The organism is Aminobacterium sp. UBA4834 (genome assembly GCF_002400205.1).
In the GTDB taxonomy this organism is placed as follows: Bacteria; Synergistota; Synergistia; order Synergistales; family Aminobacteriaceae; genus Aminobacterium; species Aminobacterium mobile.
Genome location: NZ_DHFC01000001.1, coordinates 1 through 57,146, shown reverse-complemented (window position 1 = coordinate 57,146; position 57,146 = coordinate 1). Strand labels below are relative to the sequence as shown.

Sequence of the window (57,146 nt, the reverse complement as noted above, 5' to 3'; positions counted from 1 at the left end):
ACCATATGACCGGCATTCCTGCAACCTTTTTTTGGGCCTGTTTTTTAAAGAAATAAGGTGTAGGCCGTCGCTGTAGAATTCTCTAGACCCCATCTTATGTTGAGATGTTAGGCGAATCTACAACTGACATGAATAATAATGATTGAGGTAGAATTAAGATAATACGTTGCAGTTACAAGGCCGTCTAAATTCCCGCTCTAAACTCCTGCGATGAGAGAAAGTATTTTAGCCACAAAAAGACCTCCCCACGTGCCCACAACATATCCCATAAGAGCCATAAGGACTCCTATGGGAACTAAAGTTTCCTTGTATGCCGCTGCAATAATGGGAGCTGCTGCAACTGCTCCAATATTGGCTAAACTTGCTACAGCACACGTAAAAAGATCAAGCTTGATAATTTTAGCTATGATAGCCATAAGCAATGCATGGATTCCTAGAATAACAAAACCGGCTGCTAAGTAGTAAGGGGCATCAGTGAGTTCTTTAAAAGAGGCTCGGGAAGCGATAAGGCAAATAATAATGTAGAGCATGGTTAGAGATACAGGAGATGAACCAGGGATGCTGTTCATGGGTGTCATGGCACATAAGATGCCGAGGAAAGTTGCTACGATGATAGTAACCGTACTTACCGACAGGAAATCGCTCTTCCCAAAAATGTTAATAAGCATAGGCGATATAACTGAAGCAACATGACTTGATATGGCAGAAACAAAAAGGCCGGAACCTACTAATAGGGCTAAGTCTGCTGTTTCCATTTTCGTGCGAGTATTTTCTTTGATTTCAGAAAGCATTGTGCCTACAGAATCAATGAGGGAAGTATCAGTTTTCGTCCATTTGTTGAAGATTTTTGCATAGGGAACAGTAGCAAGGAGAAGAATAACCCAGATAGAATAGTTTACATTATCTACGAGAAGTGTATATCCCATAGCAGAGTCGCTGATGCCCAGGGCCCCCTGAATGGCCACCATATTGGCTGTCCCTCCTATCCAACTTCCAGCCAAAGCTCCCCATGTTTTCCACGATTCTGGAGGGAATCCATTTTTCATAAGGAGAAACATCACCACGAACCCGACCATAATGGTGATAGTTGCAGAGAAAAAACCGATGAGCATCCGAGGGCCTAGTTTGAGGATCTTTCTTATATCACATCGCAGCAACATAACGAAAATCATCGCAGGGATAAGATTGCCCCTTACTACTCGATAAGTAGCCTTAATGCTGTCATTATTTTCCCATAGCCCGACTGTAGCAAAAATCATACATGAAAGGTAAAGAATAACAGGAGGTGGCACATACTTGAAAAACGTGGAGTCCTTAAATTTCATTTCTAAAGCTGAGACAATTCCAGCAAAACAAACCAAGAACGCAAAATATGTGAAACCATTGGTGATCACTATAAACCCCTCCTTATAACGAAATATTGAGACTGCTTTTGGAGTTGAAACTTCAACAAAAAAATCCAACAGTTGCCGGCACTTACACGCCAGTAACCGCTGGATTTTATCCCCTGATATCCGTGAGCCAAACTCAAACGAACGTTAAGGACAAAGCAGCTCTATCTTTATTATGTTTTTCGTGGAGCAGTGACCTCTTTATACTTCTTTATTGCGTCTCGGTATGCTACAATAATGGCTTTTTGAGAAGATCCAAAATATCGTGCCTGCACATCAGAAACAATAATCTCTTCATCTTGAACCAAACGACGTCCTAAAAAAATACCCTGGACAAAACTTTCCGTCACTTTAAGGGTCATAGAAACACCACAATCAAGAATCTCTTCTGTATCCTTCAACAAGATGAAAGAGATAAAAACGCACCAAATTGTTGATTAATCGGATTTAAACTAGTCGTTTGGGAGTTCCCTACTATGAGAATAGAGTTCTCCGGATATTTTGTATTATTCGACATAATGAAATTTTACCATGCCCTTATCGTTTCTGTCTACCTTGCTAAACTTCTAAAGACGGATCTCGAATCATTATGTTATAAATTCAACTGTCAATTGAACAAAATGCAACTCCCCCCTATTTGAGGTAAAATAAATAAAAAGTTTTTTGATTTTTTAAGCGAAGGGGGAATATTTATGGTAGTGTTGCTTGTAATTCTTGCCTTTATAGTCCTCATAGTTCTTGGGGCCATTTCTATTTATAATAGACTTGTTCGTCTGGACAATCTGAAAAATGAAGCTTGGAGCGGTATTGATGTGCAGCTTAAACGACGCTTTGATCTTATTCCCAATCTTGTGGAAACGGTAAAAGGATACGCTACTCATGAACAAGAAGTTTTTGAGCGGGTCACAGAAGCACGAGCGTCTATAACTAGAGCCTATACAGTTAGGGAACGAGCGGAATCAGAAAATATGCTTTCTGGAGCGCTCAAATCTCTTTTTGCGGTGGCAGAAAATTATCCCACCTTGAAAGCAAATACAAATTTCCTTCAACTACAAGAACAACTTTCTTCTCTGGAGAATGATATCCAAATGTCTCGTAGATACTATAATGGTGCAGCTCGAGACTACAATATTGCTATCTCTACATTTCCTGCAGTGCTCATAGCACGAAACTTTGGCTACGGGAAAGCTGATTACTTTGAAGCAGCAGAAGAGACACGAACAACACCCCAAGTATCATTTTGATATTCTCAGTATGAAGAGAGGGCTTTTTGTAAAAGGGCTTTATAAAGCTGTCCTTTCTTTCTTTTTGTTTGTCTTTCTGGCATTTCCAGTGAGAGCAGAAGAAAAGATTCTTTTGTTTTCTTCTGCTGCCGCAGTAAAATCTGATTCCTCTCTTGAAGTGAGAGAAAATATTACAGTAGCTGTGGAAGGCAAAAGTATTCGGCGGGGGATATTTCGCGATTTTCCTACTATCTATAAGGGAGCGTCAGGGCGAACTGTGCGCGTAGATTTTTGGGTGAAAGAGGCGCTACTTAATGGTAACGAGGTTCCTTATAGAACTGAACCTCGTTCCAATGGAGTTCGCATCTATTTGGGTGATCCTGATAAGCTTGCACCTTTAGGGACGCAAACCTATTCTCTTTCTTATGTAACAACAGGTCAAATTGGTTTTTGGGGAGAGTACGATGAACTTTACTGGAATGTTACGGGCAACGATTGGGCATTTCCCATAGAAAAGGTAATTTTTTCTGTTACCCTTCCCGAAAAGGTCTCTTTTCTATCGGTAGATATTTATACTGGCTTCCAAGGCGAGAGAGGAAAAGATGCTAGGCTTCTTCCTGACGGATCAGTAGAAACAACAAGGCGTCTTTTGCCAAATGAAGGTCTCACGGTGGCTTACTCATGGGCTAAAGGCGTAGTATTCCCTCCAAAGCAGCCCCTTCGATATACTTTCTTCGATAAATTCGGCATCTGGTTTTTTTTAGTCACACCTCTTCTCCTCTTAACTTATTATGTGATAGTGTGGCGACGATGGGGAAAAGACCCCCTTCGGAAACCGGTAATCCCCCTCTTCTATCCTCCCGAGGAGTTAGGCCCAGGATTTTTAAGATATGTAAAGCAAATGGGAATGGATAATGTTTGTTTCACAGCCGAAATTCTTAATCTTGCTGTAAAAGGCTTTATTGTCATAGAGGAATTAACTTTAGAGGAAGCAATGGAACGTTTGAGACAAGTAGGAGAGAACGGTGTTCTCAAGGGAATCGTAGCTCTTTCTTCTAAATTGGCTGGAAGACGATATTCATTAAGACTTGTAAAGGAACGAGCTCTTTTTGAAAATTTTTCCTCAGAAGAAAAAATTCTTCTCTCTAGCCTCTTTGGTAACGGGAGGGAGGAATTATTGCTTCGGCAAAGTAATTATAAAATTTTAGAAGAAGCTCGCGAGAGGTTGGAGCAATATTACAGACAGTCTGCAAAGCCGCTTTTCTCAAAGAATACTCTCCTGTGGGCCGGAGGTTTTTTTATTCCCCTCTCTTTCTTTCTACTTCTCAGATGGGGTGGACAAATTCAACTTGCAGCTTTCTTAATGGGAGGGACAGGAGCACTTATGGTCATTGGTTCTGTTATTTTATCTGCTTGGAGAGGATTTCATAGAAAAAGGCGATTTATACCCCAAATTATTACTATTATCATGCTTTCATTATTTTTTTCTAGCCTTGCGGGGAGTTTCTTGTTTACACTGAGTAGTGCGAAAAAATCTATGCTTTTACTTCCTCTAGCCATTGCGGCTATAGCTCTTGTTTTTCGAAAGTTAATAACAGTTCGGACAGAGAGAGGCAATGATATCCTTGGTGTAGCTGAGGGACTTGCCATGTACATAAATACAGCAGAGCGGCACCGACTAGAAATGTTCAATCCTCCGGAGGAAACACCGGAAGTTTTTGAGCGCCTGCTTCCCTACGCTTTTGCCCTCGATGGAGCAGAAACATGGGCAAATCGATTTAATGAGTTACTTCGGAAAAAAGAATATCATTCCACATGGTATGTGGGGAAAGACGCTTCTATTTTTTATACCGGAGAAGGAATATCTGATATCACATCATCTGTGGCTAATTCCATCGCCTCGTCTTCTGTAGTGCCGGGCTCTTCTAGCGGAAGGGGTGGCGGCGGTTTCGCCGGTGGCGGTGGCGGCGGTGGTGGTGGTGGTGGCTGGTAGGTCCCTCCCTTTTTTTTGGCAATAGCAGTTAAAGGGGCTCTAAAAAGTACAAACAATTGAATTGACAATACCTCTGAAGAAAGATATATTCCTCATTAAATACAGGAGGAAGTAAAACAATTGGGATTTATTGTTACTTTCTTCAAATCTAAAAGGGAGGGTCTTAATTGAAAAAGTTCATCGTTTTCTGCCTTGCCTTATTCTGTATGCTTACGGCTTCAATGGCTGCTGCTGATTCTCCGTCTCAGCTTCGTTTTATGGCGGGACCTCCGGGAGGCAACTGGTTTGCTCTAGGTGGTGCCCTAGCTGATCTCTGGTCCCATGACACAATCCCTACGACGAGTATCACAGGTGGTGCTGTTGCCAATATTATCAATGCTGATAAGGGCAAAGGCGATCTGGGTTTCTCTAATACGTCCATGGTTGCCGTAGCCCAGAAAGGCGCTGGTGCTCCTTTCGAAACTCCCGTTGACAATGCGACGATCTTAGCAAACCTATACACTCAATATACCTATTTCATTGCTCGCAAAGATTTTGTAGAAAAACATAACATAAAATCCTTGGATGATCTGGTAGCTCGGAAAATCCCAACTCGTTTTGCTACGTTGAAGACTGGTACAGGATCTGAGTTCATCGTCAATGGCATTTTTAAGTCTGGCTTTGGGCTTGACTACCGCGAAGCTCTTAAAGAATGGGGTGGCTCTGTAGAGTATGCTTCTTACTCTGGTGGAGCAGATCTCATTGCCGATAATCATCTAGATGTATTTGCCTTCTCAGTGGGCAAAATTGCTTCTATTGTTATGCAAATTGAGAGCCAGACCGATATCGTTATATTGGGAATGGAACAAGAAACTCTCGATAAGGTGGGATCAGTCTACGGTACTGTAACATTTACGGTAGATCCTGGTATCTATAAGTCAGTTACCGATACGCCTATTAAGGTGGTAGGAGACTACACCTGTATCGTGGTACGTAACGACTTGGATGAAAAAATTGTTTATGATCTCTGCAAAACGATGTATGAAAACCAAGAAACTCTATCTAAGGCTGTTGTAGATATGAAGGAGTTAAATCCTGCGACAGCAATTCCTGCAGCTCCTATTAAAAGTCATTCCGGAGCTACGAAATATTGGGCAGAGGTCGCTGCGAAATAAAATTAGGGGATGTTGCACATTCTTGACAACTAAAGGCGGGCTTCAAGCCCGCCTTTATCGTTCATGTTTTGTTGGAGAGGAGGTTGTTTTTTAATGAGAAAACTTGATGGCATTGTGGCAAAGGTTCTATATGTCTACATTCTAGCTATGGGATTTTTTCATCTCTACACAGCTGTTTTTGGATCTTTTGAGGCCTACCTCCAACGGGCAATTCACCTCACTTGGGTGTTGCCTATGGCTTTCGTGATCTATCCCTTCAAATCTTTAAAAAAAGGCCAGCTTCCTGAAACAAAAGTCCCTTGGTACGATTGGATATTAGCTGTAGCATCAGCTATTCCGGGTTTGTATATTGTAATGAACTATGAACAAATCATGATGCGCATGCAGGGTGTTGACGATCTCACTGCTGTCCAATTAGTTCTTGGTACGTTACTGATCATATTGTTATTGGAAGCAACGCGCCGTATTGTAGGGCTGCCTCTTGTGATTGTAGCAGTGATTTTTACAGTCTATACCTACGTATGTGACGCTAGTTTTCTCCCTACAGCACTTCGTGGTGTCCCTACAGAATTTGATAGGATCATAGAAGGGATGTTTCTCACAGATGAGGGAATTTTCTCGTCATCTTTGGGAGTATCAGCAACTTTCGTTATGATCTTTCTCATTTTTGGTGGGTTCCTTGAAAAGAGTGGTGTCGGCGAATATTTTATGGAGTTTGCACAAGCCTTTACGGGAACAGCAGCTGGAGGTCCCGCGAAAATAGCTGTGGTTAGCTCTGCTCTCTTTGGATCCATTTCTGGCTCTGCTGTGGCTAATGTCTATGCTACAGGTTCTTTTACAATTCCTTTGATGAAACGTATTGGCTATAAACCCCATTTTGCGGCTGCTGTGGAAGCTGTTGCCAGCTCTGGAGGACAGCTTATGCCCCCAATTATGGGTGCAGGGGCATTTGTTATGGCTGCCCTTTTAGGTGTCCCGTTCAACAAAATCATGGTTGCTGCTATCCTCCCCTCTTTATTCTATTATGGAGCAGTACTCTTAATGGTTCACCTCGCTGCCGTGAGAGATGGGCTTAAGGGACTTCCTGCAAAAGATCTTCCCTCTAAAAAAGCTGTACTCAAAAAACTCTACATGATGTCACCAATTGTTCTCTTAGTTTATATGCTTCTAGCGGGATATACCCCAATGTATGGGGCTATTTCGGGTATTGTTTTGGCATGGGGTATGTCTCTTCTCGACCCCGCCAAACGCATGGGGCCTAAACAAGTTATAGAGGCTATTCACGATGGAGCCAAAAATATCCCTATTATTTGTACAGCATGTGCCTCTGCAGGGTTAGTAGTTGGTTCCGTGGCTTTATCGGGCATTGGGTTTAAGTTTGTCGGTGCTGTTATTGGAATTGCTCGTGGAAATTCTTTCCTAGCATTGATCCTTATCGCCTTGGTTTCTCTAATTCTTGGCATGGGGTTGCCTACTACTAGCGCATATATTCTTGGAGCAGCGTTAGGTGTACCGGCCCTTGTGAAAATGGGCTTTCTGCCCTTAGCAGCACATCTATTCGTATTCTACTACGCTATTGTATCCAACATAACTCCACCAGTGGCTCTTGCTGCTTATGCTGCTGCATCCATCGCAGATTCGTCACCTAATAAGACAGGTTTTACAGCCTGTAGATTAGGTATCCTGGCTTTTATTGTACCTTTTGCCTTTTGTTACGATTCAGGCCTTATCCTTCAGGGTTCTTTGATGGAGAACCTTATGTCTGTACTTAGTGGCGTAGGGGCACTTACTGGAATAGGATTTGCTTTGACAGGTTATGCTCGTGGACCTCTACCTTTATGGCATAGAGCCGCTTTTGTTGTTTCTGCTCTCGCAGCCCTTTATCGACAACCTTTAGTCTCTATAGTTAGTGTGATACTCACATTAGTTTTATTTTTGTTTTCTAGGCCTAAACCTATTGAAGTTTCCAATTAATACGTCCTGTAAGTAAACATAAATGCAGGAGGATGGCATAAAAGAGCCACTTCCTGTATTTATGTTTTGTGTTAATAGTTTCTTATACTGGCAAAGTCATGACATCCAGAGGATTTATACGAAGCCCGACACTGTCTCCTTCAGAGAATATGGGGATGTCTCTGGAATAAGGTTCAAAAGCATGAATGAGGTTGCCTGGTTCTATTTCTATAGCATATTCCATTTTATCTCCAACAAAGACCCTGCTCAGCACTCGTCCTTTTAATATAGAACCCTCAGGAGGGCCTAAACGAACAGACTCGGGCCGAACTACAAGAGCCACTTCTTCCCCTTCTTTAAAGCGTTTTTTTTCATTGTTACGAATAGCCATTACATGCCCGTAAATAAAAATATCCATTTCTTTATCTCGAAAAGCCTTGACCTGCCCCTTAAATATGTTGGCCTGTCCGATAAAGTCAGCAACAAAAAGAGTTGCAGGGTTTGCATAGAGTTCAAAAGGAGTGGCAACTTGTTCCACTTTCCCCTTATTGAGGACTACAATTCTATCAGCTATAGAGAGGGCTTCCTTTTGATCGTGAGTAACGTAGATACACGTGATACCCAGTTTCTTTTGCAACTGACGAATTTCAGCGCGCATATATATTCGTAGTTTCGCATCGAGGTTGGATAGGGGTTCATCCATTAACAAAACGTTAGGATTAGTAACAAAAACTCGAGCCAAGGCTACGCGTTGCTGTTCTCCACCTGAAAGTTGGTTAGGGAAACGATTTTCAACTTCTTCAAGTCCTACCATATGAAGGACTTGAGCTACAAGCTTTTTCCTCTCTTCTTGAGAAACACCCCGAATTTTCAATCCATAAGCCACATTATCGAAAATATTCATATGGGGGAAAAGAGCGTAATTTTGGAAAACGAACCCAATCTTTCGTTTGTTCACTGCCATTTCGGTGATATCTTCCCCATCGATCAAAACGCGCCCTTCAGTAGGTCTCTCAAAACCAGCTATCATTCGCAAGATCGTTGTTTTTCCACAACCAGAGGGGCCTAATAACGTAACAAGTTCTCCAGATTTGACATGAAGATTAACGTTATCTACTGCTTTAAAAGCTTCTTTTCCTCTGTGAAAAATTTTTGATAAATTGTGGAGAGAAATGGAGAGAGACATTTCTTACGGCCTCCTCAACTGACGGTAATAATTTGGGTAGATGATATGAAACAAAACTGCTATAGCCCCTATAGCGATAAAAACAATAAGTACTAGAACTACTGAAAAGGCTGCTGCCTGAGCGAAGAGAAGTTCAGTAATACACTCAAGAATACGGATGGTCAGCAAGCTCCAACGCACCGATACTAAAAATATTGTGGCACTGACAGCTGTCATGGAAACCACAAAAAGGTAGCGCATACCTGTGATAACTGCGGGCATAATCAATGGCAGTGTTACCCTGAAAAAAGTTGTAAATCGAGAAGCTCCAAGGCTTAAAGAAGCCTCCTCTATAGAAGGATCTATTTGCTGCAACGATGCTATTGTAGCTCTTATTCCCGTAGCATCATAACGAGAAACACAAAGAGCAACAATAATAGACATGGTACCGGTGAGCACTATGGGGCCCGAGTTAAAGGCTACGGCATAAGCAATACCTATAACTGTTCCGGGCAAGACGTAGTTTAGGAGGGACGTAAACTCTAATGTTTTTCTCCAAGGAAGATCTTTACGATTTATCAAGTAGCCGGTAGTTACTCCTATGGCACTACCTATAAAGGTCGATATAACAGCTATAAGAACTGTATCTTTTACAGCTTTCCACCCTACCGTGAAAACATAGACATAGTTTTCTAGGGTAAAGCTATTATCTACCCCCCACACTTTCATTAAAGATCCTAAAAAGATAATGGAATAGAGGAATATTATAAATAACGTTATAGCTGAAATAATTATCAACATAAGTGTCTCTGCAAAAAATCCTCCTCCCTTGACAACAGAAGGGGCTCCAGCTTTACCTGTAATTGTTATATAACTACGTTGCTCCACCCAGTAGTGTTGCAGCAAATATACTAGAAGAGCGGGGACCAACAGTATAAAAGAAATGGTGGCTCCACCCTGGATATCGTACATGCCCGTAATCTGCAAGTAGGCTTGAGTAGTTAGTACTGGAAAGGTATGATCTGCCATTACTAGCGGTGTGGCAAAATCTGCCAGAGAGCTTCCAAATAAGAGCAGGAAAGCATTAGCAAGCCCTGGTATGCTCAGTGGTAATGTTACAGTTCGGAAAGTCCCCCATGGAGTATTGCCCATGCTCATGGCAGCATCTTCTAAGTTAGGGTCAATGGCTTTGAGCACTGCGGTAAGAGTCAAAAATGCTACGGGGAAATATGTGAGAGTTTCAGCTATCCACGTTCCCCAAAAGCCGTATATATTAAAATCTGGTGCGTGAAGTAATTTCAATAACAAACCGTTAGGCCCTAACACCATAGTAAGAGCAATGCTGCTCGTAAAAGGTGGTGAAACAAAAGGAAGCACAACAACAGCTCCCAAAAACCACTTGACAGGTCGGGGCAAGGGTATCCTCGTTACTGCGAAAGCAAAGAGAAATCCTATAAAGGTTCCTGTAGTGGCCACAGCCGCAGCTAGTGCGAGGCTATTAAAAAAGGCTTTACGATTGTACCAGCTCGTAAGTACCTTTATCAGGTTTATTAAGCTTGCTCCGCCATCAGTGGTAAAGACTATATAGATCAACCGCACTAATGGGTAGAGTACGAAGAGCCCTAAAAACCCCCATAGCCCTACCCAAAGTGGTACGAGTGCGGGATCAAGTCTTGTAGATTTATCGAAGGACCTCATTTATCCAGCGCTCAACGAGGCGATCGCGGTTATCTCCAGCCCACTTAATATCTAGGGGGAGCACGTTAACCTTCGACATATCCAGCCCTGGATTAGAAATTTTCACATCGGGATTGCTGGGAATCAGATTGATTTGGCTTCCCTCATAAATTCTCTGCATCCGTTCTGTGGAGGCCCAATCCAGAAATTTTTTTGCAAGGTCTGGACTTTTAGCTCCCTTTACAAGAGCCATAGCCTCTATCCCAGCTACAACACCTTCCTTGGGATAGCTAATAGTCACATCGTAGCCTTTCTGTTGCATTTCAAGGGCATCTACAAGGAAGAAGATGCCACCTGCAGCCTGTCCTCTTGCTATAGGCAATGCACCACCGGCACCGCTTTTAGTATAGATTTGAACGTTGTCGTTGAGTTTCTTCTGGTATATATAAGCTTCATCTTCGCCCATAGCTTCGATAATACTAAGAATACGATACATAGCAGTTCCAGATGTTCTGGCATCAGCCATCTGAAGCTGGCTCTTGTATTCTGGGCGGAGTAGATCTTGCCAAGATGTGGGGGCTTCCACATTGTGATCTTTTAAAAATTTGGTATTGAACATAAAGCAGATAGGATCTATTGCAACACCAGTCCAATATCCATCAGTATCTTTAAATGTGTCTGGAATACGTTCGGCCCCTTGTGGCTTATAAGGCTCAAATAGCCCCTTAGGAATGCCATTGACGAAAGCTTCAGCCATATTCCCAAAAACAACATCGACCTGAGGATTTTTCTGCTCTGCTTCCAGCCTGGCTTGCACTTCTCCAGAAGAAAATCTCATCCAATTCACTTTAATGCCTGTATCTTTTGTAAAAGCACTGAATATTGCTTGAGCATATCGCTCAGACCATATGGTATACGCATTGAGTTCTGGTTGCGCTGCTGTAGCAATGCCCGATAAGAGAATAGTTCCTAAAATAGCGAGGGTAACTACTTTACCCATAACACCGTTCTTTTCCATGTTGCACACTCTCCTCTTTGTCTATTGTTTCTATAAATTTAATATAGCGGTTAACCCTCTTACTCTCTATATCCAGATATGGGCTAAAAAACAAGGAATGTGGCTCTATCAAGGCATGCTATCAAAAAAGTTTTTTAAAAAGTTTGTCTCTCTTCTTCTGAAAGGTAATCAACTCCTGCTAGGGATTCTATATGATGACGAAGTTCATGAATAATAGTATCCTCTATTTCCTTTCCCCATTCTTCTAAAGAAGCGCCCTCTAATATGTCGACAAAAGATCCGTAATAAAGAAGGATGGTCTTCCCCATAAAGGGATCCTCCACATATTCCCCCATTATCAGACTTTCAGCCTCTTCTTTTTTCTCGTCAAGAACAATAATTCCTCCGTTAAGCTGCTTAAAAAGCTCTCTTGGCAATTCTTCCACGATCTCATTTGTCGTTTTACGAAACTTATTAATATTCATGTCTGAATGCCTCCAGAAGGATTTTTTAAAATTATATCCTATCTCCTCGTTAATCTTGACAATGCCACTTTAAGAAGATAATGTTGCCAATAATATTCTACAAATTAAACATCGCATGAAGGGCGGATATTACTTCTTCAGGGAAGGGGCCTCTGTCCTGAAGAAGCTAACCAAAAGGGGGGATGTAACCGTATGTTTAAAGAAATGAGACGTAAAGACCGGGAACTTTCTAATAAAGAGGCTCTGGCACTGCTTGAATTGGGAAACTATATGGTGTTTTCTACCCTTTCGCAGGACGGATATAGTTATGGGGTTCCTCTCCATTATGTTTTCATAAACAACACCATATATTTTCACTGCGCTATGGAAGGGCACAAACTTGAAAATGTCGCCCACAACGACAAAGTGTCAATTTGTGTGATTGGTAAAGTTGAAGTAGTGCCGGAAAAGTTCGCTACGAACTACGAGAGTGTCATAGCTTTCGGAAGGGCTAAAGAAATACTCGGCGAAGAAAAAGAATGGGCATTGAACGCCCTCATCGCGAAATATTCACCGGAGCATATCTCTGAAGGGAGAGAATATATAAAACGAGCTTCCGACAAAACAAAAGTTATAGGCATTACTCTTGAAAGGATTACCGGAAAGGCTAGAAGGGGCTAAAAGTTAATATCTTTAAAGGGCTTTAGTTTTTTAGTCGGATGTTGTAGGTTACGGGGGCTATCCCTTTTTGTGAAAGGTGTTTCAGCAGGCAATCACGACAAGCGTCGCTCGGCGCTCTGGGGTATCTTTTGAAAAAAGCCTAACATTTTCGACGTATCCCTTAATTGTATAAGGGGCGGCTTGTTCAGCCCTTCGTAAGGCTATGAAACGCCGTAGGGTAAATCTCCAAGTTTGAGGCGCAACCGACTTAATGTTAACCACTGTGGCATGGTGGCAGATTCCATGCTATTATTCCCCTCTTCAATGCAAGGTTTTGACATGGAAAATCCGCTTGTTTTTGACCCCCTGCCAGGGGTTTTCCCGAGTCTTTTTGGGGAAAGTCAGGAAAAGGTTAAAAGACATGAAAAATGGGTACTGTCTATATTCAGTACCCATTATCTATTCTTGGTCGGGGCGAAAGGATTCGAACCTTCGACCCCCTGCTCCCAAAGCAGGTGCGCTAACCAGACTGCGCTACGCCCCGACATCCTATACCTATTATATGGTGGAGCTGGGGGGATTTGAACCCCCGGCCTCTTCCGTGCGAAGGAAGCGCGCTCCCCCTGCGCTACAGCCCCATATGGCCAACGGCGATTATTGTAATGATGGGGAGAGATATTGTCAAGGTGCTCTCTACCAAAAGAAGCCCCCTCTTGCTCATTATACCCTTATTCCTTAAAATGAACCTTCTAGAACGTAGAAAAGAAGGGGAAATTATGACGTACGGTCCAGAATTAGTATATGCGTGGTGTAGAGAACTTCTTAAAAAAACAATCAATCAACGAATTACCAAGGCAGAAGGGGCTGAAAATTGGGTTACATTGCGTTTCTCACAGCTTCCTACTCCTTTTTTTGTAACGTGGGACCCTCGGTACTATGGATGTGGATGGGTTACAAATGAAGATATAGGTATTTTAGGCCGTTTTTCTACGGGAAAATCCCGTTTTGTTGAGGCTTTGAAGAGCCATCTCCTGCGTTGCGAACTTATAGATGTGAAACAACTTGATTTCGATCGAGTTCTGGTGCTTTCCTTTTCCAGAACTGTAGGAGCAGGATTCCATGTCCAGAAAAAATTAGTTATAGAGTTTATGGAAAGAAATAGCAATATGATTCTTCTTGATGAAAATAACGTTATTATTGACTGCGCAAAACATATACATCCAGACGTTAACCGTTATAGAACTATCGCCCCTTCGTATTCTTACGTTTCTCCTCCTCCCCTTCAAGGGAGAACCATAACAGAACTTTCTGCTTCGACAATAACACCAGAGGTTGTTTCTGAGATAAAAGGCTTAGGAAAAGGACTTCGACAGTATATTAGTGAGCATTGGGCTATAAAATTACCCTCTGAATGGATGCAGATTCTCAATTCTATTTATGACGTGGCGCCAAGAGAAAGTTCCGTTATGCAATATTTAAATTCATACCTCACCATCTTTCCTTTCTTGCTGCTAGGAGCTACTCCCGTAGTAACACAAGAGGCTCTTCATGCGGGGAGGTTGTGTATGTTCTATCCTCTGCTAAAAGAGAAAAGCAAGAATCTTAAAAGGGGAACGTTGAAACTCTTAAAAAAAGAAACCCGTTCTTTAAAACGTCATTTACAAGGTGTGGAAAAGCAAAAACGAGAGGCGGGAAAAGCTGATTGGTATAAAAATTGTGGAGATTTGATTCTAGCCAATATCAGGGCTATTCCGTATAGAGCAGGTATGGTTCGCCTTTCCGGATGGTCTGAAGAGGGGGAAATTTCTTTGGAAATACCATTGGATCCTGATAAAAACCCCTCTGATAATGCTGCATGGTTTTTTAAAAAATATAAAAAAGCAAAAGGGAATCTTCTTGAAATAGAAAAGAACATTTTGAAGTTGAAAGATAAAATAGAGGACTTAGAAGAACAAATCGATGTTCTCTCAGACCTTGAAATTCCAACAGTCATTGATTCAGTATGTAGAGATATCCAAGGATGGGTTCTCCCTACTCAGAAAAAGGCTAAAAAGGGGAGAAAGGAAGCTCCTAAACCCCCTCATTTAAGGATTGAATATGAAGATGCTCAGGTACTGGTAGGGCTCAATGCGAAAGGGAATCGCCATGTTACCTTCAGAGAGGCTGGATCTGAAGATATTTGGCTACACGTGCATGAAATTCCAGGTTCTCATGTGATTATAAAAGGTTTTACCGGAACGAAAGAGGACCTTGAAGGATCCTTTCTTCTCCTTTTGGCAGCCTCACTAGCGGCTTATTTCAGCAAAGCTAGACATACATCAAAAGTACAAATAGATTATACAGAGAGAAAACATGTGCGGCATATACCAGGGGGGGCTCCAGCACATGTTACCTATACTCATCCTTTTACTGTTATGGCAAATCCAATGGACTGGAAAGAGTTTTTTGAAGAAAAAGGCGTAATTCTTGAGGAAGAGTGACTCTAAAAAAAAGCTTTTCCCCCGAAGATGGATGGGCAAAGGCTAATTGCCATGCGTGAAGGAAAATGCGTTCTGCTTTACGTTTCAGGCTTTGTTTCGTTCCATATAAAGTGTCTCCCACTAAAGGACAGCCTATAGCTTTCAAGTGAACTCGAATTTGGTGAGTTCGTCCTGTGAGGAGGTGACATTGAATGAGACTTAGGCCTTTATGGGTCCACAGTACCTTATATTCCGTTATGGCAGGACGTCCGTTTGAGATAATAGCCATTTTTGTACGATTACGAACGCTACGCCCTATGGGCGCATTGATAAAACCAGAAATAGAAGAAGGCTTCCCTACAGCAAGGGCCAAATATACCTTCTTAACTTCTCTCGAATGGAATTGATGCTGAAGATTCAAGAGAGCTTTCTCATTTCTAGCAACTACAATAAGTCCTGAAGTGCCTTCATCGAGACGATGAACAATGCCTGGGCGAGTTGTATCTCCAAATTTTCCTATATCAGGATATTTATATAAAAGCCCGTGTACTAAAGTTCCGTGCCAATTGCCTGGAGCTGGGTGGACTACCACACCTGAAGGTTTGTTGATAACTAAAATATCTTTATCTTCATAGATGGTATCAAAAGAGACAGGTTCTGGCTCCACTTCAAGTTTTTCAACGGGAGGCAAACAGACTGAGATCTCTATATCTCCAGAGAGCTTTAATGCGGGTTTTACTTTTCGTTGGGAATCTGTTATTCGAATGTTTCCGGAAGATATAAGCTTTTGTGCGTAATTTCGTGTGATTCCTAACTCTGAAGCAAGAAAAACATCCAAGCGCATCTCTAGTTTCGCTTCGCTGGGATTTAGAACTATAAGTTGTTCATGGTTGTTTTCTTCCAGAAAATCCTCATTTTCATAGTTTGTTTCTTGCATAAGAATCGCTCCTGTAAAAATACCAGAGGCGGAATGAACTCCGCCTCTGGTAGGTAACTCTATCATGTTTTGTATTTTTTTATTCCCCTACCACTTCAGTGCAACGAGGGCACAAACCATTTTCATTATGCTTTTCCGAGAATTTCCAGCACCTTGGGCACTTTTCTCCTAAAGCTTTGTCTACACCTATAACTAGACCTGTCTCCTCATCTTCCCATACTATGGCACAAGACGAAACAGTTTCAACCCATTTAAAGTCAGAAACGATGGCAAACATTGCCCAGTCCTCTGAAGAAAAGGCCGCATCAGTATATTCTTTTTTCTTCTGTACCTCTACTCTTGCTTCGAGAGCATGTCCAATAATACCAGACGTTCTTGCTGTTTCGAGAGCTCTACTAACGGCTCCTCTCACAACGAGAACCTGCTGCCACTTTTCTTCCAAAGAAGGATCTATTTGAGTAGAATCGATTTCCGGCCAATCTGAGAGAAAAACACTCTTCGGCAAAGTGCTATCAATTTTTCTCATCTCCTGCCAGATTTCTTCAGCAGTGAAACTGAGGATTGGGGCAAGCATGCGAGTCATGACATTAAGTATTTGCCACATAGCTGTCTGACAACCACGGCGAGAAACAGAATCAGTAGCATCTGCATAAAGCCGGTCTTTACTTACGTCTAAAAAGAAAGAACTCAGCTCGTTTACGCAGAACTGATGGATCACAAAAGTGGGAATATGAAATTCGTAGTTCTCAAATCCCTGCGTGGAACGATCGATCACTCCGTTAAGAACAGAAAGCACCCACTTATCTATTTCCAGCAAGTCATTATAAGCCACGGTATCTTTTGCAGGATCGAAGTCTGTTAAGTTCCCAAGTAGATAACGAGCCGTATTCCGGATACGTCTGTAAGATTCTGTCAAATTATTGATGATTCCCTGAGAGATCCGAATATCGTTTCGATAGTCGGTAGAAGCGACCCATAGTCGTAGAATATCAGCTCCGTATTTATCGATAACTTCCTGAGGCCGGATGATATTCCCTATAGATTTCGACATTTTTTTGCCTTCCCCATCTACGATGAACCCATGGGTCAAAACACTCTTATAGGGGGCCTTATCGCGAATAGCAACAGACGTTAACAACGAGGTTTGGAACCAGCCACGGTGCTGATCACTGCCCTCTAGGTAGAGATCGGCAGGCCATCGCAACTCGGGGCGAGTCTCAAGCACTGCAAAGTGACTGACTCCAGAGTCAAACCATACGTCCATAATATTTTTATCTTTAGAGAGGTTATGGCTTCCGCAATGAGGGCAGACAGCGAGATCTCCTAACAGCTCTTGGGCAGAAAGTTCCCACCAAATATTCGTTCCTCCCGTTCTCACCTTGTCCTGAATTACACGAATAAGTTCCGGTTTCAGAATAAGCTCGCCACAATCATCACAATAAAACGCCGGGATAGGAACGCCCCAGACTCGCTGCCGGCTAATGCACCAGTCAGATCGGTCTCGTACCATGTTGTAAATTCTGTCTTTTCCCCAATCGGGGATCCAATTCACGTTGTTTTCAATAATTTTAAGAGCTTCATCTCTAAAGTCCGCTACAGATATGAACCACTGTTCAGTGGATCGGAAGATAACAGGTTTCTTACATCTCCAACAATGCGGATAGGAGTGTACTATCTTCCCCTGTCCAAGTAGCCTCCCATTTTCAGTTAAGACACCGAGGACTTTTTTAGCTCCTTCATCTAGAGAGAGACCACCAACAAGAGGGGTATCTTTAAAGAAGTGTCCACTCTCATCTACGGGGTTGTATATATCTATACCGTACCGAACCCCAGTCTCATAGTCTTCCACTCCGTGGCCAGGTGCAGTATGTACGCATCCGGTGCCTGTGTCGAGAAGAACATAATCAGCCAGCACAATGGGTGTTTTCCTTTCAACGTAAAAGGGGTGAACTGCTAATTCATTCTCTAATTCTCTTCCTTTACACGTGTATAAAACACGACCAAACTCCAGACCTGTTTCTTTTGACACAGATTCAAGAAGTTCTTGGGCTAATAAGTATACTTTATCGCCACTTTCCACAAAAACATAGTCATATCCAGGACCGATAGCAACAGCCATGCTAGCAGGAAGGGTCCAAGGTGTTGTTGTCCACACTACAACATTAACATCTCGGTCCTGTAGCACCTCTATTTTCTTTCCAATCTCGGGCAAAGAGTAGGCTATGAAGACAGAAGGAGATGTTTCATCCCAATATTCAATTTCAGCTGCTGCCAGAGCTGTCTGACAATCAATGCACCAATATACCGGCTTGTGTCCTTTGTATACCAACCCTTTTTCTACGAGGTCTGCAAAAGCCCCTAGTTGCGCTGCCTCGTACCCCGGCTTCAAAGTGATATAAGGATTTTCCCAGTCGCCAAGAGCTCCTAGGCGGATAAAATCATTCCGCTGAATATCCAGAAACTCATGAGCATATTTTTCGCATTTTTTTCTCAATTCCAAAGGATCAACAGTATCCTTTGATAGGCCATGAGTTCTAAGAACGTGAAGCTCTATAGGAAGACCATGAGTATCCCATCCAGGAACATAGGGAGCAAAATATCCCTTCATCATCTTATATTTGGGAATAAAATCTTTTAATATTTTGTTAAAAGCCGTTCCTATATGTATATTCCCATTGGCATAAGGGGGTCCATCATGAAGAATGAAGGACTCTTTCCCTTCCTGTTTTTTTAACATCTCGTGGTAAACATCAATATCTTTCCAGAACCTCAAAAATTCGGGCTCGCGTTTCGCCAAATTGGCCCTCATAGGGAAAGACGTCTGAGGGAGTTTGAGAGTATCCTTGTAGTCTTTTGCCAAAATATATACCTCCTTTCAAATAGGAAAACGCCGTCTCCATAAAGCAGAGACGGCAATTTTATAACTTGTAGATTCTAACACAACTTTGATTCTTATGAAATGCTATCCTGCCGGCTCAATCTCTTTTCCCGCTTTTTTTACCTGGATAAAATGGGTAATTATCAAAATAATCAACCCTAACATGTCACTTTGCCATCCAGGTATCAACAATCCAAGAGCTCCTCCTAAAGCGATAAGTCGCAACCACCAAGCCATTTTTGTTTTGTAGAATCCTATAGTACTCATACCAAGGAGGAATACACCTAGTATAGCTGTAATAATGGCTAAGGTAAATGGCCATGGTTTGAAACCGACGAGAACAAGCATTGGATTATATACATAAATAAATGGAACAAGGAAACCCGCGAGAGCCAACTTAACAGCCGTAACTCCTGTGCGCATAGGGTCAGCTCCAGCTATTCCAGCTCCTGCATACGCTGCTAAAGCTACGGGGGGGCTCAAATCAGCTGCTATACCGAAATAAAGGACAAACATATAGGCTGCCATAGGTGGAACATTGAGTTGAAAAAGCGCTGGCGCTGCGATAGTGCTTGTGACAATAAAATTAGCTGTTGTTGGAAGGCCTGCGCCGAGCAAGATACAGGCTATCATAGTTAATACTAATGTAAATAAAAGATTACCACCTGCGATAGTGACAATAGCACTTGCTATTCGTAACCCCAACCCCGTAAGGGTGGCCGTTCCTACTACGATACCTACTGTAGCACAAGCACAGGCTACACCTAGCGCACCTTTTGCTCCACTTTCCAACGCCATTTTTAGCTTAGGCAACGTTAAGCGAGTTTCTTTGTTGAAAAAAGAGATAATAACTGTAGCGATAATTCCATTATAAGCTGCTTTTAAGGGAGTGTACCCAGCGAGGAGGAAATAGATGATCACGACGAGCGGGATAAGCAAATGTCCCTTGCCTCTCAATAATTTGAAAAGGTTAGGAAGTTTTTCTCGAGGTAATCCTCGTAACCCAAGTCTCGTTGCTTCAAAATGGACCTGTACCATAACTGCAAAATAGTACAGGAGCGCAGGAACGACAGCGGCTAGGGCAACTTCAACATAAGGTACGCCCATAAATTGAGCCATAATAAAAGCGGCAGCTCCCATAACAGGAGGCATAATCTGTCCCCCTGTCGAGGCTACTGCTTCTACAGCCCCGGCAAAATAAGGTTTGTATCCCACACTTTTCATGAGAGGGATAGTGAACATGCCTGTAGTACATACATTGGCCACAGAAGATCCTGAAACAGATCCCATCAAGCCTGAGCTTAGCACGGCTACTTTGGCTGGTCCCCCTGTAGCTCCACCAGCCAGGGCCATCGCAAGATCAATAATAAAACGCCCCATTCCAGTTTGTTCCAATACGGATCCGAACAAAATAAACATAAACACAAAGGTAGCTGATACGCCTAGAGGAATACCAAAAACTCCTTCTGTGCCTAAATACATATGGTTGATAATTCGAGTGATATTAAATCCTCGATGTTGAAAAATTTGAGGAAAAGATCTACCAAAGTAGCAATAAATGAGGAAGAAAATAGCAATACATGGCAATACCGGACTCGATACTCTTCGTGTCGCTTCGAGAAGAAGAGCTATGCCGATAAAGCCTACAGCAATATCCATACTTGTAGGGAGCCCTGCTCTATTCACCATTTCTTCGAATTCTACAACAAGATAAAGCGTAGCAAAGGCCGCGAGAACAGCAAAAACAAAATCATACCACGGGACACTGTTTTTACTGCTCTTTGCTGTTGCAGGATAAAGTAGAAAAACAAGTACGAGTACAAATGCGAGATGCGTAGCTCCCTGCTTCATAGCTAAAAGCAAGCCAAAACCTGCAGTGTAGAGATGGAAAAGAGACATTCCAACTGCCAAAACGGTAACAAATACTGCTTGCCATCCAGAAAGATCACGATATCTTGCTTCTGTGTCGAATTGGCGCCGAAGTTCATCAAGGTCGATAATAGAGATTGGTTCAGTTACAAGGTCTGGATTAACATTGTTGTTTTTTTCATCCAAAAATCTCCACCTCCAGTCTTTTTCGTTCCTCTAGGTTGCTTTATTTAGAGAGGTATTTAAAGCAAAGAAGATTCTTTCTTAAAAAACAAAGGAGATTGTGTGATTTTCAAATAAAGGACTCTGTCTGGTACAATCTCAAACAGATTCACTTTTCCAGTGATCTCTGAAGAAATCCAATTACGACCTAACTCTTTATTCCCTATACGAACTGCTAATTGTTCCCAACGATATGTACTTCCACGTATTATCATCCAATCTTTTTCCATAAAAAAATGACTACGCAAAGGAGCTTCTGTTGGTAACCCTGCATTATGTGATCGGAACCGTTCTTCCCATAACCATAATTGTGGCCCTGAAACAACATAAATGTCTTCCACAGGAGTTTGCTCTACTGAATGTACATAGCCCATGGAAAATCTTGTTCCAGACGGTATTACTGCCGAAAATACCTCACGGTCTTTTGTGTATAGAGAAAGCTTGTAAACAGGGGCAAATGTTATAAAAAGAATTGAAGAGACAAGGGTTAAAATTAGAATTTTTAGAATTCGGCAATTTTTCGTCAATTGTCCCCCCTTCCGATTTTTCAGTCTTTTCAACAGGCCACAAAAAGGATTATACTCGCATTACATATTGTTTGACAACTGAAATACGGAATCAAACGAAGAATGGGCCTAAAAGCCCGATATCTGAAAGTTATATGGCGGACCTGAGGCGATTCGAACGCCTGACCTACGGCTTAGGAGGCCGTCGCTCTATCCACTGAGCTACAGGCCCGCTCGGGACGGCGATTATGTTATCACGAGGCTGGGAAGAGTGCAACTATCACTATGAGCGGCAGTATTTTGCAAAATGTAGGTATAGATCGTGCTCTTTTGCAAAATTTTTCTCAAAGAGCTTTACTGAAAGTTCCGTATCGGAAGCTAGTTGGGTTGATAAAGCTTGGCGATTAGGGAAACGTCGCTCACCCCGTAAATATTCTTCTACAAATACCAGAATTTTTTTATAATAAAGATCTCCATAAAAGCCTGCGATATGAACTTCTATGCGGAGGCTTTTTACGTCTGGAAATGTGGGATTTGAACCAATATTTAGGGCCCCTGGATAACATTTCCCATCCACGATAACCGTAGCAGCATAGACTCCGGAAGGAGGAATTATTTTGTGTGAGGGAACATTCATGTTCGCTGTGGGGAAACCGAGTTCTCGACCTCGGCGATGACCTGGAATAATCTCCTGATACATAAAAAACGGATATCCTAGAAGATATTTTGCCATCTGCATACGACCAGATAGCACTTCCCCCCTAACGACTGTACTACTTACTGCTAAGCCATCTATTTCAAGAGTAGGTACGGGAGAGAAAAAAAGTCTATTATTATGGCAATACTCTCTAAGAAGTGAAATATTGCCCTTTCTTCCTGCACCAAAACGGAAATTTTCGCCTACAACAATGCCTGTTAAGTGGACTTTGCTTTCAAGAAAATCAAGAAACTCAAAAGGGGATAAGGAAGCAAAACGCTCATCAAATGGAACCCACAGAATGTGAGGAATATCGAGTGCCGATACTATGATTTTTTTCTCTTCTTCTGAAAACAGCAAGAAAAGCCGTCTGGGATTAAAAACAAACTGAGGATGAGGAGAGAATGTAACTACGCCCCATTGGTCATTTTGTTCTCTTGACAGACGCGCCGCTTCTTTAAGAAGTAATTGATGCCCTTTATGAAAACCGTCAAAAGCTCCTATTACTTGGATCATCAAATTATCCCTCTAAAAAATATTTGTCCGAGGACGAAAGAAAGTGTTAGTTTCAATTAATTCTAAAGTTCCTAGGGAAAAAAGTTTTTTCCCTAGGACACATATAGCAATGTTCGTTGGGACAGGACCTCTCGAAATAGGAAGCATCTCCTTAATTCTTATTTTTAACCCATTTTTTATATTTTCTTCTTGTATCGTATTTGCTTCATAAATAGTGAAGTGTGCAGCAAAGTCTTGAAGAGATAAGGTCTTGTTCAAGACTTCCTCCCAATTATATTGTTCTGCTTCCTGATAAGAAAGAGCGCTTTCTAACTTCATGGTTCCTGTAGAAAGTCGTATCAGCTCCGTAACTGTGGCTCCACATCCCAGTTTTTCTCCGAGATCTCGCACGATACTCCGAATATACGTACCTTTATGACACCGAACAAACAGAGAGATTTCCCCTTCTTTCGATATATTCGATATACGCCGAATAAAGGAGACGGTAACTGGACGAGGGGCTAGGATTGGCGAGCACCCACCACGTTTGAGATCAGAAGCTCTTTTCCCTTGAATTTTAATGGCAGAAACTGTGGGAGGCAGTTGCATCCGCATCCCTTGAAAAGCAGGTAATATGGCATCTATTTTTTCGGAAGTTATGTGAGAGAAAGAGGATTGACTCACTATTTCTCCTGAATAATCAAGAGTTGATGTAGATACCCCCAATTTTAAGGTCACTTTATACTCTTTAGGCAGCATCATAACATAATCAGAGAGACGAGTGGCATTTCCCAACAAGATAACGAGAAGGCCAGAAGCCGTAGAGTCTAGAGTTCCACCATGTCCTACCTTTACCCTTTTAGGGAACTTAGTTCGAAGGAGGTGAACGCAAGAAGCACTTCGGATTCCCGTAGGTTTATTCAATAGCAAAATCGAACTAACCATCCATATCCTCCGTAATAACACGGATGATATGTTTTTTGGCCTCTTCCAGCGAAAGGGAAAGTTGACAACCAGCGGCTTGTTTATGCCCTCCTCCGCCAAAACGATGAGCTACTTTTTGCGCAGAAATTTCTCCACGGGAACGAAGGCTTATTCGAATTCGATCTTTTTCTTCCACAAGAAGTACTGCAAAAACCACGTCTTTTACCTTAAGTAGCTCGTTGACCAAGCCTTCAGTATCGGCTGGGTCGGAGTTGAGGCATGAAAAATCTTCAAGAGTTATCCAAGAAAGGCAGGCTTTTCTTACATTTCCAAACAAACACGTTCTTTCGAAAACTCTTCCCCATAAATGAAGGCTTTGCAGAGGTTGATTATAAAATATCTTTTGACTCATTTCTGCGGGGGGAACACCTCTCCTGATAAGATCTGCCGCTGCCTCATGAGTACGGGGAGACGTGGATGAAAAAGAAAAATTTCCACTATCTGTAACGATAGCGGTATAAAGCCCTAGAGCTGATTGGAAACTATATCCTGTCGAAGAGATTAAGAAAAGGCTCCATAAAATTTCTCCAAGGGAAGAAGATGTTTCATCTACGTAATAGTAGTCACCAAATAAAGTATTATCACCGTGGTGATCTATATTTATGAAAGTACACATATTTTGCAGTTCCTGGATATTAGATACAGATCGTTCTATGTTACTTATGTCTAAAAATATGATGGAAGTTTTTCCTTCCACTGGCGGCAAATGATTATCAAAAACCTGGTATTCGTCCCCAAAAGGGAGAAACGCATACGTATCAGGCAGAGGATCAGGACCTCCCCAAATAACACGTTTCCCCCTCTCTTTTCCATGAACTACAAGAGCCGACGCTGAACCGAGAGCATCGCCGTCTGGCTTTTGGTGGGTTAGTATCACCCAAGAGGATGATGCATTTAAAATGGAATATAAATCCCCAAGGCTTATATTACTCCTCACGTTCATCCACTCCGTTAGTATCAGAAGAAGGATTAGTCTCTTCTTTTAAACTGTCCAAAAGAGCATCAATCCGTCGTCCATAATCTACAGAAGGATCAATAGTGAAGCGAATTTCAGGAATTTTCCGAAGACGTAACTTCTTCCCCAACATGCTGCGCAAGGGACCTGCTACACTCTCTAGAGCCTTAAATACTACCTTACGCTGTTTCGGCTCAAGAGTAATAAAATAAACTACTGCAAATTCGAGATCTTTAGAACATTCGACCTCGGTTATGATAGCTTCTTTAGCTGTTTCATTTTTAATTTTATACTCCAGAAGCATGCTTATCTCTCGCTGGAGTTGTTTGTTAATTCTCTGCATCCGGTAATTCGTCATACTTATCGACCTCTTGCCAATAATGAACAATTACGAAAGTCGACATATCCTCTTCTTTTTGTAGAAAATTCCAAATCGCATCTATGCGTTCTTCACACATAGTATATGTAGTTCCTACAAGAGAAAAGGCTAAAAAAACTTGATCCCATCGACCTTCAGGACCTATATCGACAACGGATACATTCCATCGTCGGCGAATCCTATCTATTAACGACCGAACTACTTGCCGTCGTTCTTTTATGCTTCGACACCCAGGTATGTCTATTTCTACCTGGAACACCCCTACATAGGGGTATAACTCATTCTGTTTCATATAAAAGTAAAAGGATTGTGCCATCCCTAATCGAGATGGCGTCGCTCCTCTATAAGTTCAAAGGCTTCTATTACATCTCCTTCTCTAAAATCTTGGAAGCCAGCGAAATTAATGCCACACTCATACCCTGCGTTTACTTCTCGAGCTTCATCTTTAAATCGCTTCAGATTTGATAAACTGCCTGTCCATACAACAACTCCATCTCGGATCACTCTAGCCCGCGCACTTCGCTTAATGATGCCTTCCGTTACATAACAGCCAGCAATCTTACCAGCTTTAGGAACCTTGAAAACCTGACGGATTTCTGCCTGTCCTAAGGGCTCTTCTCGAATAGTGGGAGTTAACATACCTTCAAGGGCGGCTTTTACATCATCGATAACGTCATAGATAACGTCATAGAGTCGAATCTGTATACCTTCAACTTCCGCTATCTTTTGAGCATTTTTATCTGGCCGAACATTAAAGCCGATAATAACAGCATTAGAGGCGGAGGCTAACATAATATCAGATTCTGCAATGCGACCTACTCCACGATGGATTATATTAATACCTACTTCAGATGTTCCCATTTTTTCAAGAGAGGCACATAAAGCTTCACATGTGCCTTGAACATCGCATTTTACCAAGAGATTCAGCTGAGGAATTTCTCCCTCTTTCATTTGAGAGTAGAGCTCCTCCAGAGTCATTCTCTTGGAAGTTGCGGTTTCAGCCTCTCGTTTGATTTGTTCCCGTTTTGCAGTTTCGTCTCTAGCTTCTCGCTCATTTTCTACCAGAATGAAACGTTCGCCAGGTTGAGGCACTGACGTTAGGCCTAGAACTTCCACAGGTGTACTGGGACCAGCTTTTGACACCTGACGCCCTCTGGAATCAAGCATGGCTCTGATCTTTCCCCATGTAGAATCAAGGAGAATAATGTCTCCACGGTGTAAGGTCCCTTGCTGGACGATAACAGTAGCCACAGGCCCCTTTCCTTTATCAAGTTTTGCTTCAATAACAATTCCTTCTGGGGTAACAGTCGGATCAGCCTTTAATTCTTCCATTTCTGCGACGAGGAGGACCATCTCCAAAAGTTGGGGAATTCCTTGCCCTGTTTTTGCAGATACATCTACCATTATGGTGTCGCCACCCCACTCTTCGGGAACAAGGCCAATATCTGATAGTTGTTGTCTGACCCTGTCAGGACGAGCAGCAGGTTTGTCTATCTTATTTACAGCTACAACAATAGGTACTCCGGCTGCTTTCGCATGGTTAATAGCTTCCCGAGTTTGAGGCATGAGCCCGTCATCCGCTGCAACTACAAGAATAGCGACATCAGTAGCCTGTGCTCCTCTTGCCCTCATTGCAGTGAAAGCCTCGTGTCCTGGTGTGTCGAGGAAAATTATCTTTTTCCCTTCATGATCAACAGTGGAAGCTCCTATGTGCTGGGTAATTCCACCTGCTTCTCTGGCAGATATATTAGTTTTTCTAATATAATCCAAAAGTGTTGTTTTCCCATGATCAACATGTCCCATTACTGTTACGATCGGAGATCTTGGTTCCATGTGGTCTCCATGAAATACGGGTCTTCCCGCAGAAAGAGTTTTTCCCTCTTCCTTTGGTGCAGATCCCTCTTCTTCAAACTGAAACTCTATGTTATAGGCTTCGCCTAGCGCGAGAAGAATAGCTTCATCAATGCTAGTCCCTGCTGGAGCCATAATCCCAGCATCAACAAGAGTTTTAACTGTTTCTGCCACAGGGACATCGATAAGTCTGGCTACTTCTTTCACCGTGGCAGTCTTACGAACACGTACGCATTGTTTTTCCTTCACCATTGTTTCCTCTTTCTGCATTTGAGGTGTATGTTTGCCCTCCTCGCTTTTAACAGTTTCTTCAATGAGCTGGGCTACTTCCGTATCGATAGAACTCATATGAGTTTTAACTTCAACACCAAGATCTTCCAACATGCTCAATAAATCTTTATTACTTTTTCCTAACATCTTGGCTAGTTCATAAACTCTTATTTTACTCAAATATATTTCCCCCTTCCGCTAGCATGGCTTGTATTTTCACAGCAAAGCCACTGCGTGACGGTAAAGCCACAATTTGTGTATTTGTGGTTCCGATAGCTTTCGATAATTCCTCTCCCGTGAGGGGGATTGTTTCTATTTTGCATTGTTTCCGCTCTTCATATCCAAGAAATTTACGTCTAGTGCTTTCAGAAGCATCCTCAGAGAGAAGAACAACTAACCCCTCGTTTTTTATAAAAGCTTTTTTTATCTGGTCCTGCCCAACAAGAAGTTGCCCCGAACGACGTGCCAAGCCTAAATAGGTAAATAAAAGATCCTTACTCAATTAAGGAATCGCCCCCCTTCTCCTTTTGTTCAAGAAGGGATAGTAGCTCTATATACACTCTCTCATCCACGTTGCATTTAAGTACTTTCGAAAGAGCTTTCCTTTTTTGGGCCTCCTCAATACACTCTCTGTTCAGGCAAACATATGCTCCTCGCCCAGACATCTTACCTGTAGGATCTATAGCTATTGAGCCGTCAGGCGTACGAACAACCCGTATAAGATCCTTTTTAGGACTTTCTCTGTGACAACCAACGCATGTTCGTGGCCGCTTCCGCTTTATATGCACCACTAATAAGGCACCTCTTAATCTATAATGTCCTGAAAAATATCTTGAAGCGTTGGCATCCGATCTGGCTCCAAGGCTTTAATGTCTATCTTCCACCCTGTTAGCCTTGCTGCTAGTCGAACATTCTGACCAGCCTTACCTATAGCAAGAGATAACTGATCAGGGCGAGCATAGACAGTCACAGCCTTGTCCTGCTCCAAAACAGGCTCTATTTTGACTATTTTGGCTGGAGATAATGCATTACGAATAAAAGTTAAAGGATCACTGTTCCATATAATAACATCAATTTTTTCATTCGAAAGTTCCTGGCTAATAGACTTGATTCTAGCCCCGCCATTCCCTACGCAAGCGCCTACTGGATCCACATTACTATCCAAGGTCTGAACCGCTACCTTTGCTCTCGTCCCAGCTTCTCGTACAATCCCTTTTATTTCAATAATTCCTTCCTGAATTTCAGGCACCTCAAGTTCCATCAGTTTCCGAAGTAATCCCGGGTGAGTCCTGGATACAACTATTCGAGGTCCTCGGGTAGTTTGACGCACATCAAGGAGGTAAAATTTTAATCGTTCTCCAGGGACATAAGCTTCACTAATAATTCGTTCTTCCCTAGGTAATATAGCCTCTGTTCGATCATTAAGCCGCACTAAAACTTGATCGTTTTCAGCTTTAAAAATAACACCATTCACCAAGTCTCCCACTCGACCAGAAAATTCTTCAAAAATTATTTGTCGCTCTGCATCTTTTAGTTTCTGTATAATAACTTGACGTGCTGTTTGCGCTGCTATACGTCCAAAATCTTCAGGGTTTACTTCAATTCGAATGTACTCGTTGATCAATACATCCGTGTAGCCCATTTTCTGCACATCATCAAGACTAATCTCTATATCTGGCTGTTTTACATCCTCTACAACAAATTTCACTTCACAAATAGACACATTCCCACTCTCTAAATCTATATGCACTTCTACGTTTTGGTTTCCACCCTGATATTTTTTATATGCGGAGATTAGTGCCGCTTCTAGACTCGATGCGATCACTTCCGGTGTCAGACCACGCTCTGCTGTGAGCTGTTTCAGTGCACGGATGAAATCACGTCCAAGCTGCATATTTCTCATCCTCCTCCAAAATTTCCACAATAATAAGTTTAATCGCCCTCGTAAACTAAGTTGCTTTTCTGTATAGAGGCCCACGGGATATCGACTTCTTGTGTGGTCTCTTCAAGGCTTAGGCGAATAGAGCCAGTATCTTTGTTGACCCCGAGTATTTCTCCTTTAAATCTTTTACGTCCCTCCACTGGCGCTTGGCACCGAACTTTAGCCTTGCGTCCAATAAATTTCTCGAAATCCTCTATCGAGAAAAGAGGACGATCAAGACCAGGGGATCCTACTTCTAAAAAATATCGCTGAGGAATGGATTCGTCATGAGCATCAAGATATCGACTCACACTCTTCGAAACAATCTCGCAATCTTTCACAGTAATGCCACCAAGCGTATCTATATAAACCCTGATATAAAAGTTATGCGCTTCTCTAGCAAAAATAACTCCCACACATTCATAACCATTTTTTTCCACTATATCGCAAATGGAAGTCCTGAGATTTTCTTTATCAAAGTTTGCTGTCATTATAAGACCTCCTCTACGTGGAATGATGATATACACAAAAAACAAAGAGTGGGGAAACCCACTCTTTGGAAAATAACCAGATCCTCTCACCTATCACTCATACAAAATAAGTATAACATGTTCTTGCATTTTCTTACAACTATCATAAATAGCTATCAACAATAAAAGAACTCCACCAATCTATAAGAGATGTTTCAAACTCTCGGGAAGTATTAAATCCTATTGTCGTTTTATCTGCAAGAACTTCTTCAATCAAGACTGGAAGTTCCAGAATTCCTCGCCAATATTTTGACTCTGTTCCTACATCTCGAGTAAATATCCTGGAAACTTTCATGAATTACACCTTCTATTCAATCCAATAGTTAGGAGCCTCCTTAGTTACTACTACGTCATGGGGGTGATTTTCTTTAACAGATGCTGGTGTGATCTTTACAAAACGGGACTTGGAGTGAAGCTCCTCTATATTTGAAGCTCCAACATAGCCCATTCCTGCCCGCAATCCCCCTAAAAGTTGGTATACTACCGCAGATAAAGGCCCTTTATGCGGAGCCAGCCCTTCTATCCCTTCAGGAACAAGTTTATCACTACTTGCTGATTCTTGGAAATAGCGGTCTTTGCTGCATCCTTCCCGCATGGCGCCAAGAGACCCCATTCCTCTATAACTCTTAAAGGAGCGTCCTCGATAGATTACTACTTCTCCAGGACTTTCTTCCGTTCCGGCAAAAAGAGAGCCGATCATCACACTATCAGCTCCACCTGCAATAGCTTTTACAATATCTCCCGAGTATCGAATTCCCCCATCAGCGATGACTTTCCTTCCGCGAGCGTGTACCACCTTAGCAACGTTAAAAACAGCGGACAGCTGAGGAACGCCAATCCCAGCTATAATTCTTGTTGTACAGATAGATCCTGGCCCTACCCCTACTTTAACAGCATCCACTCCTGCATCAATGAGGGCCTCCGCAGCATCAGAAGTAGCAATATTCCCCCCAATTAAAGGAATGTCAGGATACTGTTTTCGTATTTCCTTCACGGTCTGAAGAACTTTTACTGAGTGTCCGTGTGCCGTATCCACAACTATAATGTCAACCCCGCTTTTTACCAACATTGCAACTCTATCGTACACATCAGTCCCTACGCCTACTGCAGCTCCTACTCGTAAACGACCATGTGAGTCCTTGCATGCATTAGGGAAGTCTCTGACTTTTTGTATATCTTTAATAGTAATAAGACCTTTTAACTTCCCTGCTTTATCGACGAGAGGCAATTTTTCTATTTTATGTTTCATTAAAATATTTTTCGCTTCATCTAAAGTAGTTCCTTCCGAAGCAGTTACAAGCCGTTCATGTGTCATAATGGCAGAAATATCCTGTTCGAAATCAGTAACAAAGCGAAGATCCCGGTTAGTAATAATCCCAACTAGTTTCTGTTCATGGTTCACAATAGGAACCCCTGATATATGATAGTGCTCCATCAAATCCACAGCCTGCTGAACCTTATCCTCAGGATGAAGAAAGAAAGGGTCCACTATAACTCCAGCTTCAGAGCGCTTCACTTTATCGACTTCTTTAACTTGTCTTTCTATAGGCATATTTCGATGAACGATTCCTACTCCTCCTTCTCGAGCTAAGGCGATAGCAAGCCGTCCATCTGTAACAGTATCCATGGCGGCACTGCATATAGGAGAGTTCATCTCTATGTCAGGGGTTAAATAAGTACTTACGTCTACTTGAGAGGGGAGCACCTCACTATACCCTGGCACTAACAGAACATCGTCAAAAGTGAACCCCTCATAAGGAACAAATTTACTCTCGATCGTCATTTATGTGACCTCCTCATTCCACTTCTCTACCTTCTAGCCAACCGCAGAAGGGTCTCCGTTTTTCCCAAAGCTGCCATTTCTAATGGTAGTGCCGGACCTTGCTCTTCTCCGGTGAGTAAGAGCCGCAACGGATGATAAAATTCTCTGCCTTTTAACCCTTTTTCTTTTTGGTACATCCGAAGTGTCTTGTTAATGATTTCAGACTCCCAAGTATCATTAATATTTTCAAGTACGCAAACCACTTCAGGTATCCATTCTGGAATTGGAACAGACAATGCTGAAGGGCTAAAAAACCATTTGAGAGATTTTAAAACGTCTGAAGGTGTAAGGCAAGCCCCCGAAATGTCTTCAAGCAATAAAAAAAGATGTTTTCTATCTTTTCCTCGAAAAAAAGCCTCTTTATCCGGTGCTAAGCGGCAAAGTTCGTCAAAAAGCCAGCTTGTCCCTCTATGAGCCATGGCTTTCTTTTGCCAAAATTCAAGATGAGCCTCATCGTGGACTGGAGAAGATGTTGCAATCCTGCTAAGAGAAAATTCCTCTATTAATTCATCCTTGGAAAGTAGATTCAATGGATTTTCAGGCGTCCAACTTAATGTAGATAAATAAGCTCGTAGAGATTCAGGCAAAAAGCCTCTTTCTCTATACTCCCGAACAGATTGTGCGCCTGTTCGTTTGCTCAGTTTTTGGCGATCCATCCCGACAATCATAGGCACATGACCATAGCGAGGCGAGGGTAAATCCAATGCTTCCTGTATAAGAGTTTGAAGCACGGAATTTATGAGATGTTCATCACCGCGAATAACATGTGATATTTCCATAAGGGCATCATCAAGGGCTGCCGAAAGAAGGTATGTAGGCCAACCATCAGAGCGTTGTACTATAAAATCTCCTATTTCTTCATAGTTGTACTCGATCTTCCCATGAACAAGATCGTCTAATATAAATACTCCTTTTTCGGGTACTGCAAAGCGCCAGCAAGGTTTCTCCCCACTTAGAATTTTTTCCTGAATTTCCTTTTCAGAAAGGCAACGGCATCGCCCCGAATAGCGAGGAGGGAGCCCCTGTTCTAGTTGGAAATGCCTGTCTTCTCTAAGCTGTTTCGGAGAACAAAAACACGGGTAAATAGCTTCTTTATCTTTTAGAATTTGAAGATAACGGGAGTAAATATCCATACGATGGCTTTGAGTGTAGGGACCATATGAGCCACCCTTTGCGGGGTTTTCATCAGTATCAAGTTCCAGCCATTCCATATCTTCATAAAGCATGCGGGCATAAGATTCTTGAGAGCGTTCTTGATCTGTATCTTCTATTCGCAGAACAAACTGCCCACTATGTTTTTTGGCAAAAAGCCAGTTGAAAAGAGCAGTGCGAGCTCCTCCTATATGAAGGAAGCCTGTAGGTGATGGGGCAAAACGAGTTCGTATCATAAAATTCACCTTCTCCATCGAGAGAGTGTCGCTACAGCGGTGCACTTCATGCACTCAGCTCTTCCTACAGCACCTATGCGCTCTCCCGATTTAACTTTTATGTTGATTTTCTCAGATTCCATTTCAAAAGCAAAAAGACGTTCGCCTAAATTCTCTTCCATTTGTTTCGTGAAAGAACCAAGCCGAGGAAGTTGGGCTTGTAATGTAACATCAACCCAAAGGATGTCCCATCTACCTTCCTTCAAAAGGGAGGCTACACGAGAAAGAAGGTCGAGGGAAGAAATATTTTTATATTGAGGATCAGACGCTGGGAAAAGTTTTCCTATATCAGGAAGGCCAGCGGCCCCTAATAGAGCATCCATAACAGCGTGAGCAAGTACATCTGCGTCAGAATGCCCATCCAAGCCTAAAGGAGATTCTATTTCTACTCCTCCAAGAATCAATGGTCTGGAAGGCACAAGAGGATGGATGTCAAATCCATTTCCAACCCGATATTCCCTATTATTACTCGCTATTTGATGAGCTAGTATAAAATCTTCCTGATAAGTAATTTTCATATTGCGTCTTGCTCCTGGTATCGTAACAATTTTTTTCCCTAAAGCGATCCAAGCTTCCGCTTCATCTTTAAAAAGTAAATCTTTATCTGTGTCGAGAGCCTCTAGTAATTGCAAACGGGGAAAACATTGTGGAGTTTGTGTAGTATAAAGATGCTCTCTAGAAGTTGAAGAAACACGCTCTTCCCCTTCAACAATTTCTATCTTTTTCAGTGCATCGGATATTGGGACTACCGGAATAACGCCCAAATTGGGTTTCACATGATCCATTATAGTTATGCAAAGTTCTTTATCTATAAAAGGTCTGGCTCCGTCATGAATTAAGACATAATCAGAGGATGCCATTGCTACTCCGTTTCGAACCGATTGAGAACGAGTTGTGCCTCCTGCTACAACAAGAAAAGACGTTTTCTCTGATAACGTTGATAACGTTTTTTTTATGCGGGTTATACTATCAGAAGGGACAACTAAAATGATCTCCTGAATTTTCCCCAGAGCGAGGAGTTCTTCAGCTACGTGGGAACTCCATTGCCAAAGAGGGGTGCCACCAAGAAGCCTAAATTGTTTAGGAGAGCCTCCTATGCGCTCTCCTAAACCGGCTGCCGCTATTATAAAAGAGAAAGTCTTCACGGCCTGACCTCTCTACGGATACGACCGAAAACCATTCGTCCCGCAGATGTCTGAAGCATGGAGGTCACTACCACTTCTACTCGTTTTCCTATGTAATTCTCCCCATCTTCTACTACCAGCATCGTGCCGTCATCTAAATATCCAACACCCTGATGAGGCTCCTTCCCTTCCCGGATTACATCTACGATGATAGACTCTCCGGGAAGAAGCATTGGTTTCATCGCATTCGCTAAATCATTGACATTCAAAACAGTAATTCCCTGGATTTGCGCTATTTTGTTAAGGTTATAATCTGTGGTAAGAATTTCTCCTCCAATTTGCTGCGCTAATGCCACAAGGCCGCTGTCAACTGTCTCTACTTTCAGTTGTTTAAGGGTAACTTCCATAATTTCCACATCAAGAGAGGAGAGCTTTTGAAGCTCATTCACTACATCAAGGCCTCTTCGTCCACGCGTTCGGCGAGCTGGGTCCGTAGAATCTGCTACTGCCTGAAGCTCTAATAAGACGAAGCGGGGAAGAACTAATACACCTTCCATAAATCCAGTCCGGGCAATGTCGAGAATTCGACCATCGATAATAACGCTCGTGTCAAGAATTTTACGGGGTGGGCAAAGATCCTCCTCTCCTTCAATATCTTCGTGAATGGCGCGTCCTTTTTTAGTTTTTCGGGTAGCTAGACGCTCCTTAAGAGCGCCTAAATTAAAAACGCCACGAATGTCTTGCTGACGCTTCCAAAAAATTCGCGCGCCTAGGTAACCCAGAACTATATTGAGTACAATTGCAATATAGTTCCCAACAGGGAGATCGGAAAAAGGAACTGCGATAAGATTTGCAATAAGAAGACCGACAATCAGTCCTAAAGTAGCAGAAGATATATCCTGCCAACTAAGAGTTTTTAGATGATATTCCAATAAGGCCCCAATAAAGCCAAGTCCTTTGAGAAGCAAAGGCGTAATTGCCCAACCTATAAGAGCAAAAATCCCCACACAAGCGAAAGTGTAAAAAACCTGTTTTGCTAACCATGCAGGGAACCATGCTCGCACTGATTCTGAGACAGGTGCCGGAATATAGGGAACAAAAAGAGACGCTAATTGGTACCCTGCAATTCCAAAAAATATCATCATCAAAATTCGACATACCCGTCGCAACACATTGCCAAAACCATCAGCCATACCCCTCACCTCCTATTTTCTCATATTCTTTTTGACTTCAATTCGGGATTCAAAGGCTGCATGCAATGTAATTCTGTCGGCAAATTCTATACTTCCCCCCACAGGGAGTCCATAGGCTAGACGACTGATTTTCACATGTAGATCACCTAATTCTGACAATAACGAATAAAACGTCAGGTCTCCTTCCACTCGAGGATTGGTAGCAATAATAACCTCTTTGGCTTCTGTTTCAAGAATACGTTGCCGAAGATGCTCTACCTCGGTAGAAGATAAATCCTCCCCATCGAGAGGAGAAACTCTGCCTCTTAACATGTAATACAACCCATTATATATTCCTGCTTGCTCCATGCTTAAAAGATCTTCTGGCGACTCTACAACACACAACAGGCGTCTATCTCGTAGAGGATCGGCACATATGGAACAAGGATCAACATCTGTAATATTACCGCAAAGAGGGCACTCATGAAGACACTCCTTTAATCCTTTGAGTAAAGAGGCAAGTTCTTTTGAATATGCATCTGGCTGCTGTATGATAAAAAAGGCCATCCTGCGGGCACTTTTTTCGCCCACGCCGGGGAATCGTTTTAAAAGAGATATTAGCTGTTGTAGAGGTTCCGGAAGAGACACGTTACATTAACCCCAATGCTCCAAGAGCTCCGGAAACCTGCCCCATTTTTGCGTTGGCAATATCCCTGCTGTTTTTAAGAGCTTCTGAGACTGCAGCAAGAACCATATCTTCCAGCATTTCAACATCGTTAGGATTCACAACTTCTTTCTCTATCTTTATAGATAAAATATCTCCTTGACCATTGGCAACGACTTTAACCATCCCTCCCCCAGCATTTCCTTCCACTCTCTCTTGTGCCAAATCTTCCTGAATCCTCATCATTTGGGCTTGCATTTTCTGAGCCTGTTTCATAATTTTGTCCATTTTCATAACATCCTACTCTCCTTTATAAAATAATTAATGATGATATGCCATTCCTTCGTGTATTGCTATAGCTCGATAAAGTTGTTCTGAAAGAAAGAGAAGACATAACTCATGAGGAAAAGTCATTTCCGATAGAGAAATTAATTCTCCACTCTCTTTTTTTATCTTGTCTGAAAGACCATATGCTCCTCCAATAACAAAAACCAGCCTCCCATGTACCTCTTCAATATGGCGATAAAGCCATTGAGAGAACTCCCGGCTGGTAAAATGTTGCCCTCTTTCGTCTAAAAGAACGAGAAAATCCCGTTCTTTTACTTTCTTCAGCAAAGCCTCGGATTCCCGTTCTACAACCTTCTCCGGACTGGAAGCCCTTCTTCCTTCAGGAACATAGTCTATTTCTATAGGAAGATAAGGCTGACAACGCTTCAAATATTCGGAGACCATGTTTCTAAGAGCACGGTCCCGAGGTTGCCCTATAGTTATTATAACAATTTTCATCACTCTTACTCCGGGAAATAAGAAAAACCTTGCAACTTTTTCTTTTTGGAAAGTTTTTTAACCGCATATCGTTCTTGACGTTCCCGCTCAGATAGGATATCACGAATTCGACTCTCTTCCTTATGAAGAGTAGGAATTAAAATATATTGTAGAGTATTAATTTTAAGCATTGTTTTAGAAAGCTCCTTTTCGAGAGCGGATAGTTTAGCTTTCAAGTTGATAAAAAGCCATACTTTCTCCTCTATTTTTTTCATTTCGTTGAGTAAATCATCTACATATAACGATGCCATCGCCGGGTCATAGGCAAGCCCTGAGAGAGAAAATACTTGTTCTTTTAACGGTTTGAACTGGGAATAACGGCATCCCATAAGGGTATGTCGTTCCACATCTACTTGAGTATGTTCTCTTTCTGGCTTTATGAATTGTAAGACCAATTGCCCTTCATACATTCGAATAAGAGCATATATAAAAGAGATATGGCGCATCTGTTCTCTAAAGAAAGATTCCAACTTCTTGAAATTTCGTCGATCCTCTTCTAACGTCCTTAAAAGAGCATCTCGCTTTTTTTCGAGAAGCTCTTTTCCATATTGAACTGTGGCCATTTGACGACGGACATCAATAAGTTGTTCCCTGGTCGGTGGTCTAAGGTTCTCGTTCATTGTGAATGAGTCCCAAGTTTCTCTGTAATATAATGCTCCGGTAAACGGTAGAGCTCTCTCGCAGGAAGTTCTGCTAAACATTGCCAAGCTATTTCTACTGTTTCATGAAGGGAGCGATATATATTACCTTGGCTGACAAATTTTTTTTCGAATTTTTCCCCGAACTTAAGGAAAAGATGTTCGGTTTCTGTAAGTCCATCATCACCCACAATTAATCGCAATCTCGCAAGTTCCTGAGCACGAGCATAAGATGCATAGAGTTGGTCAGCCAAAGCCCTATGATAATCAAAAGTTCTCTTTTTTCCAATCCCTTTATTCATGAGACGACTTAAGCTAGGCAAAACATTAATGGGTGGAAAGGCCCCGCGATCGTGAATGCTTCGGTCTAGAACAATTTGTCCCTCTGTTATGTAACCAGAAAGATCCACTACAGGGTGAGTCATGTCATCATCAGGCATAGTAATAATAGGTATCTGAGTAACGCTTCCAGAGCAATCTTTCACGCAGCCCGCACGCTCATAAATCTCCGCTAAATCTGAATACATATAGCCTGGATACCCTCGTCGCCCTGGAACTTCTTCTCGAGCGGCACTGATTTCTCGTAATGCTTCGCAGTAATAGAGCATATCAGTCATAACGACCAAAACGTCGTAACCTTTTTCAAAAGCAAAATATTCTGCAGTAGTAAGAGCCATACGTGGAGTTAAGAGTCGCTCTACAGCAGAATCGCTGGCAAGATTAAAAAAAAACACTCCGTTATTGATAGCCCCTGTACGTTGGAATGTATCGATAAAATAGCGAGCCTCCCTGCGGGTAATTCCCATAGCTGCAAATACGACAAGAAACTCCGCTTCTCTTCCAGGAACTCGAGCTTGCTGTACTATCTGGGCAGCTATCTCATTAGCTGGAAGTCCTGAACCTGAGAAAACTGGCAGTTTTTGCCCCCGCACCAGAGTATTCATAAGATCAATAGTAGATATGCCAGTCTCAACGTATGCATTAGGGCTCATCCTCTGCACAGGATTGATGGGCATTCCTGTTATAGGCAAATCCTTATCGATAAAAGATAAGCGGCCACCGTCAAGAGGCTGCCCACGACCGCTGAGAATTTGGCCTATAAGAGCATCTCCCACTGGCATCCTTACCACATCTCTCTCAAACCACACAGTCGTGTTTTTTATGTTGAGGCCAATCGTTCCATCAAAAACTTGAATAACACAGAGATCTCCCTGTATCTGAAGGATCTGGCCTGTCCGTATCCCTGTAGGTGTTTCTATGCGCACAAGCTCTCCATATCCTGCTTTTCTAATGCCAGACACAAAGAGAAGAGGTCCTGATATGCCTGATACAGATCGATAACCTTCTAAGAAAAGTTTCATTCGGGAACCACCACCAGATCGTTGAGCTTCTCTGAAAAACGGAGAAGCCATGTTGTCCCTCGTTCCTCTAATTTCTCTTCTGCAGCCTCTCGCAGACGTAAAAGCTCTACGCGCAAGGGATAGTTAGCTATTTGATCGTACAAGAGCCCTTCCTCTATTCGTTGTTGAACAAGCGCATCAAGACGTCGTAATATATGAAGCAATGCAAACTGTTTTTTCATGGAACAGCTTGCGTCTGCTTCACTAAAAGCATTTTGTTGCAAGTAAATGACTTTTATCGTATCAGCATGAGTTAAAAGCCATTTATCTTTTTCAGAAAGACCGTCTCTTCCCACAAGTTGAACGAGGTCCATAAGTACTTTCTCTCGGTCTAGCATCTCTTTTAGATAGTTTTTAAGTTCTTTCCATTGAGGGCCGAGTTTTTTCTCGAAGATAGGAGCTAAACTTTCTTCATATAAAGTGTAGCTTTGACGCCAGTTTATAGCTGGGAAATGCCGCTGCTGGGCCAGACGCTTATCTAACCCCCAAAATGCGCCAGAAAGACGCAGGCTGGCTTGTGTAACAGGTTCGGAAAAATCCCCTCCCGGGGGAGAAACAGCATTAATAACTGTTACAGATCCTTCTCGTTCAGGCACACCTAACACGACTGTTCTTCCTGCTCTTTCATAGTATTGAGCCAATCGGGTTCCTAGATAGGCTGGATATCCTTCCTCGCCTGGCATTTCTTCCAGACGCCCTCCAATTTCTCTAAGAGCTTCCGCCCATCTTGAAGTGGAATCTGCCATAATAGCGACATTGTATCCCATATCTCTAAAATACTCGGCTAAAGTCATTCCTAAATATATGCTAGCCTCTCGGGCCGCAACAGGCATGTTAGAAGTGTTAGCAATCAAAACCATCCGCTCCATAAGAGGAGCAGCATGGAATGGATCATTAAGTTCTGGAAATTCTTCAAGAACTTCGGTCATTTCGTTTCCTCGCTCGCCGCAACCGATATAAATAATAATATCGGCATTACACCATTTTGCTAAAGACTGTTGAGTTATCGTCTTCCCAGTACCAAACCCTCCCGGCAAAACTGCCGCTCCACCAAGAGCGATAGGGAACAGGGTATCGAGGATACGTTGCCCCGTGAGGAGCGGGGCATCGAAAGGAAGACGACTTCCTACTGGGCGGGAACGTCTGACTTCCCATCGTTGTTGCATACAAAGCTCTTCTCCACTTTCTAGGCAACACAGGGGGGTTTCTACGGAATAGTCTCCTTCTGGAGCCACCCATACTGCAACAGCTGTTGAAATCTCTGGAGGAGCCATAATATAGTGCCTCAAATAAGAACCTTCTATTACATAGCCTAGAATTGTTCCAGAGCTTATGGAAGTTTCTGGTTGCAGGAGAGGTGTAAAATGCCATATTTTGTTTCTATCTATAGAGTTAAGATGTATACCCCGTTTGAGATAAATACCCTCCTCACCTAAAACTCTTAGAGGGCGACCAATTCCATCAAGGACGCTACCCAAAATTCCAGGGCCTAAATCTACTGCTAAAAGCTCCCCCGAAAATTCTATAGGCTCTCCGTTAGTAACTCCTGATGTATCTTCGTATACCTGTATATCTACAGAGTTCCCTTCTATTCGAATCACTTCTCCTAGAAGCTTGTTATCTCCAACGTAAGCAACCTCAAACATTTTTACAGGAGAAAGAGTAAAGCCACGCACAACTGGCCCGGATATTCCCGTTATTTTTCCTGAAGACACTGCTATGGCCTCCTCTCTCAGTCCCTTCCCAGAAGTAATGAAGGGAAAGGGATCCACACTGGTCTTTGCATCTTCTCAAACCGTTTACGATAGGTATCGGGAAGTTCATTAAACCATTGTTCTTCCACGATAATAAAAGCAATTGATTCTTCCAGTAACTCACGATATGTACCAGCAATATCCGAAGGATTCTCACACACAATCCCTTCAAAGCCTTCCAGACTCCATAGATCTACAAACAATTGTTTTCCTAAAACTATAGCTCGTTTTTCTTGAGATATCATAATCTATTGCCCTCCAGCTAAAAGCTTACAGGAATAAGCTTGGATAAAAGATTTTCTTTCTGCAAATCTATGGAAAGCCCTACTGCCAAGAGATTTAAATTATGCCACTCGATAAAATATTTACCCATAAAACCTAAGCTCACTTCAATCCCAAGAGGATCCCCTCTAAATAAGTTCGCTTGCCACTTCATAAATTCTACAAATAAACTTCTCTGATAATCATGAGGAGATTGTTTCCCTTCCATTTCTAACGTCTTCTGCCAAGGGGTCAAATATACAAGTTCTTTAAGGGAGCTGTTTTTTGATAAGCGCTCTCGAGAAAGCCATTTACCATTCGGTATGTACATACCTACGGCTTCATTCTTTTGAATATACTCGTTTTGCCATCGAAGCCAGATTCCTAAATTCCACATATCTATAGATCGCCCTAAGTATTCTGATAGCATCTGGCTGTTTTTTGAATGAAACGAGGCAATAGTTTGCCAGCCAAAATCCAGCATATGTTGCAATAGGAATCGTTCGGCCTGAACAATGTCTCTGGAATGATCCATCTCGGAAATAGCTCGGGCTAAAATAAGGGCGAAAGGGTGACCATTAGCTCGACACTTCCCAATAATATCTGAGGATGTTATCTGGTTCCCCCATAACTCCCCATAAAACTCTTCCGGCAAAGCCCCATAATTATGCCACTGGGGTTCTCCCCCCCCACGGTTCCCGCTAAAGGAAGCTCTAAGGATCAATCTTCCATTTAGCAGGTCTGAGCGAGCCAATGCTATTTCTAATAGTTTCTGAGCCTCACCTTCCGCCTTTTCTCTAAGGAAACGCATTTGTCGACTAACATGATGGGCTATAGCAGCTTCTATACGACGAAGAATCCCTTTATGGGACATTACTAACTGGAAACGAAAGCTCTCGGAATAAGGGCTTTCGAGGAGGTATTGTTCAAAGGTTTCTAAATCCCCCTCTGCTATTCTCTGATAATCTCCATCTGTAAGGAAATTAGAAATACGAGCCCGAATACGAGCATTAAGATATCCGTAATTCTCGCATGAACTCCGTGTCTTGAAGAATTGTTCGAGCTTCCCTAGAAATCTTTCTAATAATGGCTGGCTCAAGTCTTTGCCACCTCGTTTTAAAGGTATTATCTATAATAAAGATATTATCTTCCGAAGTTACAATACATCCTCCCCACAGCTCTTCAGATAGATTCTCTTTTACGCTTAATATCTCTTCTCTATCTGGAACAAAAGAACTATCTCCTGGGAGGACCTTTACACGACAAGGCCCCGTACATAAATTCATAGCTTCTAATACCAAACGTGCCATAATATCTTCGTAACGAGATGAAGTTTGACGCAATCTCTTGAGGTGAGACTGAGCTTCTATCTCTATTTCTTTTACAAAATAATCATATTCGTCTAAAAATCTTTTACGAAATTGGCTATGTGCCAACGTTACATTGTGACGGAACAAAGCATCAGCCCTGTTTTCTTGATCAGCCCGCATAGTAACTATACGTTTCTCAACAGCCATCCTTTGGGTTGCAATTGCTTCCGCTACCTCCCATTCTGTTTTTTTCCTAAGGTCGTTTAAATTAAGCTCATGCTCCCTCCTCAGAGATTCTATGAACTGTAAAAGATCCTGAGAGTTTGTGCGTTCAGACACGTTCAATCACCTAGGCAAATTGAAGAATTAGCATAATGGCAACAACAAAACCAAGGATGACCATAGTTTCAGGAATTGCTTCAAGAATAATCATGACTCCGGCTGTTTCTGGCTTTTCTGCAACAGTTCCAGCCCCAGCGCTTCCAATTTTTGCTTGAGCCAAAGCTGTAGCAAAAGCTGGGATACCTACCGCTAAAGCCGCCGCCAATGCAATTATCCCCTTCTCCATCTAAATTCCCTCCCCCGAGAAAATGGTTTATAGTCTTTACCACCACCAGAATAGAATTTACCCATAAATTCTACATAGTGGAGACGCGCTGAGTGGATACTAGCTCCTCCAATGGCTAGTACAAAATTAAGTAAATGAACACTTAGAGCAAGAAATATCCCTAAAAGAGACAGCCCAAAAACATCAATAAACTTTGAAGCCACAAGAGCTAAGATAGCTGAAGAAAGACCTATAGCCGCAATTCGAACGTAGCTTAAGATGTTCCCTATAGCCCCCATTGACTCTACTAGCCCACCAATACCTCCTCCAGCTATGAGAAGGATTAACCCTATTATGAGGCTCGACAGGGCAATGGTGAATACCTCTTGAGGCAACCATCCTTTAAGAGTTACGAGAGCCCCTATGAGTGCGAACAAAACACATAAATTACCTGTTTTCTCCATCCACACATGGCGTCTTTTCGTTTTTATTCCTTCGTAAAGACCTATAAAAAGCCCTAAGATTATGTGAGCTGCTCCCATTACGATAGTTAGAATCATAACTGGCATAACTGCATGGGAACGCTCTACCCAAAGAGGTTCCATTCCAAAAAGACGATGTCCAACATCACCAAAAAACTCTCCGTAAGCAACTCCCCAGGCAATGCTCCATATAGCCATGAATATTACAATGACGCCTAAATCATTACATATTCTATTTTGAGATCTTTTGCGAAGGGAAAAACCAAGTAGAAAAATAAGGAGCCCGTATCCGACATCTCCTACCATGCACCCTCCAAATAGGGGAAAGAATAAAGCTATAGCAGATGTAGGATCAGTTGTTTTATAACGAGGTGGTTGTAGTAGCTTTAAGAAAAGTTCGAACGGACGAGATAAATTGGAATTGGAAAGAGAAATAGGGACGTCATTCCATTCTGCAGCAGAGGGATAACGCCATTGAACGAAAACGTCAGAACCATAATTTTCTCTAAGGGAAGACAATACTTTTTCAAGTTCATCTGCAGGGATCCATCCTTCTATCAAAAAAGCATCTCCTAAAGAATGGGCCATTTTCCCTAAGAAAATTTCCTCTAACTTTTCGTCAGCCAATATATAGATAGCTGCAAGTTTGGGCCCCCATATTTGAGCTGTATTTTTTAAATCACTTTCAAGCTCTCTCCGCTTTTCTGGCAGTAAATTAAGGCCTTCCTCAATGGCATCACTGGTCGCAAGGATATTTTCCCTTTCATATCCACTCGGAGCCTTCCAAAGAGCACCATTACAAGATTCCATAATTCGAGATACCATCTCAGAAAATTGTTCGTTCACAGCAACAGCGACTAGCATTTCTCTGTCAGGTTGAATATAAGGATGATAACGCATATATTCTCCCGTTTTTATTGGAGCTATACGAGATATTTCATTTCGAATCAGCGTAAGTGCTTCTGCCATGTCTGTTTTGTTCATCCACCATAAGGAGACATAATAACCTTCAGAAATATCTTTCCTTAAGAAAGAGTGGAAATGAAGCAATATTTCATGAGCATTTTTTAACTTTACGTAAAGATCTTGTAAATCTTTACGTTCGTTCAACGAACACCCTAACCTATTGGAAAATTGATCAAGGCTATGACTAATTTCACTCACTATATCATCGAAGGGCAAATTTAAACTGTAGCGAGCATGAGAAATATCGCTTTCTTTAAGAGTTGCCCAACCTGTCCATTCCAATGCCTCTAGAACGCCAAGCAACTTCCCGCGAAGAAGCTTTAGCCTATCGAGTTGTGGGGATGTTATGTCTAGAGATTTTGGGGGATCTAAATGCAATATGCCTAAATCATGGAGGGTTGCAATAATATCAGATTTACGCCTTGTTACCCCCCATATGGCGAGTCTTAACATATCTCGAATCAATTAAATAAGCATCTCCTTTCCCCCTACCCTCCTCCAGCCTTTGCTTATGGCACTATTTCTTCCACTATTTCTTCCACTATTCGGGCAACGCGACCAGATGTCTTTAACGTCTCCATAACTTCATTTAATTGGCTATGCAACTGTTTTTCGCGCTCAGAGACCCTCATCTTTATAGCAAGCTCTTTTTCATACCATTCCTGTTCAACCTTTTCAATGGAATTTTTCTCCATCAAATTTAAACGGTTGAAAGCCTCTTCTTTTTCTTTTAACAACCTTTTTTTTTCATTTTCAAGCTCTTCTTCTAATTTTTGACGGTAGGTTTCTATGGTTTTTTCTACGAAATCAAGAGGCGTGTTGTTTTCGAGGGGATTATTCGCTTTCGTCACTTTCATGCTCCTCCATAACAAACTCACAGAAAGCATCTCTGTTAATAATTCCAATAAGCTTGTTGTTTTCAACGACAGGGAGCCTTTTTATTTTTTTCCGCAGCATTAAGTCAGCAACAGTCATGAGGCTTGCCGACGAATCTACGAAGACTGGAGATTTTGTCATAAAATCTTTAACTGTTTTTTTGCCGAGGTTTTTAAAACGGTCTACAAGGCGAATTTCTCCGTTGTCAAGAAAGGAACTTTGGGCTAAAACTTCCAAATAGGTGGGAACTGCTGCTTTTAAAATATCTGTTTCTGAAATATAGCCTATAAGTTCCCAGTCTTCTCGCACCACTGGGATACCTGATATATTATGGCTATATAAAATACGAACTACATCTAGGATAGAGTCTTCCTCCATTACTGCTGCGAGGTCCTTATGCATTAATTCACGCGCAAAGGTGTTCACTCAAATATTACCTCCTGATAATACCAATTTTAGTGAGCAAAACGCGCCAGACAAAAGTAAAAAGCTCCAGATCTCTTTTCCACCGCCATGGCTCTTGAATAAGACGATACAACCATTCTAAGCCCATTTTTTGTATAAGCATAGGGGCGCGAGATAGAGATCCGGAAATTACGTCAAAAGAACCTCCTATACCGATAGCAACAACGTTACCAAGAGATTTCATATTCTTATATATCCATTTTTCCTGTCGAGGAATACCTAACCCTACAAACAATAACTGGGTTCCAGACTCACAAATAGACTTTATGACCTTTTCTTCTTCCTTCTCAGTAAAATAGCCGTGCTGAACACCTGCTATAACCAATCCGGGATATTGTTCTTTTAAATTCTCTGTCGCTTTCTGTGCTACCCCAGGTTTGCTGCCCAGAAAATAGACCGGCCACCCCTCTACACTGGCGGTACGACATAGCTGACAGAGGAGATCTATGCCAGTAATACGTTCTTGAACAGGTTTACCTAAGAAACGTAAAGCCCATATAAGCCCTGTTCCATCCGCTAAAGTGAGTGCCGATTGGGCCACAATTTTCCTATACTCCTCATCTTTTAATGCTGTTTGAACGGCAAGGGAATTAACGGTGGAAATAAGGACTCCCCCCTCTTTTTGACTGAGAAGAGAATACACTTTAGTAATAGCATAGTTCATAGAAACATTATCTATAGTCACTCCCCAAAGGTCAGGCTTCTCTCCTTTCACAGACCTGTTTTTCATAAGGCGAGCAAAAACAGGGACGAGGGTTACACCAGCAAAAATAATAATGCCGCTCACAAAGAAAACTAAGGCTTTTCCTTCAGAGAGTTGGAACATGGCTATAATTGCACCTGTTAAAGCACAAATCGAAGTAATAAACTTCACAGCACTAGGATGATCAAGCCCTCTCCCTATAAGGCTACGATAAATAACCATCGCCCCTTTGGGATTTGCAGAGAGTAAAGAGCTGGCAAAATGCAACGATGTTTCCATAAGAGGGATAGCAAATAATCCTAACGGCAAAACCATTAATGTACTGAATGTAATTCCCTTGCTAACGCCGAGCAGAGACGTACCAGCCACAAGAACTCCCCAAAAAGCGGAAAGGGATTCGCCAAGACGACGATACATATGTCCGTGCCGGCTCCAAAAAACGCCAAGCAATAAAAGCCCCGTCATACTGGTAAACAAGGCATCGGGTAGATATTGTCCTGAAAGAGCCGTTGCTATTAACAATATAGAAAAAGAAACAGCTAGCAAATGTCCTGCCATCCCTGGAATATTATCGAGCTCTTGGATGAGAATGGGAAAAACAGCAAGCCATAGGCCCGTTAAAAATACAGCGATAAAATCTGATAAATAGAAGTATTCTCCATGAGGTAGTCCTAAAAAGGAGATTCTTGGGCCAACAGCAGCAAATAAAACACCTAAACCAAGGAAAAGGAAACGTATTTTTTTTTGGGGATAAACGTGTTGATACATTCCTATCACAGCAGCAACAACGGAAGCCCCAATAATAAGGGTCACTTCCGGATCGCCCGACCAAATTCCGCTTACCATCCATGCCCCGATGAGAAGAATATCTCGAAGATAATTGTATTGACTGTTATCGAGAGAACGCCTGCATAGTCTCTGGAAAAGAAAACATGTAATGACGAGAATGCCAATAAAGGCAAAAAGATTCATATCGGGGATTAGCGAATTAAAGCTGACTATGACAAGCCCCACCTTTCAACTAAAGTTTAAAAAAATCAAGCAAAAACACTCACTATGATATTTTATCAATTTTACAAGGCTTTTGCACTCTTTACCATAGGAAAAGGATAAAGATCGCTATAAAAATAGCGATCTTTATCAAAATAGTATCATTTTCAAAAAGGCCTAAGCTAAAGGCAAAGAAATCTCTCGAACTCCTCCCATATAGGGAACAAGAACTTCTGGAATTTCCACAGATCCATCTTCTCTTTGATAATTTTCCAAAACAGCAATAAGAGTACGCCCTATGGCAATTCCGGAGCCGTTCAACGTATGTACGTAACGTGGTTTCCCTCCATCTGTGGGTTTATATCTCGTACCCATTCTACGTGCCTGGAAATCTTCACAGTTACTACAAGAGCTAATTTCTCGATATTTATCCTGGAAAGGAAGCCAAACTTCTATGTCATAGGTTTTACTTGCTCCGAACCCCATGTCTCCTGTACATAAGCATATAACCCTATAAGGGATCTCTAATTTTTGAAGAACTTCTTCGGCGTTATTTGTTAATTTCTCAAGCTCGTTATAACTATTTTCCGGTTTGCAAAGTTTTACCATTTCAACTTTGTCAAACTGATGCTGTCGCATCATACCCCGTACGTCGCGTCCATAGCTTCCTGCTTCTTTACGGAAACAAGGGGTATAAGCCGTGTAATAGAGAGGAAGCTGCTCCTCTGGAATAATTTCCCCTGCATGAAGATTTGTCAAGGGCACTTCAGCAGTAGGGATAAGCCATAAATCTTCATTTTCACATTTATAAAGATCTTCAGCAAATTTAGGAAGCTGTCCTGTCCCGAGCATGGTCTGAGAGTTGACCATAAAGGGCGGCTGAATTTCTCTGTAGCCATGATGCATAGTATGAAGATCTAACATAAAATTGATAAGGGCTCTTTCCAACCTGGCTCCTAACCCCCGTAGTACAGTGAAACGACTCTGGGACAAACTTACTCCTTTTTCAAAATCGAGTATCCCTAATTTTTCGCCTATATCCCAATGAGCTTGGGGATCAAAATCAAATTTTTTTGGAGTTCCCCATTTGCGAATTTCAACATTATCATTTTCATCCTTACCTACAGGGACAGAATCATGTGGCCTGTTAGGAACTTGAAGCAAAAGGGCCTGAAGCTCTTCGTCCAGTTTCCCTACAGCAGCATCTATATCTTTAACCCGTTGGCCCAGCTCCCGAAGTTCTTCCATAAGATCAGTGGCATCTTTGCCTGTGGCTTTAGCTTCTGCAACTTTCCGAGAACCTTCATTTCTTTGGGCTTTTAAGTTTTCCGTTTCAGCCAAAAGTTTTCTTTTTTCTTCATCGAGAGCTACTATACGATCCACATCAAAATCGTTATACCGATTTTTCAGGAACGTCTTCACTTCATCTAAATTGTTTCGAATCCATTTTATTTCAAGCATTATCTGTCTGCTCCTTTCCTGCGCGAAGACCTTTCAAAAGGTTTGCCATTTCAATAGCAGCCAATGCTGCTTCTGCTCCTTTATTACCGGCTTTACTTCCAGCACGAAGCAAAGCCTGCTCTAATGTGTCGCACGTCAAGACGCCGAAAGAGACGGGCACTCTCTGCTCCATTGCTACATACGCAAGTCCTTTTGACATTTCTGCAGATACATAATCAAAGTGAGGCGTATCGCCACGAATAACAGCCCCCAGAGCTATAATTCCGTCATAACGGCCAGAAAGAGCCGCTTCTTTCGCTAAAAGAGGAAGCTCCCAAGCCCCAGGAACCCATATAATATCTATATTTTGATAAGAAACATCATGACGAGAAAGAGTGTCTTTGGCACCTTCGATAAGTTTTGATGAAATGAGTTCATTGAAACGCGAAGCTATAAGACAAAAACGCAAGCCACTACCAATAAGTTTCCCTTCTGATACTTTCATGGAGATGTTCCCCCTTTCTATATCTAACGAAGTATATCTTTAAGATGGAGCATATGACCGAGCTTTTTTTCTTTGGTGCTGAGATATCTTTCGTTGTACTTATTCGGTTCGATGATAAGTGGCACCCGCTCAGTAATTTTCAGTCCATACCCTTCCAATCCTACAACCTTTTTGGGGTTATTCGTCATTAGGCGAATAGAGCTCAACCCCAAGTCCATTAAAATTTGAGCTCCTACACCGTAATCTCTCAGATCAGGAGCGTAACCAAGAGCAACATTCGCCTCCACTGTATCAAGGCCTTTCTCTTGCAGCTGATAGGCTTTGAGCTTATTTACAATGCCTATTCCTCGCCCCTCCTGGCGCATATAAAGGACGACCCCTCGCCCTTCTTCTTCTATTTGAGCCATAGCAGCGTGCAGCTGTGGCCCGCAATCGCAACGAAGAGAACCAAAAACATCTCCGGTTAAACATTCTGAGTGAACTCGAACCAAGACATTTTCCTGACCAGATACTTCACCCTTTACCAAGGCAATGTGGACTCGATCTTGATCCTCATCAAGAATGTTATGGTAGGCACAGGCCGTAAAAGATCCGTAAGCAGTGGGAAGTTTTACTTCTGCTACTCGTTCCACTAGCTTTTCTCGACGACTTCGGTATCGGATGAGCTCTTCTATAGAAATAATGGGAATTTCATGCCTTTGGGAAAAAATCACCAGATCATCCAAGCGAGCCATAGTCCCGTCAGGATTCATTATTTCGCAGATAACTCCCGCTGGAAAAAGTCCTGCCAATTGAGCCAAATCCACCGCCGCTTCTGTATGTCCAGCTCTTTTCAAAACCCCGCCCTTGCGAGCTGCAAGAGGGAACATATGCCCTGGCTTAAGAAAATCTCCAGCACATGAACGGGGATCAGCTAATAAACGAGCGGTTAAAGCTCTCTCATGAGCCGAAATACCTGTAGTCGTCCCTTCCTGGGCATCTACACTAATTAAAAAAGCTGTACCATGACGATCGGAACTATTCGGTGCCATGGGGTTTAGCTGTAGTTCATGAGCCCTCTCTTGTGTAATGGGAACACAAACTAATCCCCTTGCTTCCTGAGCCATAAAATTGATGGCTTCATGGGTTGCTTTTTCGGCGGCAATCACTAAGTCTCCTTCATTCTCGCGATTGTCGTCATCTACTACTATTACCATTTTCCCATCACGTATATTCTCTATCGCTTCTTCTATAGAACTAAAAAGTCGTTCCTGCTCGCTATTCATCCATTCTCGGTCCTTTCTATCTGAAATCACTGCATCCATCCCATCTCACGAAGGCGATCTATCGTAAGACCGTTGGGAGAATCTGATATTTTTTTCTCTCTTCCAAAACTCATAAATTTTAAAACATATTTTCCTAAAATATCAGTTTCTATATTGACAATCTCCCCTATTCTGGCTTGTCCAAGAGTGCAATCTTTCATCGTTGTTGGAATTAAGCCTACCGAGAACCAGTTGCGAGAAACTTCAATAATAGTCAAACTGACACCATCAAGGGCAACAGACCCTTTTTCAACAATCGTCTCTGTAATACTCTCCTCTGTCTCTATGCAAAGCTGCCGAGTAAGCCCTTCATTTTTTATTTCAGCGATCTTCCCTATCCCGTCGATATGTCCACTGACAATATGCCCATCAAGCCTGTTCCCAACCTGAAGAGCCCTTTCTAAATTAAGAAGAGCACCTGGACGCAAATACTTAAATTTCGTTCTTTTTTGTGTTTCTGGCATCAAATCTGCTGTAAAAGAAGAAGTATCATAGGCCACCACACTTACGCATGCTCCTGAAACGGCTACAGACTGTCCTAAGTAAAGGGATGAAGCTATTGATGGGGCTTCTATCGTTATCTTATACACTTCGTTAAAAGGTGTCATAGATACGAGCTTCCCTATGTTTTCTATAAGGCCGGTGAACATGCCAGGACCCCCTCCACCCACAAATCTCCACTTACATTCGTTACTGACCTCAGTTTTACATGAATAAGCTCTTGAAGAGAAGGAATTATAAATTTTTCGAAAGCAGAAATACCTTGTCCCATGAAAGAAGGGGCTATAAAAAGAGATATTTCATCTGCTAGGGCTTCCGCTAAGAGAGAGGAAGTTAACGTAGCTCCACCCTCGACAAGAACCATATTAACCCCAAGATCGGTTAAGGCACACATGACTTTTTGTAAATCTACCTTGCCAGCTTTCTCCGGAAGGAAAAGAACATTCTTCCCTCTTCTTCCCATCTCTTTGGCTTTCTTCGATTCTTTTGACGAGAAACCTGCAATAATAACGGTTCCTTCTCCGTTGAGGATTTGCGCATCTAAGGGGGTTCGCAAATGGGTATCTAAAATAATACGAAGCGGCGATTTTCCAGATGTATACCGAACAGTAAGGGACGGGTTATCATGAAGCACCGTTCCTACCCCTATCATAATAGCATCGTGCTCTCCTCGTAGGAGGTGTGCCATAGTTCGTGCAGATTCACCTGTAATCCACTGACTCTCTCCGTTCTGCATAGCTACGCGCCCATCAAGCGTCGAAGCTGTTTTTAAAGTGACCCACGGCCGCCCATCACGGACTCTTCGAATGAAGCCTCTATTAAGCCACTTACACTCTTCTTCTAGTATCCCCCATTCCACAGGTACGCCAGCATCTTGTAAAATTCTAATGCCACGCCCATTTACTACGTCATGAGGGTCTTTCATTCCTATTACAACTCTCTTTAAACCAGCTTTTACTAATTGAGGAGCACATGGAGGCGTTTTCCCCCAATGAGAACAGGGCTCAAGGGTTACATATGCAGTGGCCCCTTGAGCAGAAGAACCGGCTTTACGGAGGGCCTCTACTTCTGCGTGATGAGAACCATAACATTGGTGATACCCTTCTGCTACAATATGCCCTTCTTTAACCAAAACACAGCCAACCCTGGGGTTGGGGCTCACATGCCCAGTACCACGCCAGGCCAAGCTGATAGCTCTTTGCATGAAGTACTCGTCTTCACGCCTCTGTTTCAGGCTCATGCTCTTCACCTCTAAAAAAAGAAACTATTTTTTTTGCCAACACAGGACCAATCCCTTTTACAGTAGTAAGCTCTTCGGGGGATAATGTCGCTATTTTTTTCATGCTGCCAAAATGAGAAAGGAGCAACGCCGCTGTATGCTTACCTACACCAGGAATATCTTCTAACCTAGAGCGGGTCAACCTCACTCCCCGTCCTCGGCGATGACTTTTTATAGCGAAACGGTGAGATTCATCTCGTACCCTCTGCAAAAGCTGTAAAACAGGATCTGCCCAATCCAGCCGAATTGGCAATTCTTTCTCGCTATGGTATATCAGCTCTTCTCTTTTTGCCAGAGAAATAACAGGAATAGTTACAAGGGCAAGATCAGACAGAGCCTTCTTCGCAAATTCCAGCTGTACTGGCCCACCATCTATAAGAATAAGTTGTGGTAAGGGCTCATTGTTTTCTAGCACCTTCTGGTATCGACGATGAACGGTTTCTTCCATGGAACGGAAATCGTCTATGCCTTCCACCGTGCGGATTTTAAAACGGCGGTATAAAGAAGGATTGGCTACACCCTGTTCAAAAACCACAACAACGCCATATGTTTCCCGTCCAGACATATGGGAAATATCAAAACCATCAATTCTCCAGGGTAACGTATCCATTTTCAGTATCTCTTGTAGCTGGTTTAGCGTATCCCATGTTTCTGCATTCAGATCTTCCTGAAGACTTGTAGGAACTCTCTGTCTCGATAAGCGCCAGATAGCACGAATAGTATCTCGATACCGTGCGGCCTTTTCGAAATCCAGATCAGATGCCGATAATTCCATCCTTTTCCGCATTCGTTCTACAAGTTCAGAAGAACGTCCTTGAAGTAATAAAACGATATCGTCCACTCTTTCTCTATATTCCGTTTCACCGCATAACCCCGCACATGGAGCCAAGCATCGACCTAAAGCATAGTTAAGACAAGGACGCCGTCTTTTATCAGGTCGTACTTCGGCTTTACAAGAACGCAAAGGGAAATATCTCTCTATGAGACGCAACAACACTCTTACGTCTTTCGCGCTGATATAGGGGCCTAAATAAATAGAGCCATCATCCTCTTTGTTTCGTGTAATGACGAGGCGAGGAAATCGTTCATTAGTAATTTTTATATAAGGATATCGTTCGTTCATCTTCAAATCTATGTTAAAGAAGGGCTTATACTTCTTTATAAGTCTCGATTCTACAATTAAAGCTTCAGCTTCTGTTTCTGTGCGAATAGTTGAAATGTCTGCTATAGTTTCAACAAGCTTACGAAGCCGCGGAGAAGCAAAACCCTGATGTCTAAAATATGAAGAAACCCGTTTCCGAAGAGATTTAGCCTTTCCTACATAGATGACATTCCCTTCTTCATCGCGCATAATATACACGCCAGGCCGAAGAGGAAGATTTTTTACTATGTTTTTTATTTTTGGGTTTACCATTAAAGAATTATCGTTGTGCATTCTTTTTTATCACCCTATATCCTTACTTGACGTTCATGGAATATAACACCATATTATAATGTATTCTAGCAATTGGAGGTGGATAGAGTGAGTCTTGTTCTATACAATGATCTAACACGAAAAAAAGAGCCCTTTGTTCCTCTCAAGGAAGGGGAAGTTGGCTTTTACAGCTGTGGACCGACAGTCTATGATTATTTCCATATTGGTAACGCGCGCCCTTTCATAGTTTTTGATGTTTTTAGACGGTATTTGGAAAAATTAGGGTACTCCGTAGTTTTCGTACAGAATTTTACCGATATTGACGACAAGATGATAAAAAGAGCTAATGAAGAAGGTATCTCTGTTGCAGAGCTCGCTAATCGCTTTATCGATGAATATTTTGAAGATGCGGATGCTCTCGGTGTCCATCGCGCCACCATTCATCCCCGAGCTACAGAACATATGGAAGACATTGTAAAAACGGTAAAAACCTTAGTAGATAAAGGACATGCCTATGTAGTCGATGGAGATGTATTTTTTAGTGTAGAAAGTTTCCCTGAGTATGGAAAGCTTTCCAAACAAAGTATTGAAGAGCTACAATCAGGAGCAAGAATCGATATTAACGAACAGAAACACCACCCTCTCGATTTCGTCCTTTGGAAAAAGCAGAAGCCCGGGGAACCAGCATGGGAAAGTCCGTGGGGATTGGGACGCCCTGGATGGCATATCGAATGCAGCGCTATGTCTACGAGATATTTAGGGGACAGTTTTGACATCCACTCAGGTGGAAGTGATCTTATCTTCCCTCACCATGAAAACGAGATCGCTCAAGCAGAAGCAGCGACGGGACAACAATTCGTGAAATACTGGCTTCACAACGGTTATCTGCTTATCGATAAAGAAAAAATGTCTAAGTCCTTAGGGAACTTTCTTACAGTAAGAAAAGCTCGAGAGAAATATTCCCCTTTAGCTATCAGATACTTCATGTTAAGTGCTCACTACCGTTCCCCTATTAACTTTTCCGAAGAGGGACTTAACCAGGCAACTGGTGCAGTAGAGCGGCTAAGAAACTGCTGGTCCGACCTACAGTACGCTAAAGAGACTAGAGCACAAGAAGAAAAAGAAGGTACGCGGGCTTTCGTTGAGGAAATTCGCCAAGCTGACTCTAAATTCCACGAAGAAATGAACGATGATTTCAATACAGCAGGTGCGCTTGGCTCCGTTTTTGAGGTCGTACGCCTCGCCAATACATACTTGAAAGAAAATAATACCCTAGACCCCGAGGCTTGCAGTGCTATAGAAACATTTTTTAAAAAAGTTGACTCTATCATGGGTATTATCAATCTAGAATCTGAGGGCTCAAGCGGGGACATAGATATAGCAGAAATAGAACGTCTTATTCAGGAAAGAGCCAATGCCCGGAAAGCAAAAGACTTTGCTAAATCCGATGCTATTCGAGATAAATTAGCTCTTAAAGGTATTATTCTAGAGGACACTCCAGAAGGAACGAAGTGGAAAAAAGAACTTTAATAAGTGGTATAAAAAAGCGCAGGGGAGGGATTTAATCTTTCCCCTCGCGCTTTAATACTTTCCTTTCAAGAAAGATAACCAACGGAATGCCGAGGAACCCGCATGCTATGATTTCTCCCAATCCTACATACAGGGCCGTGTACGTAAAAGGCATTTTTGCGAGAACAGATAAATATCCCCCTACGATAAGGCTATTGAACACCACAGGAGGGACTGCTGCCATGTAGGGATTGGGCATACGACTGGTAACAACAGCAGCGGCAAGAGTCGCAATGCTTCCAAAAACAACATCTATTAAACCGAACCCCCCGACAAAATTAGAAATGAGGCAACCTATAAAAAGCCCCGGGATTGCCTCTACCCAAAGATATGGTAAAAGAGTAAGGGCCTCAGATACCCTGACTTGTATAGGGCCATAAGAGATGGGAGCCAGAAGGATCGTCAATGTTGCATAAATTGCTGCCATTAAACTCGAAATAACTATAGTTTTAACGTTAAAAAACTGCTTCACTTTTCTATTCATCATTGTTTCCTCCAACAAAAGTTACCCAGGAATCGTTAAAGTATATATCCCCTCATTAAATACCTATACTATTGCCTTGGCTATTTTCATCACTGTTCCTAAAACAACATCTACACCTTTCTTGAGTTGCTCATAATCCGTCCACTCCTCTGGACAATGGCTACGTCCATCTTTGCTTGGAACAAAAATAAGACCTACTTCTGTAAGATCCGCCATAATCATGGCATCATGGCCAGCACCACTTACCATAGAACGATAACGTATTCCCCGCTTTTTCGCTTCTTCTATAAAATAGGTCTGGATTTCTCGCGAAAGACGCACGGGAGGAATAAGAAGTTTCTGCTCTATTTGAATGGTAAATCCCTCACTTTTCTCTATTCTATTAAGAGTATCTTTCATTCGAGAAACCACATTCTCTATGTTTTTCTGCTCCGTAGAGCGTATATCTACAGTGAAAAGCACTTTGCCCGGTACGATATTAGATCCACCTGGATAAACAACCAGTTTCCCGACAGTTCCCACCGTTCCCTCCCCTTTTTCAGAAGCTGCATGGTGAACGTCACGTGCCACTTCCAAAGCTGCCAAAAGAGCGTCTTTTCTCATATGCATGGGTGTGGTCCCCGCATGATCGGCACGACCTGTAATTTCTATGTCATACCGTGTAATACCAACAATAGTATTTACTATACCTACCTCCATAGATTCAGTTTCTAATACGGGTCCCTGCTCTATGTGAAGTTCAATAAATGCTTTTAAATCTTCAGGTTGCCTTATCGCTTCTTTAAGACGAGAAGGAGTTAAACCAAACTCTTGCAATGCTTCTTGAAGGGGAACCCCTTCCTCATCATAAAAGCCACCCAGCTCTTCTTGAGACACTTGACCAGCCATAGCTCGACTTCCATAAAGTCCAGCGCCAAAGCGAGATCCTTCCTCTTCTATCATGGCTACAAATTCTATAGGGTATTGAGTTTGGATATTGTGCTCATGTAAAATCCGCGCTATTTCCAATCCTGTCACAACGCCTGCCAGGCCATCAAACATGCCGCCATTACGAACTGAATCGAAATGAGACCCTACCATAACTATTGGGCCTTGGCCTATTAAACCCTCTCTTCTACCAAAAAGATTTCCTGCGGCATCGGTATATACATGCAAACCTGCTTCTTTCATTTTAGAGCAGATAAAATCTCTTGCTTTTCGATCTTCATCCGTAAAAGAGAAACGAGTAATTCCGTTGCCAGGTGTAGCTGTAAACGTCGATATGGTCTCCAAATCTTGCTGTATTCTACGGACATTAGCTTCAAACATAATCTACTCCCCAATTCTTATAATTATTTTCAAGAAATTATGCCATACTAAAGGTCGTTTTATAAGAGTACGAAAATTGAGCACGAAGTAACTTTTGCATAAGGAACAATTAAAAGTATTATACCCCCTCACCACACCTAGACTTTTTTGCTTTTCCCATTTACAATTATCAATTGTTCTGTGGAGGCGAATGGTTCCTGGTGGGGCCCCCGGACTTCAAATCCGGCCGAGAGGCGGCGTTGGCTGTCTTTGGTGAGTTCGATTCTCACACGCCTCCGCCATTTTT

At 42.3% G+C, this 57,146-nt stretch carries 54 protein-coding genes and 4 tRNA genes; 8 read left to right on the top strand and 50 right to left on the bottom strand.

The annotated features are described in order from the left end of the window. Nucleotides 1–197: 197 nt before the first annotated feature. Both B3L97_RS00290 and B3L97_RS00285 read right to left on the bottom strand, forming a co-directional pair. Nucleotides 198–1,394, bottom strand: coding sequence for a DUF819 domain-containing protein (locus B3L97_RS00290; protein ID WP_286847580.1), 1,197 nt, complete (start codon nucleotides 1,392–1,394; stop codon nucleotides 198–200). 170 nt (nucleotides 1,395–1,564) lie between these two features. Then, nucleotides 1,565–1,753, bottom strand: coding sequence for a DUF3870 domain-containing protein (locus tag B3L97_RS00285; RefSeq protein WP_286932996.1), 189 nt, complete (start codon nucleotides 1,751–1,753; stop codon nucleotides 1,565–1,567). Nucleotides 1,754–2,083: 330 nt separating this feature from the next. On the opposite strand from B3L97_RS00285, the gene B3L97_RS00280 reads away from it, so the two are divergent. From B3L97_RS00280 to B3L97_RS00265, 4 genes are all read left to right on the top strand, one after another. Then, the gene (locus B3L97_RS00280; RefSeq protein ID WP_286847581.1) at nucleotides 2,084–2,635 is read left to right on the top strand and encodes a LemA family protein; all 552 of its coding nucleotides are present in this window, start codon (nucleotides 2,084–2,086) and stop codon (nucleotides 2,633–2,635) included. After that, nucleotides 2,589–4,607, top strand: a complete 2,019-nt coding sequence (locus B3L97_RS00275) for a DUF2207 domain-containing protein (protein WP_286932993.1) — start codon at nucleotides 2,589–2,591, stop codon at nucleotides 4,605–4,607. Before B3L97_RS00280 ends, B3L97_RS00275 begins: the two co-directional genes overlap by 47 nt. A 167-nt stretch (nucleotides 4,608–4,774) precedes the next feature. Continuing rightward, nucleotides 4,775–5,761, top strand: coding sequence for a TAXI family TRAP transporter solute-binding subunit (locus tag B3L97_RS00270; protein WP_286932991.1), 987 nt, complete (start codon nucleotides 4,775–4,777; stop codon nucleotides 5,759–5,761). A gap of 93 nt (nucleotides 5,762–5,854) precedes the next feature. Beyond that, the gene (locus B3L97_RS00265; protein ID WP_286932988.1) at nucleotides 5,855–7,735 is read left to right on the top strand and encodes a TRAP transporter permease; all 1,881 of its coding nucleotides are present in this window, start codon (nucleotides 5,855–5,857) and stop codon (nucleotides 7,733–7,735) included. Between the two features lie 82 nt (nucleotides 7,736–7,817). On the opposite strand, the gene B3L97_RS00260 is transcribed toward B3L97_RS00265, so the two are convergent. From B3L97_RS00260 to B3L97_RS00245, 4 genes are all read right to left on the bottom strand, one after another. Then, entirely contained in the window at nucleotides 7,818–8,900 is a 1,083-nt protein-coding gene (locus B3L97_RS00260; protein ID WP_286932987.1) for an ABC transporter ATP-binding protein, read from the bottom strand. 3 nt (nucleotides 8,901–8,903) lie between these two features. After that, nucleotides 8,904–10,577: an ABC transporter permease gene (locus B3L97_RS00255; RefSeq protein ID WP_286847585.1), complete on the bottom strand. Its 1,674-nt coding sequence runs from the start codon at nucleotides 10,575–10,577 to the stop codon at nucleotides 8,904–8,906. Beyond that, nucleotides 10,561–11,574, bottom strand: coding sequence for an ABC transporter substrate-binding protein (locus B3L97_RS00250; RefSeq protein ID WP_286847586.1), 1,014 nt, complete (start codon nucleotides 11,572–11,574; stop codon nucleotides 10,561–10,563). Before B3L97_RS00250 ends, B3L97_RS00255 begins: the two co-directional genes overlap by 17 nt. Before the next feature lie 134 nt (nucleotides 11,575–11,708). Next, the gene (locus tag B3L97_RS00245) at nucleotides 11,709–12,038 is read right to left on the bottom strand and encodes a metallopeptidase family protein (RefSeq protein ID WP_286847587.1); all 330 of its coding nucleotides are present in this window, start codon (nucleotides 12,036–12,038) and stop codon (nucleotides 11,709–11,711) included. 192 nt (nucleotides 12,039–12,230) lie between these two features. Here B3L97_RS00245 and B3L97_RS00240 point away from each other — a divergent pair, with 192 nt between their 5' ends. Then, the gene (locus B3L97_RS00240; protein WP_286932985.1) at nucleotides 12,231–12,698 is read left to right on the top strand and encodes a pyridoxamine 5'-phosphate oxidase family protein; all 468 of its coding nucleotides are present in this window, start codon (nucleotides 12,231–12,233) and stop codon (nucleotides 12,696–12,698) included. 445 nt (nucleotides 12,699–13,143) lie between these two features. Here B3L97_RS00240 and B3L97_RS00235 read toward each other — a convergent pair. Both B3L97_RS00235 and B3L97_RS00230 read right to left on the bottom strand, forming a co-directional pair. Next, nucleotides 13,144–13,221 (bottom strand) — tRNA-Pro (locus tag B3L97_RS00235). Nucleotides 13,222–13,240: 19 nt separating this feature from the next. Continuing rightward, nucleotides 13,241–13,315, bottom strand: a tRNA-Ala gene (locus B3L97_RS00230). A gap of 138 nt (nucleotides 13,316–13,453) precedes the next feature. Here B3L97_RS00230 and B3L97_RS00225 point away from each other — a divergent pair. Further along, on the top strand, nucleotides 13,454–15,157 hold the full coding sequence (locus B3L97_RS00225) for an Rqc2 family fibronectin-binding protein (protein WP_286932983.1): 1,704 nt from the start codon (nucleotides 13,454–13,456) through the stop codon (nucleotides 15,155–15,157). Here B3L97_RS00225 and B3L97_RS00220 read toward each other — a convergent pair. From B3L97_RS00220 to B3L97_RS00025, 40 genes are all read right to left on the bottom strand, one after another. Next, a complete protein-coding gene (locus B3L97_RS00220) occupies nucleotides 15,090–16,073 on the bottom strand; it encodes an RluA family pseudouridine synthase (protein WP_286932982.1) in 984 nt (327 codons plus the stop codon). The two genes, B3L97_RS00225 and B3L97_RS00220, sit on opposite strands and share 68 nt — an antisense overlap. Nucleotides 16,074–16,152: 79 nt before the next feature. Then, nucleotides 16,153–18,933, bottom strand: coding sequence for an isoleucine--tRNA ligase (ileS, locus tag B3L97_RS00215; RefSeq protein WP_286932980.1), 2,781 nt, complete (start codon nucleotides 18,931–18,933; stop codon nucleotides 16,153–16,155). Nucleotides 18,934–19,035: 102 nt separating this feature from the next. Further along, nucleotides 19,036–21,006 carry a TRAP transporter permease gene (locus tag B3L97_RS00210; protein ID WP_286847592.1) on the bottom strand — a complete coding sequence of 657 codons (1,971 nt, stop codon included), beginning with the start codon at nucleotides 21,004–21,006 and terminating at the stop codon, nucleotides 19,036–19,038. A 56-nt stretch (nucleotides 21,007–21,062) separates the two neighbouring features. Continuing rightward, nucleotides 21,063–21,569, bottom strand: a complete 507-nt coding sequence (locus B3L97_RS00205) for a DUF1850 domain-containing protein (protein WP_286932977.1) — start codon at nucleotides 21,567–21,569, stop codon at nucleotides 21,063–21,065. A gap of 135 nt (nucleotides 21,570–21,704) precedes the next feature. Further along, a tRNA-Arg gene (locus B3L97_RS00200) sits at nucleotides 21,705–21,780 on the bottom strand. A 51-nt stretch (nucleotides 21,781–21,831) separates the two neighbouring features. Then, on the bottom strand, nucleotides 21,832–22,761 hold the full coding sequence (gene ribF, locus B3L97_RS00195) for a riboflavin biosynthesis protein RibF (protein ID WP_286932976.1): 930 nt from the start codon (nucleotides 22,759–22,761) through the stop codon (nucleotides 21,832–21,834). A 12-nt stretch (nucleotides 22,762–22,773) separates the two neighbouring features. Next, nucleotides 22,774–23,685, bottom strand: a complete 912-nt coding sequence (gene truB, locus B3L97_RS00190) for a tRNA pseudouridine(55) synthase TruB (protein ID WP_286847594.1) — start codon at nucleotides 23,683–23,685, stop codon at nucleotides 22,774–22,776. Continuing rightward, a complete protein-coding gene (locus B3L97_RS00185; RefSeq protein ID WP_286847595.1) occupies nucleotides 23,678–24,661 on the bottom strand; it encodes a DHH family phosphoesterase in 984 nt (327 codons plus the stop codon). The genes truB and B3L97_RS00185 overlap by 8 nt, the downstream gene beginning before the upstream one ends. After that, entirely contained in the window at nucleotides 24,651–25,037 is a 387-nt protein-coding gene (gene rbfA / locus B3L97_RS00180; protein ID WP_286847596.1) for a 30S ribosome-binding factor RbfA, read from the bottom strand. The genes B3L97_RS00185 and rbfA overlap by 11 nt, the downstream gene beginning before the upstream one ends. Then, entirely contained in the window at nucleotides 25,009–25,350 is a 342-nt protein-coding gene (locus B3L97_RS00175; protein ID WP_286932975.1) for a DUF503 domain-containing protein, read from the bottom strand. The genes rbfA and B3L97_RS00175 overlap by 29 nt, the downstream gene beginning before the upstream one ends. Nucleotides 25,351–25,376: 26 nt before the next feature. Beyond that, nucleotides 25,377–27,359: a translation initiation factor IF-2 gene (gene infB / locus B3L97_RS00170; protein WP_286932972.1), complete on the bottom strand. Its 1,983-nt coding sequence runs from the start codon at nucleotides 27,357–27,359 to the stop codon at nucleotides 25,377–25,379. After that, nucleotides 27,352–27,681 (bottom strand): L7Ae/L30e/S12e/Gadd45 family ribosomal protein, encoded by a 330-nt coding sequence (locus B3L97_RS00165; protein WP_024822238.1) that lies wholly within the window; start codon nucleotides 27,679–27,681, stop codon nucleotides 27,352–27,354. The genes infB and B3L97_RS00165 overlap by 8 nt, the downstream gene beginning before the upstream one ends. Further along, the gene (gene rnpM, locus B3L97_RS00160) at nucleotides 27,674–27,970 is read right to left on the bottom strand and encodes an RNase P modulator RnpM (RefSeq protein WP_286847599.1); all 297 of its coding nucleotides are present in this window, start codon (nucleotides 27,968–27,970) and stop codon (nucleotides 27,674–27,676) included. The genes B3L97_RS00165 and rnpM overlap by 8 nt, the downstream gene beginning before the upstream one ends. 14 nt (nucleotides 27,971–27,984) lie before the next feature. Beyond that, a complete protein-coding gene (gene nusA, locus B3L97_RS00155; protein WP_286847600.1) occupies nucleotides 27,985–29,073 on the bottom strand; it encodes a transcription termination factor NusA in 1,089 nt (362 codons plus the stop codon). Between the two features lie 38 nt (nucleotides 29,074–29,111). Continuing rightward, nucleotides 29,112–29,591, bottom strand: coding sequence for a ribosome maturation factor RimP (gene rimP / locus B3L97_RS00150; protein ID WP_286932970.1), 480 nt, complete (start codon nucleotides 29,589–29,591; stop codon nucleotides 29,112–29,114). Between the two features lie 142 nt (nucleotides 29,592–29,733). Then, nucleotides 29,734–29,925: a hypothetical protein gene (locus tag B3L97_RS00145; RefSeq protein ID WP_024822234.1), complete on the bottom strand. Its 192-nt coding sequence runs from the start codon at nucleotides 29,923–29,925 to the stop codon at nucleotides 29,734–29,736. Nucleotides 29,926–29,937: 12 nt separating this feature from the next. Then, nucleotides 29,938–31,413: an IMP dehydrogenase gene (gene guaB / locus B3L97_RS00140; protein WP_286932967.1), complete on the bottom strand. Its 1,476-nt coding sequence runs from the start codon at nucleotides 31,411–31,413 to the stop codon at nucleotides 29,938–29,940. Nucleotides 31,414–31,439: 26 nt separating this feature from the next. After that, on the bottom strand, nucleotides 31,440–32,840 hold the full coding sequence (gene gltX / locus B3L97_RS00135) for a glutamate--tRNA ligase (protein WP_286847603.1): 1,401 nt from the start codon (nucleotides 32,838–32,840) through the stop codon (nucleotides 31,440–31,442). A 5-nt stretch (nucleotides 32,841–32,845) separates the two neighbouring features. Then, complete coding sequence (ispF, locus tag B3L97_RS00130; protein WP_286932965.1) at nucleotides 32,846–34,024, bottom strand: 2-C-methyl-D-erythritol 2,4-cyclodiphosphate synthase; 1,179 nt, start codon at nucleotides 34,022–34,024, stop codon at nucleotides 32,846–32,848. Further along, on the bottom strand, nucleotides 34,021–35,196 hold the full coding sequence (locus tag B3L97_RS00125; RefSeq protein ID WP_286932964.1) for a PIN/TRAM domain-containing protein: 1,176 nt from the start codon (nucleotides 35,194–35,196) through the stop codon (nucleotides 34,021–34,023). The genes ispF and B3L97_RS00125 overlap by 4 nt, the downstream gene beginning before the upstream one ends. Before the next feature lie 12 nt (nucleotides 35,197–35,208). After that, nucleotides 35,209–35,823, bottom strand: a complete 615-nt coding sequence (recR, locus tag B3L97_RS00120) for a recombination mediator RecR (RefSeq protein WP_286847606.1) — start codon at nucleotides 35,821–35,823, stop codon at nucleotides 35,209–35,211. Nucleotide 35,824: 1 nt separating this feature from the next. Then, nucleotides 35,825–36,133 carry a YbaB/EbfC family nucleoid-associated protein gene (locus B3L97_RS00115; protein ID WP_024822228.1) on the bottom strand — a complete coding sequence of 103 codons (309 nt, stop codon included), beginning with the start codon at nucleotides 36,131–36,133 and terminating at the stop codon, nucleotides 35,825–35,827. A gap of 27 nt (nucleotides 36,134–36,160) precedes the next feature. Continuing rightward, the gene (locus B3L97_RS00110; RefSeq protein ID WP_024822227.1) at nucleotides 36,161–36,625 is read right to left on the bottom strand and encodes a 23S rRNA (pseudouridine(1915)-N(3))-methyltransferase RlmH; all 465 of its coding nucleotides are present in this window, start codon (nucleotides 36,623–36,625) and stop codon (nucleotides 36,161–36,163) included. A 5-nt stretch (nucleotides 36,626–36,630) separates the two neighbouring features. Further along, complete coding sequence (locus B3L97_RS00105) at nucleotides 36,631–37,284, bottom strand: V-type ATP synthase subunit D (RefSeq protein WP_286932962.1); 654 nt, start codon at nucleotides 37,282–37,284, stop codon at nucleotides 36,631–36,633. Continuing rightward, a complete protein-coding gene (locus B3L97_RS00100; RefSeq protein ID WP_286933018.1) occupies nucleotides 37,281–38,663 on the bottom strand; it encodes a V-type ATP synthase subunit B in 1,383 nt (460 codons plus the stop codon). The genes B3L97_RS00105 and B3L97_RS00100 overlap by 4 nt, the downstream gene beginning before the upstream one ends. Further along, entirely contained in the window at nucleotides 38,660–40,417 is a 1,758-nt protein-coding gene (locus B3L97_RS00095) for a V-type ATP synthase subunit A (RefSeq protein ID WP_286932960.1), read from the bottom strand. Before B3L97_RS00095 ends, B3L97_RS00100 begins: the two co-directional genes overlap by 4 nt. A gap of 17 nt (nucleotides 40,418–40,434) precedes the next feature. Further along, the gene (locus tag B3L97_RS00090) at nucleotides 40,435–40,701 is read right to left on the bottom strand and encodes a V-type ATP synthase subunit F (protein WP_286932957.1); all 267 of its coding nucleotides are present in this window, start codon (nucleotides 40,699–40,701) and stop codon (nucleotides 40,435–40,437) included. 17 nt (nucleotides 40,702–40,718) lie between these two features. Beyond that, a complete protein-coding gene (locus B3L97_RS00085; protein ID WP_286932955.1) occupies nucleotides 40,719–41,816 on the bottom strand; it encodes a V-type ATPase subunit in 1,098 nt (365 codons plus the stop codon). Next, entirely contained in the window at nucleotides 41,728–42,366 is a 639-nt protein-coding gene (locus tag B3L97_RS00080) for a V-type ATP synthase subunit E (RefSeq protein ID WP_024822221.1), read from the bottom strand. Before B3L97_RS00080 ends, B3L97_RS00085 begins: the two co-directional genes overlap by 89 nt. 10 nt (nucleotides 42,367–42,376) lie before the next feature. Beyond that, nucleotides 42,377–42,595 carry an ATPase gene (locus B3L97_RS00075; RefSeq protein WP_024822220.1) on the bottom strand — a complete coding sequence of 73 codons (219 nt, stop codon included), beginning with the start codon at nucleotides 42,593–42,595 and terminating at the stop codon, nucleotides 42,377–42,379. After that, nucleotides 42,580–44,487 (bottom strand): V-type ATP synthase subunit I, encoded by a 1,908-nt coding sequence (locus B3L97_RS00070; protein WP_286932952.1) that lies wholly within the window; start codon nucleotides 44,485–44,487, stop codon nucleotides 42,580–42,582. Before B3L97_RS00070 ends, B3L97_RS00075 begins: the two co-directional genes overlap by 16 nt. Nucleotides 44,488–44,531: 44 nt before the next feature. Beyond that, nucleotides 44,532–44,873, bottom strand: coding sequence for a hypothetical protein (locus B3L97_RS00065; RefSeq protein ID WP_286847612.1), 342 nt, complete (start codon nucleotides 44,871–44,873; stop codon nucleotides 44,532–44,534). Beyond that, nucleotides 44,857–45,324 carry a CBS domain-containing protein gene (locus tag B3L97_RS00060; RefSeq protein WP_024822217.1) on the bottom strand — a complete coding sequence of 156 codons (468 nt, stop codon included), beginning with the start codon at nucleotides 45,322–45,324 and terminating at the stop codon, nucleotides 44,857–44,859. Before B3L97_RS00060 ends, B3L97_RS00065 begins: the two co-directional genes overlap by 17 nt. A 7-nt stretch (nucleotides 45,325–45,331) precedes the next feature. Then, on the bottom strand, nucleotides 45,332–47,080 hold the full coding sequence (locus tag B3L97_RS00055) for a WecB/TagA/CpsF family glycosyltransferase (protein ID WP_286932949.1): 1,749 nt from the start codon (nucleotides 47,078–47,080) through the stop codon (nucleotides 45,332–45,334). A gap of 153 nt (nucleotides 47,081–47,233) precedes the next feature. Continuing rightward, the gene (serS, locus tag B3L97_RS00050) at nucleotides 47,234–48,517 is read right to left on the bottom strand and encodes a serine--tRNA ligase (protein WP_286847613.1); all 1,284 of its coding nucleotides are present in this window, start codon (nucleotides 48,515–48,517) and stop codon (nucleotides 47,234–47,236) included. Then, a complete protein-coding gene (ribE, locus tag B3L97_RS00045) occupies nucleotides 48,510–49,001 on the bottom strand; it encodes a 6,7-dimethyl-8-ribityllumazine synthase (RefSeq protein ID WP_024822214.1) in 492 nt (163 codons plus the stop codon). Before ribE ends, serS begins: the two co-directional genes overlap by 8 nt. 23 nt (nucleotides 49,002–49,024) lie before the next feature. After that, the gene (locus B3L97_RS00040; protein ID WP_024822213.1) at nucleotides 49,025–50,266 is read right to left on the bottom strand and encodes a bifunctional 3,4-dihydroxy-2-butanone-4-phosphate synthase/GTP cyclohydrolase II; all 1,242 of its coding nucleotides are present in this window, start codon (nucleotides 50,264–50,266) and stop codon (nucleotides 49,025–49,027) included. A gap of 26 nt (nucleotides 50,267–50,292) precedes the next feature. After that, nucleotides 50,293–50,955, bottom strand: coding sequence for a riboflavin synthase (locus B3L97_RS00035; RefSeq protein ID WP_024822212.1), 663 nt, complete (start codon nucleotides 50,953–50,955; stop codon nucleotides 50,293–50,295). After that, nucleotides 50,937–52,046, bottom strand: coding sequence for a bifunctional diaminohydroxyphosphoribosylaminopyrimidine deaminase/5-amino-6-(5-phosphoribosylamino)uracil reductase RibD (gene ribD / locus B3L97_RS00030; protein WP_286932947.1), 1,110 nt, complete (start codon nucleotides 52,044–52,046; stop codon nucleotides 50,937–50,939). The genes B3L97_RS00035 and ribD overlap by 19 nt, the downstream gene beginning before the upstream one ends. After that, nucleotides 52,024–53,520, bottom strand: a complete 1,497-nt coding sequence (locus tag B3L97_RS00025; RefSeq protein ID WP_286932944.1) for an excinuclease ABC subunit UvrC — start codon at nucleotides 53,518–53,520, stop codon at nucleotides 52,024–52,026. The genes ribD and B3L97_RS00025 overlap by 23 nt, the downstream gene beginning before the upstream one ends. 87 nt (nucleotides 53,521–53,607) lie before the next feature. Between B3L97_RS00025 and cysS the strand changes: the two genes are divergently transcribed. Further along, nucleotides 53,608–55,029, top strand: a complete 1,422-nt coding sequence (cysS, locus tag B3L97_RS00020) for a cysteine--tRNA ligase (protein ID WP_024822209.1) — start codon at nucleotides 53,608–53,610, stop codon at nucleotides 55,027–55,029. A 31-nt stretch (nucleotides 55,030–55,060) separates the two neighbouring features. Here cysS and B3L97_RS00015 read toward each other — a convergent pair whose 3' ends face one another. Further along, nucleotides 55,061–55,552, bottom strand: coding sequence for a QueT transporter family protein (locus tag B3L97_RS00015; RefSeq protein ID WP_286932941.1), 492 nt, complete (start codon nucleotides 55,550–55,552; stop codon nucleotides 55,061–55,063). A 63-nt stretch (nucleotides 55,553–55,615) separates the two neighbouring features. Then, a complete protein-coding gene (locus tag B3L97_RS00010; RefSeq protein WP_286932938.1) occupies nucleotides 55,616–56,860 on the bottom strand; it encodes a Zn-dependent hydrolase in 1,245 nt (414 codons plus the stop codon). Between the two features lie 182 nt (nucleotides 56,861–57,042). Between B3L97_RS00010 and B3L97_RS00005 the strand changes: the two genes are divergently transcribed. Further along, a tRNA-Sec gene (locus B3L97_RS00005) sits at nucleotides 57,043–57,141 on the top strand. Nucleotides 57,142–57,146: the final 5 nt, after the last annotated feature.

Coding starts and splice junctions, on each gene's coding strand:
- B3L97_RS00285 (WP_286932996.1), bottom strand. CDS start 1,753: ATGACCCTTAAAGTGACGGAAAGTTTTGTCCAGGGTATTTTTTTAGGA.
- B3L97_RS00280 (WP_286847581.1), top strand. CDS start 2,084: ATGGTAGTGTTGCTTGTAATTCTTGCCTTTATAGTCCTCATAGTTCTT.
- B3L97_RS00265 (WP_286932988.1), top strand. CDS start 5,855: ATGAGAAAACTTGATGGCATTGTGGCAAAGGTTCTATATGTCTACATT.
- B3L97_RS00260 (WP_286932987.1), bottom strand. CDS start 8,900: ATGTCTCTCTCCATTTCTCTCCACAATTTATCAAAAATTTTTCACAGA.
- B3L97_RS00255 (WP_286847585.1), bottom strand. CDS start 10,577: ATGAGGTCCTTCGATAAATCTACAAGACTTGATCCCGCACTCGTACCA.
- B3L97_RS00250 (WP_286847586.1), bottom strand. CDS start 11,574: ATGGAAAAGAACGGTGTTATGGGTAAAGTAGTTACCCTCGCTATTTTA.
- B3L97_RS00245 (WP_286847587.1), bottom strand. CDS start 12,038: ATGAATATTAATAAGTTTCGTAAAACGACAAATGAGATCGTGGAAGAA.
- B3L97_RS00240 (WP_286932985.1), top strand. CDS start 12,231: ATGTTTAAAGAAATGAGACGTAAAGACCGGGAACTTTCTAATAAAGAG.
- B3L97_RS00225 (WP_286932983.1), top strand. CDS start 13,454: ATGACGTACGGTCCAGAATTAGTATATGCGTGGTGTAGAGAACTTCTT.
- B3L97_RS00220 (WP_286932982.1), bottom strand. CDS start 16,073: ATGCAAGAAACAAACTATGAAAATGAGGATTTTCTGGAAGAAAACAAC.
- ribF (WP_286932976.1), bottom strand. CDS start 22,761: ATGATCCAAGTAATAGGAGCTTTTGACGGTTTTCATAAAGGGCATCAA.
- truB (WP_286847594.1), bottom strand. CDS start 23,685: ATGGTTAGTTCGATTTTGCTATTGAATAAACCTACGGGAATCCGAAGT.
- rbfA (WP_286847596.1), bottom strand. CDS start 25,037: ATGACGAATTACCGGATGCAGAGAATTAACAAACAACTCCAGCGAGAG.
- B3L97_RS00175 (WP_286932975.1), bottom strand. CDS start 25,350: ATGAAACAGAATGAGTTATACCCCTATGTAGGGGTGTTCCAGGTAGAA.
- nusA (WP_286847600.1), bottom strand. CDS start 29,073: ATGCAGCTTGGACGTGATTTCATCCGTGCACTGAAACAGCTCACAGCA.
- rimP (WP_286932970.1), bottom strand. CDS start 29,591: ATGACAGCAAACTTTGATAAAGAAAATCTCAGGACTTCCATTTGCGAT.
- B3L97_RS00145 (WP_024822234.1), bottom strand. CDS start 29,925: ATGAAAGTTTCCAGGATATTTACTCGAGATGTAGGAACAGAGTCAAAA.
- guaB (WP_286932967.1), bottom strand. CDS start 31,413: ATGACGATCGAGAGTAAATTTGTTCCTTATGAGGGGTTCACTTTTGAC.
- gltX (WP_286847603.1), bottom strand. CDS start 32,840: ATGATACGAACTCGTTTTGCCCCATCACCTACAGGCTTCCTTCATATA.
- B3L97_RS00125 (WP_286932964.1), bottom strand. CDS start 35,196: ATGGCTGATGGTTTTGGCAATGTGTTGCGACGGGTATGTCGAATTTTG.
- B3L97_RS00115 (WP_024822228.1), bottom strand. CDS start 36,133: ATGAAAATGGACAAAATTATGAAACAGGCTCAGAAAATGCAAGCCCAA.
- B3L97_RS00110 (WP_024822227.1), bottom strand. CDS start 36,625: ATGAAAATTGTTATAATAACTATAGGGCAACCTCGGGACCGTGCTCTT.
- B3L97_RS00105 (WP_286932962.1), bottom strand. CDS start 37,284: ATGAACGAGAACCTTAGACCACCGACCAGGGAACAACTTATTGATGTC.
- B3L97_RS00100 (WP_286933018.1), bottom strand. CDS start 38,663: ATGAAACTTTTCTTAGAAGGTTATCGATCTGTATCAGGCATATCAGGA.
- B3L97_RS00090 (WP_286932957.1), bottom strand. CDS start 40,701: ATGATATCTCAAGAAAAACGAGCTATAGTTTTAGGAAAACAATTGTTT.
- B3L97_RS00075 (WP_024822220.1), bottom strand. CDS start 42,595: ATGGAGAAGGGGATAATTGCATTGGCGGCGGCTTTAGCGGTAGGTATC.
- serS (WP_286847613.1), bottom strand. CDS start 48,517: ATGCTTGAAATAAAATGGATTCGAAACAATTTAGATGAAGTGAAGACG.
- ribE (WP_024822214.1), bottom strand. CDS start 49,001: ATGAAAGTATCAGAAGGGAAACTTATTGGTAGTGGCTTGCGTTTTTGT.
- B3L97_RS00040 (WP_024822213.1), bottom strand. CDS start 50,266: ATGAATAGCGAGCAGGAACGACTTTTTAGTTCTATAGAAGAAGCGATA.
- B3L97_RS00035 (WP_024822212.1), bottom strand. CDS start 50,955: ATGTTCACCGGCCTTATAGAAAACATAGGGAAGCTCGTATCTATGACA.
- ribD (WP_286932947.1), bottom strand. CDS start 52,046: ATGAGCCTGAAACAGAGGCGTGAAGACGAGTACTTCATGCAAAGAGCT.
- B3L97_RS00025 (WP_286932944.1), bottom strand. CDS start 53,520: ATGCACAACGATAATTCTTTAATGGTAAACCCAAAAATAAAAAACATA.
- B3L97_RS00015 (WP_286932941.1), bottom strand. CDS start 55,552: ATGAATAGAAAAGTGAAGCAGTTTTTTAACGTTAAAACTATAGTTATT.
- B3L97_RS00010 (WP_286932938.1), bottom strand. CDS start 56,860: ATGTTTGAAGCTAATGTCCGTAGAATACAGCAAGATTTGGAGACCATA.